General features: G+C 65.7%; 53 protein-coding genes and 1 pseudogene (2 of these 54 running past the window's edge). 40 read left to right on the top strand and 14 right to left on the bottom strand.

Features of this window, described 5'->3' with window-relative positions:
- Both ACIBW7_RS05675 and ACIBW7_RS05670 read left to right on the top strand, forming a co-directional pair.
- A protein-coding gene (locus ACIBW7_RS05675; protein WP_397044505.1) for a hypothetical protein crosses the window boundary here: on the top strand, positions 1-118 show its end. It extends 254 nt beyond the left edge of the window; 118 of the gene's 372 nt are visible here — the last part of the coding sequence; its start codon lies beyond the left edge, outside the window; the stop codon is at positions 116-118.
- 662 nt (positions 119-780) lie between these two features.
- Positions 781-2,022, top strand: a complete 1,242-nt coding sequence (locus ACIBW7_RS05670; RefSeq protein WP_397044503.1) for an oxygenase MpaB family protein — start codon at positions 781-783, stop codon at positions 2,020-2,022.
- A gap of 213 nt (positions 2,023-2,235) precedes the next feature.
- On the opposite strand, the gene ACIBW7_RS05665 is transcribed toward ACIBW7_RS05670, so the two are convergent.
- From ACIBW7_RS05665 to ACIBW7_RS05655, 3 genes are all read right to left on the bottom strand, one after another.
- The gene (locus tag ACIBW7_RS05665; RefSeq protein ID WP_397044501.1) at positions 2,236-2,580 is read right to left on the bottom strand and encodes a TetR family transcriptional regulator; all 345 of its coding nucleotides are present in this window, start codon (positions 2,578-2,580) and stop codon (positions 2,236-2,238) included.
- Positions 2,581-2,738: 158 nt separating this feature from the next.
- Complete coding sequence (locus ACIBW7_RS05660) at positions 2,739-3,608, bottom strand: LLM class F420-dependent oxidoreductase (RefSeq protein WP_397044499.1); 870 nt, start codon at positions 3,606-3,608, stop codon at positions 2,739-2,741.
- Positions 3,609-3,723: 115 nt separating this feature from the next.
- Complete coding sequence (locus ACIBW7_RS05655; RefSeq protein ID WP_397044497.1) at positions 3,724-4,740, bottom strand: SDR family oxidoreductase; 1,017 nt, start codon at positions 4,738-4,740, stop codon at positions 3,724-3,726.
- 20 nt (positions 4,741-4,760) lie between these two features.
- Here ACIBW7_RS05655 and ACIBW7_RS05650 point away from each other — a divergent pair, with 20 nt between their 5' ends.
- Entirely contained in the window at positions 4,761-5,630 is an 870-nt protein-coding gene (locus ACIBW7_RS05650; RefSeq protein WP_397044495.1) for a helix-turn-helix domain-containing protein, read from the top strand.
- 237 nt (positions 5,631-5,867) lie between these two features.
- Positions 5,868-7,034: a zinc-dependent alcohol dehydrogenase family protein gene (locus ACIBW7_RS05645; RefSeq protein WP_397044493.1), complete on the top strand. Its 1,167-nt coding sequence runs from the start codon at positions 5,868-5,870 to the stop codon at positions 7,032-7,034.
- 153 nt (positions 7,035-7,187) lie between these two features.
- Here ACIBW7_RS05645 and ACIBW7_RS05640 read toward each other — a convergent pair whose 3' ends face one another.
- Positions 7,188-7,967, bottom strand: a complete 780-nt coding sequence (locus ACIBW7_RS05640) for an alpha/beta fold hydrolase (protein WP_397044491.1) — start codon at positions 7,965-7,967, stop codon at positions 7,188-7,190.
- A 188-nt stretch (positions 7,968-8,155) separates the two neighbouring features.
- Here ACIBW7_RS05640 and ACIBW7_RS05635 point away from each other — a divergent pair, with 188 nt between their 5' ends.
- Positions 8,156-8,398, top strand: coding sequence for a hypothetical protein (locus ACIBW7_RS05635; protein ID WP_397044489.1), 243 nt, complete (start codon positions 8,156-8,158; stop codon positions 8,396-8,398).
- Positions 8,399-8,434: 36 nt separating this feature from the next.
- On the opposite strand, the gene ACIBW7_RS05630 is transcribed toward ACIBW7_RS05635, so the two are convergent.
- Positions 8,435-9,208 carry a TIGR03084 family metal-binding protein gene (locus ACIBW7_RS05630; RefSeq protein WP_397044487.1) on the bottom strand — a complete coding sequence of 258 codons (774 nt, stop codon included), beginning with the start codon at positions 9,206-9,208 and terminating at the stop codon, positions 8,435-8,437.
- A 1,254-nt stretch (positions 9,209-10,462) separates the two neighbouring features.
- Here ACIBW7_RS05630 and ACIBW7_RS05625 point away from each other — a divergent pair.
- The 8 genes from ACIBW7_RS05625 to ACIBW7_RS05590 all read left to right on the top strand — a co-directional run bounded on the left by ACIBW7_RS05625 (position 10,463) and on the right by ACIBW7_RS05590 (position 15,451).
- The gene (locus ACIBW7_RS05625) at positions 10,463-10,762 is read left to right on the top strand and encodes a hypothetical protein (protein WP_397044485.1); all 300 of its coding nucleotides are present in this window, start codon (positions 10,463-10,465) and stop codon (positions 10,760-10,762) included.
- Positions 10,763-10,785: 23 nt separating this feature from the next.
- Positions 10,786-12,528, top strand: a complete 1,743-nt coding sequence (gene frdA / locus ACIBW7_RS05620; protein WP_397044483.1) for a fumarate reductase (quinol) flavoprotein subunit — start codon at positions 10,786-10,788, stop codon at positions 12,526-12,528.
- A 5-nt stretch (positions 12,529-12,533) separates the two neighbouring features.
- Positions 12,534-13,277, top strand: a complete 744-nt coding sequence (gene sdhB, locus ACIBW7_RS05615; RefSeq protein WP_397044481.1) for a succinate dehydrogenase iron-sulfur subunit — start codon at positions 12,534-12,536, stop codon at positions 13,275-13,277.
- Entirely contained in the window at positions 13,274-13,666 is a 393-nt protein-coding gene (locus ACIBW7_RS05610; protein WP_397044479.1) for a fumarate reductase subunit C, read from the top strand. Before sdhB ends, ACIBW7_RS05610 begins: the two co-directional genes overlap by 4 nt.
- Positions 13,663-14,016 (top strand): fumarate reductase subunit FrdD, encoded by a 354-nt coding sequence (gene frdD, locus ACIBW7_RS05605; RefSeq protein ID WP_397044478.1) that lies wholly within the window; start codon positions 13,663-13,665, stop codon positions 14,014-14,016. The genes ACIBW7_RS05610 and frdD overlap by 4 nt, the downstream gene beginning before the upstream one ends.
- A 71-nt stretch (positions 14,017-14,087) precedes the next feature.
- Positions 14,088-14,405, top strand: a complete 318-nt coding sequence (locus tag ACIBW7_RS05600; RefSeq protein WP_397044476.1) for a CsbD family protein — start codon at positions 14,088-14,090, stop codon at positions 14,403-14,405.
- Between the two features lie 80 nt (positions 14,406-14,485).
- On the top strand, positions 14,486-14,947 hold the full coding sequence (locus tag ACIBW7_RS05595; protein ID WP_397044474.1) for an SRPBCC family protein: 462 nt from the start codon (positions 14,486-14,488) through the stop codon (positions 14,945-14,947).
- 348 nt (positions 14,948-15,295) lie between these two features.
- The gene (locus ACIBW7_RS05590; RefSeq protein WP_397044472.1) at positions 15,296-15,451 is read left to right on the top strand and encodes a DUF6131 family protein; all 156 of its coding nucleotides are present in this window, start codon (positions 15,296-15,298) and stop codon (positions 15,449-15,451) included.
- A 162-nt stretch (positions 15,452-15,613) separates the two neighbouring features.
- On the opposite strand, the gene ACIBW7_RS05585 is transcribed toward ACIBW7_RS05590, so the two are convergent.
- Positions 15,614-16,018 carry a hypothetical protein gene (locus ACIBW7_RS05585; protein ID WP_397044470.1) on the bottom strand — a complete coding sequence of 135 codons (405 nt, stop codon included), beginning with the start codon at positions 16,016-16,018 and terminating at the stop codon, positions 15,614-15,616.
- Between the two features lie 69 nt (positions 16,019-16,087).
- Positions 16,088-16,243: a hypothetical protein gene (locus ACIBW7_RS05580; RefSeq protein WP_397044468.1), complete on the bottom strand. Its 156-nt coding sequence runs from the start codon at positions 16,241-16,243 to the stop codon at positions 16,088-16,090.
- Between the two features lie 274 nt (positions 16,244-16,517).
- On the opposite strand from ACIBW7_RS05580, the gene ACIBW7_RS05575 reads away from it, so the two are divergent.
- Positions 16,518-16,895, top strand: a complete 378-nt coding sequence (locus ACIBW7_RS05575) for a hypothetical protein (RefSeq protein WP_397044466.1) — start codon at positions 16,518-16,520, stop codon at positions 16,893-16,895.
- 153 nt (positions 16,896-17,048) lie between these two features.
- Here the strand turns inward: ACIBW7_RS05575 and ACIBW7_RS05570 are convergent, their stop codons facing one another.
- Positions 17,049-18,419 (bottom strand): flavin monoamine oxidase family protein, encoded by a 1,371-nt coding sequence (locus ACIBW7_RS05570; protein ID WP_397044464.1) that lies wholly within the window; start codon positions 18,417-18,419, stop codon positions 17,049-17,051.
- A 164-nt stretch (positions 18,420-18,583) separates the two neighbouring features.
- Positions 18,584-19,570 carry a hypothetical protein gene (locus ACIBW7_RS05565; RefSeq protein ID WP_397044462.1) on the bottom strand — a complete coding sequence of 329 codons (987 nt, stop codon included), beginning with the start codon at positions 19,568-19,570 and terminating at the stop codon, positions 18,584-18,586.
- A gap of 799 nt (positions 19,571-20,369) precedes the next feature.
- On the opposite strand from ACIBW7_RS05565, the gene ACIBW7_RS05560 reads away from it, so the two are divergent.
- The gene (locus ACIBW7_RS05560; RefSeq protein ID WP_397044460.1) at positions 20,370-21,773 is read left to right on the top strand and encodes a cellulase family glycosylhydrolase; all 1,404 of its coding nucleotides are present in this window, start codon (positions 20,370-20,372) and stop codon (positions 21,771-21,773) included.
- Positions 21,774-21,857: 84 nt separating this feature from the next.
- On the opposite strand, the gene ACIBW7_RS05555 is transcribed toward ACIBW7_RS05560, so the two are convergent.
- Positions 21,858-23,051, bottom strand: coding sequence for a cytochrome P450 (locus ACIBW7_RS05555; RefSeq protein WP_397044458.1), 1,194 nt, complete (start codon positions 23,049-23,051; stop codon positions 21,858-21,860).
- 214 nt (positions 23,052-23,265) lie between these two features.
- On the opposite strand from ACIBW7_RS05555, the gene ACIBW7_RS05550 reads away from it, so the two are divergent.
- The 23 genes and pseudogenes from ACIBW7_RS05550 to ACIBW7_RS05440 all read left to right on the top strand — a co-directional run bounded on the left by ACIBW7_RS05550 (position 23,266) and on the right by ACIBW7_RS05440 (position 45,128).
- Positions 23,266-24,591, top strand: a complete 1,326-nt coding sequence (locus ACIBW7_RS05550) for an NAD(P)/FAD-dependent oxidoreductase (protein WP_397044456.1) — start codon at positions 23,266-23,268, stop codon at positions 24,589-24,591.
- Between the two features lie 149 nt (positions 24,592-24,740).
- Positions 24,741-25,718: an acyl-CoA desaturase gene (locus ACIBW7_RS05545; protein ID WP_397044454.1), complete on the top strand. Its 978-nt coding sequence runs from the start codon at positions 24,741-24,743 to the stop codon at positions 25,716-25,718.
- Between the two features lie 12 nt (positions 25,719-25,730).
- Positions 25,731-25,988: an acyl carrier protein gene (locus ACIBW7_RS05540; protein ID WP_397044452.1), complete on the top strand. Its 258-nt coding sequence runs from the start codon at positions 25,731-25,733 to the stop codon at positions 25,986-25,988.
- Positions 25,989-25,990: 2 nt separating this feature from the next.
- Positions 25,991-26,893 carry a class I SAM-dependent methyltransferase gene (locus tag ACIBW7_RS05535; RefSeq protein WP_397044450.1) on the top strand — a complete coding sequence of 301 codons (903 nt, stop codon included), beginning with the start codon at positions 25,991-25,993 and terminating at the stop codon, positions 26,891-26,893.
- Complete coding sequence (locus ACIBW7_RS05530; protein WP_397044448.1) at positions 26,890-28,149, top strand: cytochrome P450; 1,260 nt, start codon at positions 26,890-26,892, stop codon at positions 28,147-28,149. Before ACIBW7_RS05535 ends, ACIBW7_RS05530 begins: the two co-directional genes overlap by 4 nt.
- Positions 28,146-28,883, top strand: a complete 738-nt coding sequence (locus ACIBW7_RS05525; protein WP_397044446.1) for a thioesterase II family protein — start codon at positions 28,146-28,148, stop codon at positions 28,881-28,883. The genes ACIBW7_RS05530 and ACIBW7_RS05525 overlap by 4 nt, the downstream gene beginning before the upstream one ends.
- Before the next feature lie 8 nt (positions 28,884-28,891).
- Positions 28,892-30,622, top strand: coding sequence for a fatty acyl-AMP ligase (locus tag ACIBW7_RS05520; protein WP_397044445.1), 1,731 nt, complete (start codon positions 28,892-28,894; stop codon positions 30,620-30,622).
- Positions 30,623-30,626: 4 nt separating this feature from the next.
- On the top strand, positions 30,627-31,082 hold the full coding sequence (locus tag ACIBW7_RS05515; protein ID WP_397044443.1) for a PaaI family thioesterase: 456 nt from the start codon (positions 30,627-30,629) through the stop codon (positions 31,080-31,082).
- A gap of 5 nt (positions 31,083-31,087) precedes the next feature.
- A complete protein-coding gene (locus ACIBW7_RS05510; RefSeq protein WP_397044441.1) occupies positions 31,088-32,296 on the top strand; it encodes a cytochrome P450 in 1,209 nt (402 codons plus the stop codon).
- 30 nt (positions 32,297-32,326) lie between these two features.
- Positions 32,327-33,142 (top strand): alpha/beta fold hydrolase, encoded by an 816-nt coding sequence (locus tag ACIBW7_RS05505; protein WP_397044439.1) that lies wholly within the window; start codon positions 32,327-32,329, stop codon positions 33,140-33,142.
- 141 nt (positions 33,143-33,283) lie between these two features.
- The gene (locus tag ACIBW7_RS05500) at positions 33,284-33,505 is read left to right on the top strand and encodes a hypothetical protein (RefSeq protein ID WP_397044437.1); all 222 of its coding nucleotides are present in this window, start codon (positions 33,284-33,286) and stop codon (positions 33,503-33,505) included.
- A 216-nt stretch (positions 33,506-33,721) separates the two neighbouring features.
- On the top strand, positions 33,722-34,423 hold the full coding sequence (locus tag ACIBW7_RS05495) for an SDR family oxidoreductase (protein WP_397044435.1): 702 nt from the start codon (positions 33,722-33,724) through the stop codon (positions 34,421-34,423).
- A gap of 28 nt (positions 34,424-34,451) precedes the next feature.
- The gene (locus ACIBW7_RS05490) at positions 34,452-34,874 is read left to right on the top strand and encodes a tautomerase family protein (RefSeq protein WP_397044433.1); all 423 of its coding nucleotides are present in this window, start codon (positions 34,452-34,454) and stop codon (positions 34,872-34,874) included.
- 246 nt (positions 34,875-35,120) lie between these two features.
- Positions 35,121-36,602 carry a serine/threonine-protein kinase gene (locus tag ACIBW7_RS05485; protein WP_397044431.1) on the top strand — a complete coding sequence of 494 codons (1,482 nt, stop codon included), beginning with the start codon at positions 35,121-35,123 and terminating at the stop codon, positions 36,600-36,602.
- Entirely contained in the window at positions 36,599-37,804 is a 1,206-nt protein-coding gene (locus tag ACIBW7_RS05480; RefSeq protein ID WP_397044429.1) for a hypothetical protein, read from the top strand. The genes ACIBW7_RS05485 and ACIBW7_RS05480 overlap by 4 nt, the downstream gene beginning before the upstream one ends.
- 4 nt (positions 37,805-37,808) lie before the next feature.
- The gene (locus tag ACIBW7_RS05475; RefSeq protein ID WP_397044427.1) at positions 37,809-39,377 is read left to right on the top strand and encodes a serine/threonine-protein kinase; all 1,569 of its coding nucleotides are present in this window, start codon (positions 37,809-37,811) and stop codon (positions 39,375-39,377) included.
- A gap of 27 nt (positions 39,378-39,404) precedes the next feature.
- Complete coding sequence (locus ACIBW7_RS05470; protein WP_397044425.1) at positions 39,405-40,871, top strand: serine/threonine-protein kinase; 1,467 nt, start codon at positions 39,405-39,407, stop codon at positions 40,869-40,871.
- 11 nt (positions 40,872-40,882) lie between these two features.
- Complete coding sequence (locus ACIBW7_RS05465; RefSeq protein ID WP_397044423.1) at positions 40,883-42,118, top strand: hypothetical protein; 1,236 nt, start codon at positions 40,883-40,885, stop codon at positions 42,116-42,118.
- On the top strand, positions 42,111-43,625 hold the full coding sequence (locus tag ACIBW7_RS05460; RefSeq protein WP_397044421.1) for a serine/threonine-protein kinase: 1,515 nt from the start codon (positions 42,111-42,113) through the stop codon (positions 43,623-43,625). Before ACIBW7_RS05465 ends, ACIBW7_RS05460 begins: the two co-directional genes overlap by 8 nt.
- Before the next feature lie 21 nt (positions 43,626-43,646).
- Positions 43,647-43,715, top strand: a pseudogene (locus ACIBW7_RS05455) (hypothetical protein); the annotation flags it as partial.
- On the top strand, positions 43,704-44,201 hold the full coding sequence (locus ACIBW7_RS05450; RefSeq protein ID WP_397045724.1) for a condensation domain-containing protein: 498 nt from the start codon (positions 43,704-43,706) through the stop codon (positions 44,199-44,201). The pseudogene ACIBW7_RS05455 and the gene ACIBW7_RS05450, both read left to right, overlap by 12 nt.
- 49 nt (positions 44,202-44,250) lie before the next feature.
- Positions 44,251-44,790, top strand: a complete 540-nt coding sequence (locus ACIBW7_RS05445; protein WP_397045722.1) for a condensation domain-containing protein — start codon at positions 44,251-44,253, stop codon at positions 44,788-44,790.
- Complete coding sequence (locus ACIBW7_RS05440) at positions 44,787-45,128, top strand: hypothetical protein (RefSeq protein ID WP_397044419.1); 342 nt, start codon at positions 44,787-44,789, stop codon at positions 45,126-45,128. Before ACIBW7_RS05445 ends, ACIBW7_RS05440 begins: the two co-directional genes overlap by 4 nt.
- On the opposite strand, the gene ACIBW7_RS05435 is transcribed toward ACIBW7_RS05440, so the two are convergent.
- Both ACIBW7_RS05435 and ACIBW7_RS05430 read right to left on the bottom strand, forming a co-directional pair.
- Positions 45,094-46,110 carry an alpha/beta fold hydrolase gene (locus tag ACIBW7_RS05435; RefSeq protein WP_397044417.1) on the bottom strand — a complete coding sequence of 339 codons (1,017 nt, stop codon included), beginning with the start codon at positions 46,108-46,110 and terminating at the stop codon, positions 45,094-45,096. The two genes, ACIBW7_RS05440 and ACIBW7_RS05435, sit on opposite strands and share 35 nt — an antisense overlap.
- 23 nt (positions 46,111-46,133) lie before the next feature.
- The gene (locus tag ACIBW7_RS05430) at positions 46,134-46,634 is read right to left on the bottom strand and encodes a DinB family protein (RefSeq protein WP_397044416.1); all 501 of its coding nucleotides are present in this window, start codon (positions 46,632-46,634) and stop codon (positions 46,134-46,136) included.
- Positions 46,635-46,721: 87 nt separating this feature from the next.
- Here ACIBW7_RS05430 and ACIBW7_RS05425 point away from each other — a divergent pair, with 87 nt between their 5' ends.
- A complete protein-coding gene (locus ACIBW7_RS05425; protein WP_397044413.1) occupies positions 46,722-47,324 on the top strand; it encodes a helix-turn-helix domain-containing protein in 603 nt (200 codons plus the stop codon).
- A gap of 10 nt (positions 47,325-47,334) precedes the next feature.
- On the opposite strand, the gene ACIBW7_RS05420 is transcribed toward ACIBW7_RS05425, so the two are convergent.
- Positions 47,335-48,000 carry an SRPBCC family protein gene (locus tag ACIBW7_RS05420; RefSeq protein ID WP_397044411.1) on the bottom strand — a complete coding sequence of 222 codons (666 nt, stop codon included), beginning with the start codon at positions 47,998-48,000 and terminating at the stop codon, positions 47,335-47,337.
- Between the two features lie 149 nt (positions 48,001-48,149).
- On the opposite strand from ACIBW7_RS05420, the gene ACIBW7_RS05415 reads away from it, so the two are divergent.
- Entirely contained in the window at positions 48,150-48,797 is a 648-nt protein-coding gene (locus ACIBW7_RS05415; protein ID WP_397044409.1) for a TetR/AcrR family transcriptional regulator, read from the top strand.
- A gap of 18 nt (positions 48,798-48,815) precedes the next feature.
- On the opposite strand, the gene ACIBW7_RS05410 is transcribed toward ACIBW7_RS05415, so the two are convergent.
- Positions 48,816-57,671: the 3' portion of an amino acid adenylation domain-containing protein gene (locus tag ACIBW7_RS05410; protein ID WP_397044408.1), read on the bottom strand. The gene runs 7,764 nt beyond the window's last position; the window shows 8,856 of its 16,620 coding nt (coding positions 7,765-16,620); the start codon falls outside the window, past its right edge — the gene reads right to left on this strand; the stop codon is at positions 48,816-48,818.

The raw sequence follows: 57,671 nt of genomic DNA, 5'->3' as shown, positions 1-57,671 counted from the left end.
GCAGATCGCTCACCAGCTCGGCGACGGGTTTGCTGGCCTCGGCGCCATCGCCATTATGGCCGCCGCTCAATACTTTACGACCATCAACCAGCCAACACCCACGCCGCGCCTAGGGTAGGTAATCGGGTAGCTGTGGTGCGCTTCGCGCCGTTTGTGTGGGGGAGACGTGCTCGACACACACGGTTTCGCACTCGGCCGGCGCGGTCGCAGCGTCTGCGGGAACGCTCGAAACTCGATGGACTGCTTGCGATCCCGGATTCGGTAGTAGATCTGGCCGGTGGAGGGTGCACCACCTCCACCGGCACCATCGACGGCCCGGCCGCGCGATCGACCCGGCACCCGGTTACCGGCGCAACCAATCTGGACGGGGCACTGGATATTCAGGCGTGCTGCGCGGCCGCTACGACCGCGGCTTGATCGCTGAAGTGCATTTCCGATACGACATTCCGCTGCATTAAGTGACTATTGATTCGAGATGCCCGTGGAGCCGTGGCGCTATGTTGCCGCGACCGCGCCCCTCGGCTTCGGGCCTCCGCTGTTGTGGCGTACCGCCTTGCGAAAATCCCTGCCGCCGTGCTGTTTAGCCGCCTTTACGCACTGCGTGTGGTCGGTTTCGCCTCGAGAGTCGCGAGTTCGACCAAAATCGCGAAAAGTCCGACGGGCTGGCCGCCAAGCCTGTTATGTTAATGAACATTCTGGTTGATGAAGCAGCGCAACCGTCGCTGCCTGCATGCACTGCATGCGCGTCGGTGCTCGGGCTCAATGAGGAGTAGCGAAGACATGGATGGACTCAGCAGGCGTAACGCATTGAAGGCCGGCGGGGTATTGGGCGCGTTGGGCGCACTGACCATGGTGACCCCGGCGCGCGCCGAGCCGTGGACGTGGTCACCGCAGGGTTCGGTGGCGGGCACCGGGGAAGGTGCGGACCCGCTCACCGTCTGGGATCCGGAGGCCGATGAACTGGTCGCAGGACTGCTCGACCGGGGCGAGGTGCCAAGGGTCAACGATTTATTGCGGACCTGGACCAGGAACGGTCAGCCCTTGCCGACCGGTCTGCCGCCGGAGCTGCGGGACTTCATGGAGTACGCCCGCCAGCTGCCACCGTGGGCCGATCAGGGGAGGCTGGCCACCGCGGTCGAATTCAACAAGAAGCGAGGCCTCTATCTCGGGGTGCTGTACGGGCTGGCCAGCGGCATGATGAGCACGGTCATTCCCAAAGAGGCGCGTGCGGTCTATTACTCCAAGGGCGGTCACGATCTGAAGGACCGCATCTCCAAGACCGCCAAACTCGGCTACGACATCGGCACCGCGAATGCCTACGCTCCCGATGGTGAGATGGTCGTGACTTGCGTCAAGACCCGGCTGGTGCATGCGGCGGTGCGTCACCTGCTGCCGCAGTCCCCACACTGGGTGCACTCCGCCGAGGAAGAAGTTCCGATCAGCCAGAACGACATGATGGTCACCTGGCACAGTCTGCCCACCACCGTCATGAAGCATTTGACCGCGTGGAAGGTGCCGATCCCCGCCGCGGAGTCGGAGGCATTCCTGCATTCGTGGCAGATCTGCGCGCATATGCTCGGCATCCGCGACGAGTACATCCCGAACTCCTGGGCCGAAGCCAACTCCCAGGCCGCACAGGTTCTGGATCCGATACTGGCGCCGACTCCCGAAGGCGCCCAACTGGCCGACCGGCTCCTGCGACTCGGTGTCAACCTCGACCTGACCGTGCTCAGCAAGCCGGTCCTCGGCGCGTTCACCCGCTTCCTGCTCGGCGACAAGATCGCCGACGGACTGTCCATTCCGAGGGAACCGGTCTGGGGTCCGCTGCTCGATGTGAGCTGGGGCCCCTTCATCGCCGTCCGCGAAGGCCTGCTGCCCGTCGTCCCACTGGCGCCTGATGCCTACTGGCTTTTCGACGAATTCCTCCGGCAAGCAGCCTTGATCTACCTGGCCGAACTACGGATGCCGATCAGCATCGAACTCCCACAGATGAACCGCGACATGAGCCAACCGCCGCGCTGATCCGGCCTTCGGGAGGTGGCGAGGGATCGCCATCCACTTCTTCAGCGACGACGTGTCGTGAGTAATTCGGAGTCGCATGGCCCCACCACGTCGCAAACAGCGATGGTCGTGGCCTCAGCAGTGTGACCTGTGCCCGGACCCGCTTCGACATTATCGAGCCCCGAGCACCCGTCTTACCCGGGTGCTCGGGCTCTGGTCGGGCGACACATTCGGTCACGCCTGGTCGGTGGGCATGATCCACAGCTCGCCGATAGAAGTGTGGCGGGGACGAGTGACCATATATGCGACACCATCGGCGATGTCATCCGGGGTGAGGACCTCGGTCTGCTCGTAGAATTCGTCGAGAACGGCGATCATGAGTTCGTCGAGGCCGGCGAAACTTTCGTAGAAGTACCGCTCGCTCAGCGCCGCTCTGCGGCAGACGCCGCGCATGGATGTGCCTGCTGCGCCGACTTGTCCCAGGAGATCGGCGCCGGCTTCGATCAATTGGGCGCGTCGGTGCGCAGCGCGGTCAGCGGGTGTCCGTCCTTGCCACATGCGTTTGCGGGGTTTCGACATCCGCGTCATATAAGGGCCTTGTCACTGGAGGGATCTTCTGTCGGCTCAGCACGATTCGCCGAGCACACCATCCCGGTTGTCGACCGACTGACAGCCCTCGCACGGGTCGGGAGCTACAACGGCCGTCATCGTTGCCATTGCGGCACGGGCAGCGCGTATCACGACAACCGGAGCCTGTCGGCAACCGAGGTCAGGTAGTCGATGTGGCCGTCGACGGTTTCGAGGCCGAGACCCATGGTGGCCAACGAGATATGGGTGCCACCAGCACTGCGCCAGCTGTCGATTTCCGCGATGAGCTTGCCTATGTCGACCTGGCCATCTGCTACGTAGTCGGCGCCGAAGTCTTCGACCGATCGGTCGAGGCGGATGATGCGATCACGCAGCCGTTTCCAGGCGTCGATCGCGCCGTCGGGGCCATTGCGACTGAAGAATATGAAGCCGTCGGCAAGCCGGGCGGCTCGGTTGAACGCGGCTTCGCTGGATCCCCCGAGCCAGATCGGGATGGACCGCGTCGGTTGCGGCACCAGCGCGGCTCTGTCGACTCGATCGAAGTGGCCTGCGAAGTCGACGACCGGTTCGGTGAACAACCGGCGAAGCAGCTCGATTTGCTCCTCCTGGCGGACGCCGCGGGTACGGAAGTCCTGACCGAGGGCCTCGTACTCGACGTAGTTCCAGCCGACCCCGACACCGAGGCGCAATCGACCACCCGACAGCAGGTCGACATCGGCGGCCTGCCGTGCCACGAGTGCCGTCTGGCGTTGCGGAAGAATGAGAACGCCGGTGGCGAAACCGATGCGCTCGGTGACGGCGGCCAGATGGGCGAACATCACCAGCGGGTCGTGGAACGGGTCGCGCTCGGTGTAGGGACCTGTGAGCCGAGGTGTCCGATCGCTGTGTACTGCGCCTAGGACGTGGTCGTAGGCGAGGAGGTGGTCGAAGCCCAGCTCCTCGACCGCGCGCCCGAACCGCCGGAGGGCGTTCGGATCTCCGCGGAGCTCGATCTGTGGGTAGACGACGCCGATCTGCATGGTCCACTTTCTGTCGCGCGAGTGTTAGGTCTGCTAAGCCTGAGGTCACTGGGCGGGGCCGAACCGGACCTGGCTCACCCAGTGACGTCGGTTGACGCGGTTTCGGTTTCGGTGTTCAGGCGGTGGCGTCTGCGTAGGCCAGGTTATCGCCCAGTTTGCGGGAGGCTTGGGCCTGTGCCAGCAGTTCGTTGGCCTTGGCCTCGACGCCCTCGATGGCGTCGGCGCCGGCGACGAAGCGCAACGGCGGCTGGTCCTGCTCGGCGATGGTCAGCAGCGCCTGGGCGAGTTTGGCGGGATCGCCGCTCTGCCGGCCGTTCATGCTCTTCCATGCCTCGATCGTCGGACCGGTGCGCTCGGCGTAGTCGTCGATGGCCAGCTCGGGCCAGCTGGTGGAGGAATCCACCAGCAGCTCGGTACGGAAGAAGCCGGGCTCCACGATCGTGGTGCGGATGTTGTACGGCTCGATGTCATAGCGCAAGGACTCCATCCAACCCTCAACACCGAACTTGGAGGCGGCATACGCGGCGCAGAATTCCTGGCCGATCACCCCGGCGGAGGAGGAGATGGTGATGACATGGCCGTCGTGCTGCTTACGCATGACCGGCAGGACGGCGCGGGTGACGTTCATCGGACCGAACAGGTTGGTCTCGATCTGCTGGCGCATCTGTGCGGGGGAGACCTCTTCGAAGTAACCGGCGAAGAAGTTCCCGGCGTTGTTGATCAGGACGTCGATGCGACCGAACCGATCGACGGCGGTCTGCACGGCGGCCTGCGCGTCCTCGAGGCTGGTGATGTCCAGTTTCTGAACCAGCAGGTTGTCCTGCGGTCCGCCCAGGGTCTTTTCGACGTCCTCGGGGCGGCGGCCGGTGGCCACGACCTGATGACCGGCTGAAATGGCTGCGCGGACGAGGTCGGTGCCCAGACCGCGTCCGGCGCCGGTGATGAAAACGACTTTACTCATGCGGAATTCCTTCCCGGATGCCGTAAACGGGCACCGAATGTTGTGGGTGTGACGCTTTCTTCCAGCTATGTCATCGACTTTCGCACCTGCACACCTACCCGCAAAGAGGAGAGTTCCATCCGGGGACAACAACATCCAGGGATAAAATTCTCCTCCCCATTCTTCGTTCATTCGATGCCACACTGGCTGTCATGACCGGCAACGCACACCGCAACGAGTTGGGCGAGTTCCTCAAGGCCCGCAGGGCCGAGCTGAGCCCGCGCGCCGTGGGCTTACCCGAGTCGGGAGGAACGCGACGGGTGGTGGGTCTGCGACGTGAGGAGGTTGCTCAGCTAGTCGCCATCAGCACCGACTACTACACCCGTCTCGAGCAGGGGCGTATGCCGGCGTCCGGGCCGGTGCTGTCGGCTCTGGCGCAGGTACTGCACTTGAATGACGACCAGCGCGACTACCTTTTCGAACTTGCGGGTAAGAACAACACCCGGCCCCGACGGCGCTTGGCGCAGAAGGTGCAGCCGACGCTGCAACGACTGCTCGACGACCTGACCACCACTCCCGCCCTGGTCCTGGGTCGCCGCACCGACATTCTCGCGTGGAATTCCCTGGCCGCGGCGCTGATTACCGATTATGCGAATATTCCGGAGCGGAACCGAAATAATACGCGAATTCTGTTTACCGATCCGGCGATGCGGACGCTATATGCGGACTGGGAAGGCGTAGCCCGCACCGCCGTCGCGCAGCTGCGGATGCAGGCTGCGAAATACCCCGACGATCCCCGTCTGACCGCCCTCGTGGGTGAATTGTCGGTGCAGGATCCGCAATTCCGCCAGTGGTGGGGTGCCCATCAAGTCTCGGCCCACACGGTGGGCACCAAGGCCTTTCGTCATCCTGTTGCCGGCGAGCTCAGCCTTGACTGGGAGACCCTCAGCTCGAGTATCGACCCCGAACAGCAACTTGTCGTACTGACCGCCGAACCGGGCACCCCGTCCCACGACGCGCTTCGGATCCTCGCGTCTTGGGCTACCAGCCACCAGCGGCCAGCACCCCACACCACCACCTGAGGTGCACAGACGTCGCGGCGCACAGCCAACGGCGCAACCGAGTCCACGGCATTGGTATCCCGCGCCGGGGGTCTAGACCCCCAACGACCCCGCCGCGGTGGCAGCATTAGAGCTGGTCCGGCTGTAGTTGGCCGCGCTGATCCGAATGTTCACCGCCAAAGGGCGGGGCCGACGGTATGCGATCGAATCATTGTGAGATCTGGATCCGACCGAAGGAGCGTCAGGAAGATGCGAACGATGCGGCTTGTCGTCGCCGACACGTTGGGCGAACCGTCCGAGGTCCTGCACCTGCAGACCCGCGCGATTCCGGAGCCCGGTCCCGGCCAGGTCCGGATCCGGGTGACAGCTGTACCTGTCCATGCCAGCGATCTGCATACCATCCGCGGGAGATACGGATTCACCCCGGAGTTCCCCACGGTACCCGGAATCGAATCCGTCGGTGTGATCGACGAAATCGGTAGCGGCACAGACGGTCTGACCGTCGGGCAACGCGTCATCACGATCGGCGTCACGGGCACGTGGCAGGAGTATGTTGTCGCCGATGCCCGGCGGGTCTTGCCTGTTCCCGCCGGCATGAGCGATTCCACGGCCGCCCAGATTCTCGCCAATCCTCTCACCGCCGTGATCTTGACCGGTGCTGAGCTCGATGTTCGACCGGGTGAATGGCTCCTGCAGACCGCGGCCGGTTCAACCGTGGGCCAGTCGGTCATCCAACTGGGGACGCACGTCGGCTTCAAGACCCTCAACGTGGTCCGCCGTCGATCCGCTGTCGAGGACATCCTCGCGCTGGGGGGCACCGCGGTGATCTGCACGGAGGATGAAGACCTGCGCGAACGGGTGGCCGACATCGCAGGCCACGACGGCGTGTCCAAGGCGATCGACTGTGTCGGCGGTCAGGTGGGTGCGGACGTGTCGCGTGCGCTGGTACCGCACGGTGAGCTGGTCGTCTACGGTGCGCTGTCGACGCATCGCCAAACCGATCCCGACAAACTCACCATCCCGATCTTCGCGCGTTCACTGATCTACGAAACCAAGACCGTTCGAGGGTTCTGGCTGTTCCGCTGGTTTCACCGAGACCCCGAAGGATCGGATGGCTGCAGCGATCGACCGGACAGTTCAGCTCGCCGACAGCGGCGCGTTGCGTGTGCCGGAGGGGCAGCCGATCCCCCTCGAAAAGTTCGGCGAAGCCGTCTATTTGGCCGAAGCTCCCGAACACGGAGGCAAACCGCTGCTGGTGTTCGAACCGTAGGAGGCAGATACGTCCGACAAACCCGAGTCGACAGCCGAAGAGAAGATGCCCGGCCTGCGAATGCGAAATACGTTGCGGCACCTCAGAATAGTCGAAGGGGTTTACCGGTAAGATCCGGATATTCGAATTCGTCGGTGGGGACGACGGGAGTGTAGGCAGCGGGGCAACCGCTATGTGGCGTATCGCGACCATGGCTGGGCAGTGAGCTCAGCGCGTTGCTGAGTGACTTCGGAAGCTGTAGCCGAGCAGCTCGGCCACCACGCGAGCGCCAGCAGTCGGGCCGTGTCGAATACCGGTGGTCGGCCGGTTCAGAGGTCTGCGAGGAATTCGTTGACGGTCTTGGCGAAGCCGTCGGGGTCGTTGGCGTAGATGAAATGGTCGGTGTCGAGTTCGACTATGCGGGTGTTCGGGCGGCGTTGGACCATCGCGTCGGCCTGTTCGCGCGGAATCGTGCCGTGGGTGGCGCGGATAAGTAGTGCGGGACAGGTGCTGGCTTCCCAGTCGGCCCAATGGTCGCCGTGCACTTGGTCTTCGGAGTCGACGATGTCGCGGGGATGGAACGGCAGGCTCCAGTTGCCGTCGGCGCGTTCGCGCGCCAGGTCGGCGAAGTGGGCGGCCATCGGCCCCATGGCGTCGAGGAGTTCCTGACGGGTTGGTGCCTCGTAGGGGAGGGTGAGTACGAACTGCAGCGGGTTGTGGCCGTCGAGGCCGAGGCTGGCAGCGCCGTCGGCGTCGATGAAGGCCTCGACCCCCTCGGGGTGCCGGGCGGCGAATTGGTAGGCGTTGATGCCGCCGAGCGAATGCCCCAGTAGCACAACGCTGTCCAGGCCGAGATGGTCCAGCAGCGCGGTGATGTCGGCGAGGTAACCGGCACGGGAGTAGTCGCCGGCGCGGTCGGAGTGCCCGTGTCCGCGTTGGTCGAGACCGATCAGCCGCCAGCCCGGCGTCAGCTGTTGGGCCAGCTCGGCGAAGCTGGCGGCATCGGACATGTGGCCGTGCAACGCCAGCAGCGGCCGCCCGATACCACCGAAGTCCAGGTAGGACAGGCGGCGGCCATCGATGTCGAAAGTGGCTCGGGTAGTGGTCATTTCGGTCTCCTTCAGGCTCGTACGAAGACCACGTCAACCCTTGTCAGACATTTGTGCAAGACAAATGTACAAGGGAGTTGCGGGTCCACGTGCGCGCTGCGCCTGGGCGGGGCGAGGGGCATCCGCGAGAAAGTCACGCTGAAACGTCCGGTGTAAATGCCCTGTCCGGCTGGTGATTTCATCTCGCCGTGAGTGGTGAGATCGTGGTCGGTTACGGCCGGTTCAGGTCGTTGTCGCGGGTGGAGCTGGAGCGGTTCTGCCATCTGGACGACGAGGAACGCAAGCTGATCGCCGCACGTCGGCGCGACTACAACCGGCTGGGTTTGCACCCAGGTGGTCGAGGTGCGGAATCTGGGGATGTTCCTGGCCGATCCGCTGGATCGGTATGTAGCGTGCGTTCGGCTGGTTGCCGGATGGATACGGCACGTTGATCTTTCGCCACCCGCTCGCCGGTCCGCACGGCCCGGTCAGAGGAAAACGCGAGCAATGTCAAGCCATTTCTGCGCGTCCTCGCCGACCGCCGTGAGGTCGGTCTCGGGTCGTGACCTGCGTTGGGTGACTCGAAGGCAGAAGTCGAGGGCGCTGCCCCGAACCCGTTGCTCGGCATCTTCTGGGCCCCATGCCCAGGCTTGGCCGTCGGGGCCGGTCAGCTCGATACGGAACGGCTCTGCCGGAGTAGGTAATTGGGCAGCATAGAATGACAGCTCTCGTCCTATCACTCCCAGCGAGGCCACATGCCGGAGCCGGCTCGTCGGGCGGCGTGAGACACCCAGTGCATCGAAAATGTCCTGTCCGTGAGCCCACGTTTCCATTAGCCGAAGCGGCACCATAAGCGCTGCGGTCAGCTGCGAGCCGTACCACGGAAACCCATGGCCCGGTGGAACATCACGTAGCGCCGCCGCTACCTCGGTTCGACCGGAACGCCATCGCTCCAGCAGTACTGATCGTGGTTCGGCTGCTCCCGCGGCCGCGTCGAGATCAGCGTATTGGCTGCCTGCGGCTTCTGCCTGCTTCAGCACGGCGTCGAACGCCTCCGGGGTTCGTATCGCGATCAGAACGTTCGCATCAGCCGAAGCAAGATGAGCGATCTGGTGGGCGATCGTCCACCCCGCTGCCGGCGTGGGTTCGGACCAGTCGGTCTGCGCTGTTACCAGGGCGTCGAGCTCATCTCCTTCAGCCACCAAGTCGGGTAGCGCAAGGTCGCGCTCTACACCGGACATGTCGAGGCCGTAGTCCAGCATCGGTATCACCTTCACACGCATCGACGGCAACGGGCTTGTCCTGTTGGGAGATAGTTGATCTGGTCTGGCCAGGCTACCTGAGCTTGATTTCATCGAGTCGAACTGGTTCTGGCACAAGGTGTTCGGGTGTCGGGGATCGAGTCGTGCGTTGAACAGGAGGCGACGACCACGTCGAATGGTCTGAGCAGCTGCTCTGGACTTGCTCGAGAACGACTGGCAGTCACTCGACGCGATCCACTGGGAGCATCACACCCTGTGATGACCTGAGGCGGGCCCGCTCTCGCCCTGGCGTATGGCCGGTGGTTGCGGTGTCTGGTCAGTGTCGTCAGCGCCCGCTTCGATTTCGAGAAGCGCAACGAACGGTAGTTGGCCGGGCATCATGGCGCTACCGCGGCCGAGGCTTTTGGAGCGATTCCAAGCAGTCGTCACCAGCACCACTGCGGCATCCGGGACAGCGGCGTGGCTCGGGGAGGTGGTCGTCCACGCCCACGACATCCGACGACCACTGCGGATCCCGCGCGAACCGTCGATCGAAGCCGCTACCGATGTTGCGGAAGGCGATCTCCTCACCAGTGTGCCAATGGCTCCGCCATCGGCACACTGGTCGAACGCGCGTCCGGGTTTGTCCTACGGCTGCATTTGCCGCACCCCCACAAGGCCCTCGACGTCGAGGAAGTCGTGACTACGGCGATGTCGAGACTGCCGCGCACGATGCGCCGGACATTGACCTGGGACCGGGGCCGGGAGATTGCCAACCACGTCCAAATCGCCGCGGTGACCGACCTCGAAATCTACTTCTGACCCGCACTCACCGTGGCAGCGCGGCACCAACGGAAGATCGGTCTGACCTCACCGGCAGTGCAGGCCCGGCTCGGTGGGAGCTTGGTCGCGGTGACCGGCGGGGACCGCATGGTCGGGAAGGGTGTGGGATCTGGAAACCGGGGCACTTACCCGTGATCGGTCGTTGCCGGTCTGTGGCGACAGCAGCGACATAGCCGTCGAGATCCCACGGCGACGGGATCGGCACAACACCGGTAAGGCTGTGGAAACGCATCCTCGATGCTCAACATCGGCCCACTCTCAGCAAACCTGCGATCGGCTCAGCCTGGCACCGAAAATCGATCTGACGCTCATAGTATGCGACCTCGTCGGCGGGCATGAGAAGCCTGGATGGTCCTGTCGTGCAAAGAGATTCGACTGACATGGCGGATACTACGTCCGGCAGGCCAGCATGCCTCCTGCGGCCTCGGCGCAATGCGCGTACGCTTATACGCCTACACCTATCAATCAGGTGTGCCACCGGGTTGCCGGGAGGTGGAAATGCTCAGCGCCACCGAGCAGTTCAGCAAGGAACGCGCCCCGTGCGGGAAACTGAGGGGCGGGGCTCGCCATCGCGAAGACGACGACGCGGGCTTGGTCATCGACGATATGACTTACGACTGTGGCTGCCGCCGGATTCGGCACGAATTCCACGACGGCAGCGTTCGGATCAGAACCGTCCGCCATAACGGCAAGGTCCTGATGGACGAGCGCAGCGCCGACTTCGAGGCCTGACCGACCACACCCCGGGTGGCACCATGACCGCTTTTCACGACGTCGTGATCATTGGCGGGGGCGGCGCGGGTTTGCGCGCGGCCATCGCCATCGCGGAACACAACGCGCGGCTGAGCATTGCGATCGTTTCCAAGGTCTATCCGATGCGCAGCCACACCGTCTCCGCCGAGGGTGGCGCCGCCGCAGTCGCCGGTCACGACGACACCTTCGACGAGCACGCATACGACACGGTCTCCGGCAGCGATTGGCTCTGTGACCAGGACGCTGTCGAGGCCTTCGTCGAGGAAGCACCGCGGGAGCTGCTCCAATTGGAGCATTGGGGCTGCCCATGGAGCCGCCGACCGGATGGACACATCGCGGTACGGGCGTTCGGCGGCATGAAGAACCTCCGCACCTGGTTCGCAGCGGACAAGACCGGTTTTCACTTGCTGCACACCCTGTTCCAGACCACGCTGTCCTATCAGGACATCGTCAGGTACGACGAGTGGTTCGCGACAACCTTGCTCGTCGACGACGACAAGGTAGGCGGCGTCGTGGCCATAGAACTGGCCACCGGACGAATCGAAACCATTTTCGCCAGCGCCGTCATCGTGTGCACCGGTGGCTGCGGCCGGGTGTATCCGTTCACCACCAACGCCAATATCAAGACCGGCGACGGTATGGCGCTGGCATACCGGGCAGGCGCGCCGCTCAAGGACATGGAGTTCGTCCAATACCACCCGACCGGCCTTCCGTTCACAGGCATCCTGATCACCGAGGCAACGCGCGCTGAAGGCGGCTGGCTGCTCAATAAGGACGGTTATCGCTACTTGCAGGATTACGACCTCGGGACGCCATCACCGGTGCCGGTGTTGCGGAGTATGGAACTAGGGCCACGCGACCGGCTGTCACAGGCGTTCGTGCACGAACTCGACAAGGGCCGGACCATCGGCACGCCGTACGGACCCGTCGTCCACCTCGACATACGCCACCTCGGTGCGGATCTCATCGACACGAAGCTGCCGTTCGTGCGCGAGCTGTGCTCGAAATACCAGAACATCGACCCGGTCCGGGAGCTGATCCCGGTACGCCCCGTCGTCCACTACATGATGGGCGGCGTCCATACCGACATCCATGGCGCGACGCCACTGGCGGGGCTGTACGCCGCTGGAGAGGTCGCCTGCGTCAGTATCAACGGCGCGAACCGGCTCGGGTCGAACTCCCTTCCCGAGTTGCTGGTTTTCGGTGCGCGAGCCGGTCGTGCCGCCGCCGAGTACGCGAGTTCGGCCACGGCCGCTCGGACGTCGGCGGTCATGGCGCGAGGCCGTGCAGAACAGGACCGGCTGGAACGGGAGCTCACGCGCCACGCCGAGGGATCCGAACACATCGCGCACATCCGCACCGAGATGCAAGAGACGATGGAGACCAGTGCTGGGATCTACCGCGACGGCGACTCCCTCGCCGCGGCTGCCGACAAGTTGTGCGAGCTTCGCGATCGGTTCGGCAGTGCTTGCCTCGATGACCACAGCCGGGCGTTCAACACCGAGCTGGTGGCGATGCTGGAGTTGTCGTGCATGCTCGATGTGGCGGAATGCATTATCGCCTGCGCGCTGGCACGGGAGGAATCCCGGGGCGCGCACCAACGAACCGATTTCCCCGCCAGAAATGACCAGCGTTTCCTGGCCCATTCACTGATACATCGGGAGCCGGGCGGATCGGGCCGCGTCTCGCACCTCCCGGTAACGATCACCCGCTGGCCTCCCGGCGAACGCGTATACGGGAGGTGATGGCGATGGAGGACCGGATAACCCTGCAGGTCGCGCGATACCGACCGGATCGAGATGACGAACCGGCACCGCAGTCGTATGAGGTTCCGCTGCGCAGAGATTGGACCGTGCTCGACGGCCTCAATTACATCAAGGACTACCTCGACGGAACTGTGTCGTACCGGTGGTCCTGCCGGATGGGCATCTGCGGTAGTTGCGGCATGACCGTCAACGGCGAGCCACAACTGAGCTGCGCCACCTTCCTGACCGACTACGCGCCGGGGCCGGTGCGAGTCGAGCCATTGCGCAACTTCCCGGTGATCCGGGATCTCGTCATAGAGATCGGCGACTTCATGCACAAGCTGACCGAGGTCAAGCCATGGCTGATCAGGGAGGAACACGGGCTACTCGAAGACGGCGAATACCTGCAAACGCCGCTCGAAATGGACGACTACAAGAAGTACAGCATGTGTATCAACTGCATGCTCTGCTACTCGGCCTGTCCCGTCTACGCGCTCGATCCCGACTTCCTCGGTCCGGCGGCGATCGCGCTGGCCCAACGCTACAACCTCGACTCGCGCGATGAGGGAGCCGGAGATCGGCGCGACGTTCTCGCGTCGGCCGAGGGAGTTTGGTCCTGCACCTTTGTCGGCGAGTGCACCACCGCCTGCCCGAAGGGGGTCGACCCGGCTGGGGCGATCCAACGCTACAAGCTCACCGCGGCCACGCAATCGCTCCGAGACTTCCTCATGCCATGGCGGGCACGATGACCACGACACCCCGGTTGTACCGAAAGCCGATCTCCAGGTTCTGGTGGGTGCGACGCCGCTCATATCTGATCTTCGTCCTGCGCGAACTCAGCAGTTTGTTCGTCGCCTGGTTCGTGGTGTACCTCCTGCTTCTGGTCAACGCGGTGAGTTCAGGAAGCGAGGAATACCAGCGGTTTCTGAACTGGAGTGCCGGCCCGGGGGTGATTGCGCTGAACCTGATCGCCCTGCTGTTCGTGCTTATGCACACCGTCACCTGGTTCAACCTGGCGCCCAAGGCGATCGTGGTGCGTGTGCGGAGCCGACCCGTCGCACCGGTCGTGATCCTTGGGCTGCACTATCTGCTGTGGGGTCTGCTGACGGTGATCGTGCTGTTGGTGGTGCTGCGATGACGAAAAGGAAGTCCCTGGAACCGTTCGGGTGGCTGCTGTTCAGCACCGGCGGGATGGCCGCTGCACTGCTCATACCTGTGCTGCTTTTTCTGTTCGGCCTCGCCTTCCCGCTGGGTTGGCTTCCCGCACCGGACCACGCATACCTGCTCTCGGTGTTGCGCCATCCTGTCACCCGGCTGGTCCTTTTCGGACTCTGTGTGCTCGCTCTATTCCATTGGGCACACCGCTTCCGGTACATGCTGTACGACGGGTTGCGGCTCGAGCAGTTCAGCGTGTTGATCGTCGTTGCCTGCTACGGCGCCGCCGTCATCGGCTCGGGAACGGCCGCTTACGTACTGTTCCGCGTCTAGCACGCGTGAGCGTGGCCTTCTTCGCTCTCGTGCGCGTGAGCAATGGCTGGTGCGAGATCGCCGGGTGACCGGTGCTCGCATATGAGGACAGCCAGCCCTCGACCCGCGACAAGTCGCTGCAGCAGCGTTGTTTGGCTGTCGGAATGCGGGTTATCCGCCAGAAGACCGGCAGGAAACCAACAGGCCGGGCACCTTCGAACAAAGGGGCCGCAATTATGGGCGCTGTAGACAAGGCAAAGAACAAGGCCGAGGAACTCTCCGGTAAGGCCAAGGAGAAGTTCGGCGAGGCAACCGACGACAAGGCCAAAAAGCAAGAGGGTAAGGCCGATCAGACCAAGTCCAACCTCAAGGATGCAGGCGAGACGGTAAAGGACGCTTTTCGCCACTGACTTGTCCATGAGTGCACGTTCCACCCTCGGCCGGCCGCATATACGCGGCGGCATCGGGACGAGCCTGGAAAGGAACTGATATGAGCACCGTGGCCGCGACCGTCGATGTCGAAGTACCGGTTCGCACCGCCTACAACCAATGGACACAGTTCGAGACCTTCCCGCAGTTCATGGTCGGTGTGGAGGCGGTAGACCAGCTCGACGACAAGCACACCCACTGGCGTATCCACGTTGGACCCGCGACCCGGGAATTCGACGCGACCATCACCGAGCAGCATCCCGACGAACGTGTCGCGTGGAAGTCCGACAGTGGTCCCGATCACGCGGGCGTGATCACTTTTCATCGTCTGGACGACACCCACACGCGGATCACCGCGCAAATGGAAATAGATCCGGACGGATTCGTGGAGAGCGCCGCCGATAAGCTCGGCGTGCTGAAGCACCGCGTCAATGGCGACATGCAACGCTTCAAGCACTTCATCGAAGGCCAGCGGCATGAAACGGGCGCGTGGCGTGGTGATATTCCACGCCCCGACGCGTGATCTTCCTCGATGAACTCGGATTCCTGACGACGCTCGCGCTCTACGCCCGGCTCTTGAACAATGAGGTGCCTCACCCAGCGGCATTTCTCCCAGTGGCATGAGCGCGAGCGGGTTCGAGTTCCCCCTGTGGTCGAGCTGCAACTTCGATAAACGGGGTGTGTACATCCTGGATCCTGAGGCGTCTACTGGAATATGCAGCACACGGGTTGATCATCGTGGCTGTGGGCTTCCCGTGGCCGTGGCTGGATGTGCGTAGTGACGCATGTCGGCATTGCGCGCATGACCGATACCAGCACTGGAGGGTTTCTGAAACCCTTCGCGTACAGCAGCGAAACGAGGTAACTGGCCATGATTGTTCTCGGAGTCATTCTTCTTATCGTTGGGTTCATATTCAGCATCCCGATCCTCTGGACCATCGGGATCGTGATTCTGGTCATCGGGCTCGTGTTGTTGCTGTTGGGGTCGACGGGCCGCGCCGTCGGCGGCCGACGCCATTACTACTGACCCCTGGATCGCGTTTGCGCTCTGATCCGGCCGCCACCGCACCAGCCACCGGCGCGGTCGACGCAACACGATGGGCACGTTGATCGGCTCGGTCCGGGACGACGAGAGATCGGCACACGATCGTCCTCATCTACCGTAACCGGACCGGCATGTGAGGTTCCCTTATTGAATGGTGAACAGCTTCGCCTGTCCGGATACAACGGTGTCGTTGCGGTCGACGAGTGCGACACGCACCTGGACTTGACCCGACCCCAGGGGTGACTGGCCAGGGGTTTCTGTCATCGGGATGTTCGTGTCGTGCTGGGTATCGTCGCAGATGACGGCGTTCTGAGCGCCCTGGGCGGCGGGACCGTCGGCGGTGGGTTCGCCCATCATCGCCTGAATGCTGGTCACTCCGTCGGAGCTATCGCAGCTGTAAGTGACTTGAACTATGGTCGGTCCGGCGCGAGAGATGTCGATGGTCGCGGCGGCGACAGCGGGAGCAGCCGTTACGGCCAGGGCTGTCGCCATCGTTGCGAAGACGGTCGCGACGTGGGTGGTACGCCGATAATTGCGGGTAGTTGCCATGGATCTTGGTTCCTCCTGTGTGGCGGGTATGAGTCGCTGAACACAACGGGAAGAGAACGCGGCACTCGACTACTGCACATATCCATGGTGCAGCCTTCGGGCCTGCGCGGGTGGGAAAACGGCTCTGCCGGGCACGTCCGGTGTGTGACTGGTGGTGGCCTCCAGCCCTTTCGACCGGGATGTCGCGACGGTGCTCGGCAGCACCGAAACGATGTTCGGATCCATCCGGCGTACCTCCGATCGAACCGCCAACGCCAACAGGCAACGACGCAGCGCTAGCTGCAGATCCAACACCTCGCCCGATAGTCAGCGGTAATCGGTACCAAGGGGTAACGCGAGTGGGGACCGCCGGTCGGCATGGCTGGCCGCTGTCCGCAATCGGGCGGTGCGTTTCGAGGCCCTTTCGAGTTCGGGTAGCGCACTACCCTAGGCGCCCCACCTGCGGCGTTCGACCATGGTGTGACCTCCCAAAACAGCTCCAACAAAGGTGGTGGCAACCATGTTCTTCTACAACGACTCGAGCCGGACGGCCGCTTCAGGCGAACTCGATGGCAGCGGAAAATTCGTCAATCTCGCTGATATGTCCGGATTCGGCCATTGGACCCACATCGTGCCCGTGGATGGACGGCTGTTCTTCTACAACCGTGCGAGCCGGACGGCGGCCTCGGGCGAACTCGATGGCAGCGGAAATTTCGTCAATCTCGCTGATATGTCCGGATTCGGCGACTGGACCCACATCGTGCCCGTGGATGGACGGCTGTTCTTCTACAACCGTGCGAGCCGGACGGCGGCCTCGGGCGAACTCGATGGCAGCGGAAATTTCGTCAACCTTGCTGATATGTCCGGATTCGGCGACTGGACCCACATCGCCGGGTGAACGCTTTGCACGGGCAATTTCGAGGAGGGAGCGATGGCCGAGGTGCTTGTGGAGTCTGACTCGGCGGAGGCGTGCCTGCCGCTTGCGATGCATCGACGACTTCATCACCGACCTGCGCAACGCCAACAAGCCCGCGAATACATTGCGCGCCTCTCATCCTCGGACCGTGGTCGCGGTCTCGTGGTCGAGCACTTCGCTTGCCACCCGTTCTCCCGAACGAACGGCTCCGTCTACCCAGCCGCACATGACGGCAGAACTCTCGGTTCCGGCCCAATGGATGCGCCCGCACGGCTCACGCAGAGCATGGCCGAACTGGGTGAGGACACCGGTGGGTGCGTGACTGAGCATCCCGCCGCCGGAGTAGCGCTCGACAGTCCAGTTGTGCTCGACGTAGTCGAGAGGGGAGCCGGCCTTGTCGCCGAATCGCTCGACTAGCGCACCGAGCACTGCCTTCCTTCGTTCGGCCTCGTCGAGTTGTCCGACCTGCCGTGCGATGGGGCCCTCGATGATGACACATAGGATCCCGGGTCGCCCGGTATCCGTGCAGGCATCGATGGTGATGGTCGCGGGTGACCCCGGTGCGGCCGACTGCCCGGACAATCCGTCGCGCCGCCAGAACGGCTCGTCGTACACGGCGGCAATCTTGATGATCGAGCCGCTCGGCATCCGCTGATGGAGAAACGATCGATCGACCGGCAGCATGGGCTCGTACAGAATGTGACTCGCGATGGCCAGGGGAACCGCCACGATCGCCCGGCGTGCGCGCACCGTCAACTTCTCCGCGTGCACCGTGACACCGGCGGTGTCCTGCTCTATCCGACGAACCGGCTGCGACAGGTGGATCGAGTCGCCGATCTCGGCCGCCATCGGCCGGTAGATCGCACCCATACCGCCGACCGGCCGAGCATCCTGCGCGCCGTCCTTGACACCGAGGACGAAGTTCGGCCCTCCCGCCGATGCCATCTGGTACAGCACGAACAGTAATGACACCTCCGAGGCGGCCGAGGTGTAGCAGCCGGCGACGGCGGTCTCGAGCAGATCATGGGCGGGCCTGGACAGTACGTGGTTATCCAGCCACTGCGCCAGGCTGGTCTGGTCCAATCTCCCGGCCTGCTTCGATGCCCACGGCGCGTCGAGGGGGACCGACTCGCACATATGTCCCAGCTCGAACAACGCCGCACCGAGGTTCAACGCCGCCCAGGGGCTCATCGTCCACGGAATAGTGCCCGTGTAGCGGTGCTGCTTGCCGTCGACCGCCATGATGGCCTCACCGTCGGTGTACTGCTGGTAACTCGGTACCCCGAACTCGTCCATCAGTGCGTGGATGCGGTCCTGTCCCGGTCCTACCCACGCGCCACCGCGATCGATCCACGACCCGTCGGCACGCACTTCGGTGAACGTGCGCCCGCCCAGCCGGTCGCGGGCTTCCAGCACCGCGACCGATCGACCCGCCTGTTTCAGCCGCAGTGCGGCCGTCAATCCTGCGAAGCCTGCACCGATCACGCAATAGTCGACATCTGTCATGGCGAGCTGCCCTCGTTTCGCAGTTGTGCGCACGGCCGCCGTAGGACCAGCGCAACGCACGATCGCGGCACCCTGGACACAACGGGTGCACATCGCCTTCGATCAGGTAGACGCGTCGAATATTCAGCAATTCTAGAGCGAATTCCGAGGCAGGATAAGCCCTGTCAACGGTTCGGCGTGAACGGTTCGGTCCCCAGCACCAGGCGCAGACCCGAGATACCGGAATGTGCTCGGGCGTAGGCCAGTTCGCGGCTGATGTCACCGACGTTGTTGACGATGGGAAGCGAAATGGCGAGCGTTGACAGAGTGCCGAGCGCATAGCCATCGTGGTCGAGGAAGGCGCTGCCACTGTCGCCCGGGATGCCGGGGATGGGCGCGACAAATGCGTGGGTCCAGCCACTGGCAGCGACATCGTCGATTTTGCTTTCACCGATCTGAGGGGACAGGCCGGCGATTCCGCCACGCAGAATCGAGTTCCAGTAGCTGTAGAGGCGGTCGCCGTCATTCGTGCCGCTGGTGTTGATGCCGACCGGGCCGCCCCAGTGCGGCAGGCTCGGATTGACTTTCCCGACGTCCTCCGGCGCGAGCTGCACCAGCGCCAAGTCGTTGTAGGCGCAGGCATTTCGGTCCTGCTCGCCGTCTTCCTGCATGGCCAGCCAGCTGCTGTACGCGAGCTGCCCGGCGGCGGTGGTCGCGCCGGAAACCGGCGAGCCGTTGCGGTTGAAACTCACGGAGGTTCCCAGGGGGAGGCTACCGGCGGTGCAGCCATCGGTATCGGTGACGAGTCCTGTGGTGGCGCAGTGGGCCGCCTGGCCGATGTACACATGGCCGGTGTCATCGATGAAGACGTAGTTCGCCGTACATTGGACCGCGCCGTGGGTATAGGTCTGTATCCCGGGGGTGATTGTGGCGGAGGCGGCGGGTGCCCATTGATGTCCGGCCTGGTCGGCAGCAACGGTGGTCCCGTAGCCGGCGCCGAAGGTGAAGGCCTGCCGTTGCGGCGACGCAGGCGTCGAAGCCGAAGCATGTTTGTCTGCTGTGCTGTCGGTGACGGGCTGGCTGCCACAGCCGGCGGCCAGGTACGTGCCGGTCGCGGCGAGGACGCACGTCACCGGGATGGCGAACGCGCGGCGAAAACTGGACAGCAGCATGGATGGTCTCCTAATGGTTGTGAGGTTGACGGTCTAGCGCCGCGGACAGCAAAGCGCCGAGCAGGACGACGTCGCCTAGCGATTGCCATCCGGTTTCCTGCTCGCATTGCGTCCTTGGTCGCCCGGCCTCGGCCGTTGCGCAAACTTGTGGCGATACTCGAATCGGTCTCGGGGCCCGGCAGGCTGCTGCCGCACAAAACCCGATGACCAGCTAATCTGAACCCCAATCGTTTGCCATCACGATGCGGTCAGTTATTGCCAAGAAGTCGATCAGACGCTGAGATGAAGGCCCGCAAATTCTCAGCATAACTTAGCTGAACCGGCTCGGCGGAATAGCATCGGGACGCCCCCGACGAGGCGACCACGACCGGTACGCCGCCTCCGGTGCGAAGCCGGGATTCGGCCTGCGCCGCGTTTTGTGAACAGGTGCCCGGTGGTGTCGACGTTGCCAGCCGCGGACGGTTCGTCCGACTCGGCGGGTCCGGGCAGTGGTGTGAGGCTGATTGGACGGGCCGCCACCCGGCCGGCAGTGCGGTTGTCCCGCCGCGGCGGTTCCGCCGGACATATCGACTGGGTACGAAAACTGGTCGAGGCGTGTGACGTCGTCGATGTGCGGCGGAGTGTCGTGATCGAATCCGGCTGGCGCTATATATAGCATTTCCACATCAGTGGCGTGGTCTAGACCATCTCGTTGTACGGATTGATCCACGGCGCCGAGGGCTGCCGAGATCGGAGCGCTTCGCTAGTTGTCAGCGCCGTAGAAGTGCCATCGGCGCATATTCGTCGAAAGGTTTGCGCGATGACCATCATGTCCTCGACAGCGCGGTGTCTCGGGTTGGTCATATTGCTGCTGGGACTGACCGCACCGGCCGCGGCGCTACCGACGGCTTCCGAACTTGGGCACGCCGGCCGCTGGCTCACCGACGATCAGGGCCGGGTGGTCACCTTGCACGGCGTGAATCTGGTCTACAAGTACCCGCCGTACTTCCCCGCGGCGGGAGGTTTCGGCGAGAGCGACGCCCAGTTCCTGGCGGAGAACGGTTTCAACGCGGTGCGGCTGGGTTTCGCATGGAACGCGGTCGAGCCGCAGCCCGGAGTTTACGACGACAACTACATCGCACAGCTCGAGCAGACCCAGCAGTTGCTGGCCCGGTACAACATCTATAGCCTTGTCGATTCCCATCAGGACGGGTTCAACGAATCGGTGGGCGCGAGCTGGAGCGGGTTCCCCGCCTGGGCGACGTTCACCGATGGGTTCCCATTGCCGCCGAATCCGGGCTTTCCGCTGGTCTATTTTACAAGCCCCGCACAAAACCAAACATGGGCGAACTTCTGGCGCGACCACGCTGCGCCCGACGGCATTGGGCTGCAGGAACACTATGCGGCCATGTGGGCGCATGTCGCGCAGCGCTTCGCAGACGAGCCGTACGTGCTGGGCTACGACCTGATCAATGAGCCGTGGCCCGGTTGGGAATACCCGACATGCTTTCCCCAGGGCTGTCCCCAGTTCGAGAGCGGTGTGCTCGCGCCGTTCGAAGCAAAAGCTATGAACGCCATCCGGCGAGTCGACCCGGAGCACATGCTGTTCTACGAGCCGTCCGTGACCAACGACTTCGGTACGCCGAACTGGATGCCGAATCCAACCGGCGATCCGAACGCGGGGATGAGCTTTCACGACTACTGCTTCGGTCCGGTCGACACCTGCGTGAGCAACGGATTGGATCGCGCCGGCGCCGACGGCGTTGTCGGGCTGGCGACCGAGTTCGGCGCGACCAAGGATTCGGCGAAGCTGACTCGCCTCACCGATAGATTCGACGACGACATGGCTTCGTGGCTGTTCTGGTCCCAACCGCAGGACCAGACACCGGGTCATCCCCAGGAGCCGCCGACCGGCCCCAACCTGATGGACCCGGCGATCGTCCGGCCATATCCGCGTGCGATCGCAGGCACCCCGCAGCAGTGGCACTACGACAGCACGACCGGGACGTTCACCCTCCGATACAGCGCCCGCCGCGCCGATTCCGGTCAACCGTTCGCACCTGGAGCCCGCACCGAGGTGTATCTGCCGCAGAGCAACTACCCCAACGGCTACCAGGTAGAAATCCAGGGCGCCGACGTCGTGTCCCCACCCGACGCCCGGCTACTTCAACTCACAACCAGCCCCGGACAGGACGTCGTGCAGGTGACCGTGACGCGACGGTGATCGGCGCCGAGGCCATCTGAGGCGGAAGCGGTGCCACAGGAACGGAAAGGCGGCGCGGCCACACGGCTGCGGCGGTCCCAACGTTCAGGCGGGCATTCGGACCGGCAGTGACAGGGGGCCGCGCATCGACACCGATACCCGGTACGGCGGCGCGTCGTCGAGCAGGTCGAAATCGGGGACGCGGCGGATCAATTCGGTGAAAAGCACCTCGCCTTGCAGCCTGGCCAGGGGCGCACCGACGCAGAAGTGTGGTCCGTGGCTGAAGGCGAGATGGCGCGGTGTGCTGCGGTTCGCCGCGAACCTGGTCACATCCAGCGAGTCGGGGTCCGGGAATGCTTCCGGGTCCCGATTGGCCGAGCCGACGAGCAGGATCAGACCCGTTCCCCGCGGCAATGTCTGGCCGGCGAACTCTACGTCCCGCATGGCGACGCGGGTCGGGAACGGTACGGGGGTGTCGAAGCGGAGGAACTCTTCCACCGCAAGTCGACTCAATTCCGGTTCGCTGCACAGGATTTCGCGCTGGGCCGGGTTGCGCGCGAGGGCGAGCAGGCCGGTCGCGATGAGGTTCATGGTGGTCTCGTGCCCGGCGATGAGCAGGAGCACGGCCATGTCGACGAGTTCCCTGAGCTGTAATGGGGTCTCCGTCGCGAGCTTCGTGAGCAGGTCTGTGCCGGGCCGGGCGCGGCGGTGCTCGATGAGATCGGCGAAGTACGCGCCGAACGCCTGCACGGCGTGGGTGCGGGCGCGTTTGTCGTCGTCGGACAACAGTGCGTCCGGGTCCAAGCCGCGGCTGATCGCGGATGCCCAGACCCCGAACGTCGCGTGGTCGGCTGTGGGAACGCCGAGCATGGTGCAAATCGTGGTCAGCGGCAACGGGTACGCGATCTCGGCGACGAAGTCGACTTCGCCGGCCGCCACAGCGTCGTCGAGTAGTGTGATCGCGGTCTCGGTGATCTGGGAGCGCAGATCGGCGATCGCGCGGGGAGTGAAGGACGGTGCCACCATCGCGCGCATTCGCGTGTGGTCGGGCGGGTCCATCAACAGGAACGAACCGGGGAGCGTCCGCGGGTCGACGCCGGGCCGGAACGGGTTGATCCCGGAGAAATAGCCGTGCCCGAACGCAGGGTCACCGAGAATTGCGTCGCAATCGGCATAGCGCGGCACGAGATAGACGCCGGGCCGGAATTCGTGCAGCCTGCCTCCTGCGCGCAACGATCGGTAGGCAGGCGCCGGATCGTCACGGAGTTCGGGGGAGAACGGGTCGAGCATTTCGGTCATCGCGCAGTCCGTTCGATGGGACGAAAGCGTGCTGAATTCACATTTCGGAGCCCAGCAGCCCGCGATTGCGAAATGATGAATTACTCATGAATTGCACACTGCGATAGCTCTGTTCGATGACACCATAGTCCACGCGGGATGACGAATTATATCGCCCGATAGAATCATTCGATATGAATTGAAACGCGCAGCTGAGTTATTGATTATTCGGCTGATGAATTCGAATTCCCCGCACGCAGTCGTTGTCGGCGCAGGCATCGCAGGATTGCTCACCGCCATCGTGCTCGCAGAACATTTTCCACGCGTCACGGTGCTCGAGCGTGACACCTTCGCAGGCAGCGACGCGCGCAGGGGAGTTCCCCAGGCCAGGCATCTGCACGGCCTGATGGAGGGCGGGCGCGCCATCATCGAGCAGCTCTGCCCAGGATTGACCGCGGAAGTCGTCGCCGCCGGTGCACCGACAACGGAGGTGCTGGCCGGGTCACGCTGGTACCTGAGTGGGCTGCGTGCGGCGCCGACCGAAACGGGGCTTATCACCTTGCTCGCCAGCCGACCGCTGCTCGAGTCCCAGTTGCGGCGGCGAGCAATCGAACTCCCCGGGGTGACACTGCGTGAACGCATCGCGGCAAACGGTCTCGTCGCCGACGGTGGTCGGGTCACCGGAGTACTGGTGAGTGCGGCCGGCGCAGCCCCCGAGGCGATCGCGGCCGAGCTCGTCGTCGACTGCACCGGCCGCGCATCCCGCGCGCCCGAGTGGCTGCGGGTGATCGGCGCGCAGGCGCCCGAACAACAAAGCGTCGTCATCGACCTCGGCTACTCGTCTCGCACCTATCGTCGCAAGCCCGAGCATCTGGACGGTCAACTCGGCGTGGTCGTTTCGACCATGCCAGGTCGTCGCGGTGGTGGTGCGATCGTCGTCGAGGGCGACAAGTGGCACGTGACGCTGGGCGGGATGCTGGGCGATCACCCACCGACCGATCACGACGGCTTCACCGCGTTCGCGGCGACGCTGCCCGTTCCCGACATCCACCGCATCGTGACCGACGCCGAGCCGTTGAGCGATCCGGTACCGCACAGATTCCGCGGTTCGGTCCGGAATTACTTCGAACGAATCGCGACGCATTCGGACGGATTCATCGCACTCGGCGACTCGCTCTGCAGCTTCAACCCGCTCTACGCGCAGGGCATGACCGTCGCAGCGCAGCAGGCGCTTGCCCTCCGCGCATGCCTTCGAAAAGGCACCGCCCGATTGCCGGCACGGTTCTACACCCATGCGGCGCGCCACGTCGATGTGGCATGGCGGATGTCCACCGGTGCCGACTTGAACCATCCCGGCGTGATCGGGCGGCGGACGCCTCGAATCCGTTTGCTGAATTCCTACGTGACGCGTGCACATCGTGCCGCGCACGTCGACCCCACCCTCGCCCGTACGTTCATGCGAGTCGCCAATCTTGTCGACCCGCCCGAAACGTTGCTGAAGCCCGCGACAGTTGCGCGGATATTGTGGCGCGCTCGTGGCATTGATCTGCCTGCAGAGTAGTTCGGCACCGACACCGGGTCGCGATCAGCGATTTCGATCTTGCGATCGGCAGGTCTCGGTCCTCCGATGGTGGTCCGGTCGCCGAGGTTACGGTCGAGGAGTCCCGCTGGCGAAAACGGGGCTCGGACGATGAGGTGTGTAGTCGAGTGATGGCCGAAGATAATGATCCGAATGGCGACTTGCCAGAGCCGCGTAGGAAGACGATCAGCAGTCCGTATATTCATCGGCTGCAGCGTCGGCATTTCCTTCTGTTCGATATTCTGCCGATTCTCGGCACGGTCGGCGCATTCGCGTTTCTCGCGGTACACCCGTTCGGCGTAACCGAATTCGTGCTGCTGTTCTCGATGTGGCTGGTGACCGGGCTCGGCGTGACTGTCGGCTATCACCGGCTGTTCACCCATCGCACGTTCAAGGCGGTGCCGTGGGTCGCCGGGCTGCTGGCGATATTCGGCTCGATGGCCGGACAGGGCGGCGTGGTGTCCTGGGTGGCGCTGCATCGGCGGCATCACGAATACAGCGATCGCGAAGGGGATCCGCACTCGCCCAACCTTTCCGGCGGTGGTCTACGCGGTACGCTGCGGGGCCTTGTGCATTCGCATTTCCTGTGGATGCGCCGGCACGAATATCCGAACGTCGTGCACTACGCCCCCGACCTCATCAAGGATCGCGGCTTGGTGCGGATCGCCCGCCTCTATTACTACTGGGTGGGGCTCGGGCTGCTCATCCCTACGGTGATCGGCGGGCTGGTTTCGCTGAGCTGGACCGGAGCAGTGAGCGGTCTGCTGTGGGGCGGACTGGTGCGGATCTTCGTACTCGAGCACATCGTCTGGGCGATCAATTCTTTCCTGCACATGTTCGGTACCCGCCGCTACGCATCGCGGGAGAACAGCCATAACGGCGGAATATTCGCACTGGTGACGTTGGGGGAGTCGTGGCACAACAACCATCACGCATTCCCCGAATCGCCGTCCTTCGGTTTGGACTGGTATCGGCCCGATCCCGGTTTCTGGCTCGTCAAACTGCTCGAGATACTCGGTCTGGCCTCGGATCTGAAAATGCCGTCCGCGCCGCGGATGGCCGCCAAACGTATTTCCGGAAACTCTGAACCCGTCGGTAACGCAGCGTGAGGAATGCACAAAGTGGACACGAGTAGAGACGCCATCGTCCTGTGGTGCAGGGAATATCTCGGAAATTTGCTCGAGATTCCGGCGGAAGCGGTTGATCCGGCCGCGGACTTCGACCGGATGGGAGTCGACTCCGCCCTTGCGGTCGCGTTGCTGATCGAAGTCGAGGCGCGGTATGGCGTCGATCTGGCGCCCGAGGACCTCTTCGAGAACCCCAATATCAACGCGATCGCCGGCTATCTGCACGAGCAGAGCCGGCGGAGCGTGGCGTAGCCGTGTCCGCAACGATCGGCGCCGATCGGGCTGATGCGGCGGCGGCCGCGATCCGGCACCACTACGACGCGGGCAACGACTTCTATCGGCTGTGGCTCGATGCGTCGTTGAGTTACTCCTGTGCGTTGCGCGAGAACAGTGCCGACACCTTGGAAGCCGCTCAGGAACGGAAATTGCGGTTCCATCTGGATGCGATCGGCGCCGACAGCGCCGCGGCGGTGCTGGACATCGGGTGCGGGTGGGGCGCGATCCTGCAACGCCTGTCGCAGCAGCACGCGGTCGCGCGGTCGGTCGGGCTCACCCTCAGCGCCGAGCAGGCCGAGTTCGTGCGGTCGCGTGATCTTTCAGGCGTCGAAGTGCGGCTGGAGAACTGGGCGCACTACGAGCCGGACATCCGTTTCGACGGCATCATCTCGATCGGCGCCTTCGAACACTTTGCCCGGCCCGATGATTCGGCTGCCGAGAAGATCCGGGTCTACCGGGAGTTCTTCACTCGCTGCCGCAGTTGGCTGAACGACGACGGCGTGCTGTCGCTGCAGTCGATCGTCTACGCCAACATGGAGCGCGAGCAGGCGAGCACGTTCATGCAGCGGGAGATCTTCCCCGATGCGGACCTGCCGACGCTCGCCGAGATCGCGGCCGCGGCCGAAGGCGTCTTCGAGATCCGCTCTCTTACCAATGGGCGTCTCGACTATGCGTGGACCTGCGAGGAATGGGCGCGCAGACTTCGGGCGAACCGTGCGGAAGCCGCCGAGATCGTCGGCACCGAGGTGGTCGCTCGCTACGAGCGCTACCTCAAGCTCTCCGCGCTCGGCTTCCGGATGGGCAAGATCGGCCTGCTGCGCCTCGTGTTGGCACCCTATGGCAACGGATTCTTCGCCGGCCGAGGAGTGCGGGCCGGATGACGGTGCGAACACACGACCAGGCCGAGCCGATTCGGCCACGAGTCCGGTTCAATCCCTTCAGCGCGGAGTTCCGCCGCGACCCTTACCCCCTCTACCGGCAGCTTCGTGAGGCGCAGCCGGTGCACAAGACACTGGGGATGTGGGTGCTCACCCGGCATAGCGATGTGCGCGGGGTCCTGCACGACCGCTCGTTCGGCGCCGGACTGATTCCGCGGCTGGTCGGCGAGCAGGCCGAGCGACTCGGGCAGCAGAATGTCGCGCGGATCGAGCGGCTGGGCCGGAAGTCGTTGGTATTCACCGACAATCCGGACCATGCGCGGCTGCGCGGACTGGTGAATCGGGTGTTCACCGCCCGGGCGGTCGCCGACCTGCGCCCTCTCGTCGCGCGGGTCACCGAGGATCTGATGCGGCGAGCCTGGAACGCGGGCGGCTTGGACGTGATCACCGAGTTGGCTGCGCCCTTGCCGGTGACGGTGCTGTGTGAATGGATGGCCCTCCCCGGCGACCTGCGCGAACGGGTCGGCCCATGGACCCACGACATTCGGTTCCTACTGGAACCAGGGCTGATGAAGGCCGAGGACTTCACGCGCGTCTGTGCGGTGGTCGAAGAGTTCGCTACCGCCCTGGACGGGGTGCTCGCCGAGCGCCGGTCCCAGCCCGGCGCCGACCTGATCAGCCGGCTGCTCGCCACGCGCACGGCGGGGGGCGACATGCTCAGCGACGAGGAACTGATCTTCGTCTGCATCATGTGCTTCGTCGCGGGCAACGAGACTACGAAATCCTTGATCGGTAACGGTGTGCTGGCACTGCTGCGGCATCCGGATCAGGCCGCGCTGCTGCGGCGCAGGCCCGCGTTGGTCAGGGCCGCGGTCGTGGAGGCGCTGCGTTACGACTGTCCGCTGCAGCTGACCAAGCGCCTGGCCACCCGCGATGCCGACATCGATGGGAATCGGATTTCGGCCGGCGACCAAGTCCTGGTGTGCCTGGGCGCCGCCAACCGTGACCCCGCCGTCTTCGACCGACCCGACGAGTTCGATCTGACCCGCACCGCCGGGGATCATCTCGCCTTCGGCCACGGCATGCACGGTTGCCTGGGTGGGCTGCTCGCCGAACTGCAGGCCGAGATCGCCTTCGAATACTTGTACCGGCACTCGCAGGACCTGGAGCTACCGGATGGCGAGTTGCAATGGCAGGACCACAGTTTCATTGTTCGTGGGTTGAAAAACCTACCGGTCACACTCCGGAGCGTCCGATGACCGTCCTGCGATCGACGACGACGTGGCTGCGGCAGGAGCGCGCCGAGGCGCCCGTGCAGTTGGTCTGCATACCGCACGCTGGTGCGGGCGCGTCATCGTTCAACCGTTGGCTGGGCCTGTTCCCGTCGGACATCGCCACGGTCCGGGTCCAGCTCCCCGGCCGGGAGGATCTGTCCGGCGAGCAGGCGCTGCGACGCGTCGGCGACGCGGTGGACGGGTTACTGCCGCAGCTCGAGCAGCTGGGCGGCGCGCGAGTGGCGATCTACGGCCACAGCATGGGAGCGCTGGTGGGGTTCGAGCTGGCCCGCGCGCTCGCGGCGGCGGGCAAACCCGCGACGCACCTGTTCGTTTCCGGCCGCCGTGCGCCGCAATTGTTTTCGAGCCGCACACCGATTCACCACCTGGCCGAAGACGATTTCGCCGCGGCGCTCACCGCGATGAACGCATGGGGTGCGGCGGGACGCAGCTCCACCTTCCTGCGCTACGCACTACCGCTGACCCGCGCCGACCTGGAGCTCTCCGAGGAGTACCACTATCAGCCGCTGCCCGGGCTGGGCTGCCCGATCACGGCGTTCTACGGCACCGAGGACCCGGTGGTCGACCCGGCCGAGATCGCGGCATGGCACGAGCTGACCAACGGCGGCTTCGCGATCCACGGATTTTCCGGCGACCACTACTTCCACCATCGGCATCGAGTGGCCATCGCGGCGGCGATGACTGCCGCATTGTTGTGAGGACCGACATGCCGCACACCATTTTGCTTCCCGACATCCTCCAGCGCCGCGCCGCCGCCGAGCCGGACCGGACCACCTATGTGTTCTTGGACGAGAACGGTTCAGAGACAACCGCACTGACCTACCGCGAATTGCACGACCGGGCGCTGGCGGTGGCCGCGGAGCTCGAATCCCGGTGCGTGCCGGGGGACCGCGCGCTGCTGGTGTTCCCGCAGAGCCTGGATTTCATCGTCGCGTACTTCGGTTGCCTCTACGCGGGCGTCATCGCGGTGCCGGTGAATCCGCCGCGCCGCGACAAGGTGCAGGAGGCGACCCGAGCCATCACCGTCGACTGCGGGCCCGTCGCGGTGCTGACGCTCGGTGCGATGATCGCGATGCTGCGCCCGGCGCTGGCGCCGATCTGCGCGGCCCGGCATTGGCTTGCCGTTGACGATCTGCCCGCGGCGGGGGCGGGCGTCACGCCCACCGTCGCCGAGCTCGACGACGTCGCGTTCCTGCAGTACACGTCCGGTTCCACCGCGGCTCCCAAAGGGGTCATGGTCACGCATCGGAACTTGATGGCGAACGAGGAGATGATTCGGCAGGCATTCGGCCACGACCGGGACTCGACGGTGGTCGGCTGGGCGCCCTTCTTCCACGACCAGGGTTTGATCGGCAACGTGCTGCAGCCGCTGTATGTGGGTGCGACCAGCATCTTGATGTCGCCGACGACGTTCATTCGCAGACCGCTGCTGTGGCTGGAGGTCATCTCCCGGTATCGCGCGCACACCAGCGGTGGCCCCAACTTCGCATTCGACGCCTGTGTCGCGCGCGCCGCGGGAGAGGTGCCCGAGTTGGATCTGAGCAGCTGGAAGGTGGCGTTCAACGGCGCCGAACCGATCCGCGCCGAGACGTTGTCCCGGTTCGCGAAAACCTTCGCACCGCACGGGTTCGATGCTCGGGCGCTGTATCCGTGCTATGGCCTCGCCGAGGCCAGCCTGCTCGTCGCGGGCAGCCGGAAAGGGCGCGGTCCGCTGACGCTCGATGTCGATCCCGACGTGCTCGGCTGCGGGCGTTACGCCGATGCCGTCGCGGGCCGGGCCCGCACCCTTGTCGGCTCGGGGCGTGTGCTTGCAGAGCAAGAACTGCGCATCGTGGATCCCGAAACCGGGCAGTCCTGCCCGCCGGATCGGATCGGCGAGATCTGGGTGTCGGGAGACCATGTCGCACAGGGTTATTGGGAGAATCCCGAGGCGACTGCCGAGACCTTCCACGCGCGATGCGTCGACGATTCCACACGAACCTACCTGCGCACCGGCGACCTGGGTGTAGTGGTGGACGGTGAGCTGTACGTGGTGGGGCGGCTAAAGGACCTGATCATCGTTCGCGGGCGGAACTACTACCCGCACGACATCGAACACACCGTTCAGGCCGCGCATCCCGCGTTACGGATCGGCGGTGGTGCGGCGTTCTCGGTGCCCGGGCGTGACGGTGCGAAACTCGTCGTGGTGCAAGAGGTCAAGCGTGCGTCCGCGCCGGAGGCCGATGTCGCCGACATCGTGGGCGCGATCAGGACGGCGGTCGTCCAGGAACACGAACTGGCCATCGGCGAGGTGGTGCTGACCCCGGCCGGTCAGGTGCAGAAGACCAGCAGTGGAAAGATCATGCGTTCAGCAGCCAGAAAACGGTATCTGGCAGGCGGATTCGGGACCTGGTCACCGCGCGGCGGAGAATCCGCGGAACTTCGAGCAAGGAGCTGAGCACATGCAGATCTGGCAAGCGGAAAACCCCGATTTCGAAGCGGCCGTGACAGGCGCGGTGCTCAGCATGCCGGCTGCCCAACATTTGGGTTTCGAATTCGGGCGGGTGGCTCCCGGCGAAGCCGAGATAGTCCAGCCGTATCGCAAGGAACTCACCCAGCACGACGGGTTCTTCCAGGGTGGCGTGCTCGGTTCGCTGGCGGATTTCGCCGCCGGTTCCGCGGCTGGGACCCTGCTGCAGCCGGGATGGGTGAATATGACGATCGACTACACGGTGAAGATTCTCGCCCCGGCGAAGGGCCCGAAGGTCGTCGCCCGCGGCCGGGTGATCAAGCCGGGCACGCTCATCACGATCGCCGCGGCAGAGGTCTACTCGGTCGACGTCGACGCCGAAACACTCTGCGCCACAGCACTTGTGACCATGCGAAACGTGAAGCTGTTCAAATCGGACCGGGAGTAGTGGCCATGACCTCCGACGCATTCGTGTTCGACCCGTTCGCCGCGGGGTTCGCCGCGGATCCTTATCCCCACTATGCCCGGCTGCGCACCACCGCACCCACGCACGAACATCCGCTCGGGTTCTGGATCGTGTCGAAGTACGAGGATGTCGCCGGGCTGCAGCGCTCGGCGCAGTCCGTCGACGAGCAGTACTTGACCCGGCTGCCGTCGTGGAAGAGTGACAGCAGCAGGCTCGGCAAAGAAAACCGCATGATGCGCGGACTATCCATGCTGGACCGGGATCCGCCCGATCACACCCGCCTGCGCCGCCTCGTCGCCAAGGCATTCACAACCCGCGCAATCGAGGAGTTGCAGCCCAGGGTCGAGGCACTCGTCGACGCCGCCCTGGATCGCATCGCCGAGGCGGGCACCGCGGATGTCGTTGCGGAGCTGGCGTTTCCGGTGCCGTTCGGGATCATCTCGGAGATGCTGGGTGTCCCGGTAGTGGAGCACACCCGGCTGCGCGAACTCACCGCAATTCTGGTGCTCGCATTGGAACCCCTTTCCGATCCGGACCTGCAGGCCAGAGTCCGGTCGGCCAACCAGGAATTGTTCGCGATGGTCGGCGAGCTGGTCCGCTGGAAACGCGCCGCCCCCGGCGACGACCTGCTGACCAGATTGATCACCGCCGAGCACGAGGGCGATGTCTTGAGCGAGGACGAACTGGTCGCCCAGGTCATGCTGCTCTACATCGCGGGCCACGAAACGACCGTGAACCATCTCGCGGGCGGGATCCTTGCCCTGCTGCGACATCCCGACCAGGCCCGGCGGCTCCGGGAAGACCCGGGACTGGCCGACAACGCCGTCGCGGAACTGCTTCGATACGACACCCCGGTGCAACTGATGCGCCGGATCACTGTCGAACCTCTGCCGATCGGCGGCGCGGAGATCCCGCCCGGCAGTTTGGTGCTCGCCTGTGTCGCCGCCGCCAATCGTGATCCGGAGTTCTGGGGCGCGGACGGCGACGAATTGCGCCTCGATCGGCCGAACGCGCAGCAGAACCTCTCGTTCGGTGCGGGCATCCACCGCTGTCTGGGTGCAGCGCTGGTTCGGCTCGAGGCCCGAGTTGCCTTCTCGCACTTCGTGGCGCGCTTCCCCGACGCCGTCATCGAGGAGCTGCGCTGGAACGGCCGGATCAATGTGCGTGGCCCCGCCGAACTGTCGATCTCGGTGTAGCGCATAGTTTTTCGGGAGACGGACAGACTCATGCCGACGATAACGATCGATGGCGCACCGATCGCCTACACCGACACCGGAGCCCCGGCCGGTCGGCCGGAGGCGGCTACCGTGGTGTTCGGCCACGGACTGCTGTTCGGCGGCTGGATGTTCCAGCCGCAGATCGAGGTCCTGCGCGAGCACTACCGCTGCATCACGATCGACTGGCGAGGACAGGGCGCGACTGCGGCAACCACCCGCGGCTATGACATGGACACCCTCACCGGCGATGCCGTCGCGGTGATCCGGCGCCTCGAGCTCGCTCCGGCGCACTGGGTCGGTCTGTCCATGGGCGGCTTCATCGGGCAGCGAATCGCGGCGCGTCACGGGGCGCTGCTGCGCACACTGACGTTGCTGGACAGCAGCGCCGAGCCAGAAGATCCGAACAAGATCGGCGAGTACAAGCGGCTGGCGCTCGCATTGCGACTGTTCGGCGCCCGACCGATTCTCGGCAAGATCGAACCCCACCTTTTCGGTCCGAGTTTCCTCGCGAACCCAGCCAACAGACCCGCGATCGACGAGTGGGCCGCCCGCCTAGGGCGCTGCGATCGGGCAGCCGTGCGCAAGGCGGTCCTCGGCGTTGCCGATCGTGCGTCGGTCGAGCATGAGATCACCGCCGTCACGATGCCGACGCTCGTCGTCGTCGGCGCCGACGACACGGCGACGCCGCCTGCACGATCCGAGCGTATCGCCGAGTTGATCCCGGCCGCTCGCCTGCACACCGTCGCGGATTGTGGCCACACCAGCAGTTTGGAACAGCCGACGGCGATCACGGCATTGCTCCAGGATTTCCTCGGCAATCATTGACGGAGCCGGACCGCCGGCTATGAGTCGACCGATTGACCAACGGGCAGACACCGGACAATATGAATCATGGGTGTCTGTCAGATGTACGAATGTCGAACTGCTCGATACCTGTCGGGACGGACGGCCTGACGCGAGCATCGAGTGCATGACGAATCCGATGTGGCGCAGGCGCGCGTCTTCTACAGCTTGCTCGAAGCCGAGGCCGCTGCCCTGGATGCGATGCTGCGAACTCGGCTGACCCGGCGCGGGGCGCCGCGGGCGACCACCGAGGCCCGGTTGCTGGATCGGGACATGCGCGAGGTGCGCCGCTGCCTGGCTCAGTTGCTCGATCGGTTTCCGGAACTGGGCTCGAACGAGCGCTGAGTTCCGCTTGCCGACGCCCTCCGCCCATCCGCGTCGATTCGAACATCTCAGCGATATCAGGGCATGGCAGGAATGCTCCAGCTGTGCCCGCGCCACCCTCTGCCGCTGACCCGCCGCGGTGAATGCCGCGCTGGAGGCTCGCGTTATCGGGCCATCGATATGTTGGCTATAGTTATATATAGTCAGCTAGGACGCGAACGAATCAGGAAGGCAGACATGACCAGAATCGAAGGTGCTATCGCCCTGGTGACCGGCGGGCAGCGCGGCCTCGGGCGAGCATTCACCGAGGAGCTCCTGGCGCGTGGCGCGGCCAAGGTCTACGCCACCGCCCGCAAGCCCGAGGCGGGCGATGACTCTCGCATCGTCCCGCTCGAATTGGAGGTCACCGACCCGGATTCGGTTGCGGCCGTGGCGGATCGGGCCACTGATGTGAATATTGTGGTCAACAACGCGGGTGTGCTGCGTCCAGCGCCGCTACTGCATGCCGAAATGGCCGATGTGGTCGAAACATTCGAGACCAACGTTTTCGGTCCCCTGCGCATCGCCCAGGCCTTCGCCCCCATCCTCGCCGCCAACGGTGGTGGCGCACTGGTGGATATCCACTCCGTGCTGTCCTGGAGCTCCGGGGCCGCGGCCTACGGCGCGTCGAAGGCCGCCCTGTGGTCTCTGACCAACTCCCTGCGCATCGAACTGGCGGCACAGGGCACCCAGGTCGTCGGCGTCCACCTCGCCTTCGCCGAGACCGACATGGTGAAGGCCATAGATACCGTGAAGCTCAGCCCCGCCACGGTCGCCGCCGCGGTCGCCGATGGCCTGGAACAGGGTGCGCACGAAGTTCTGGTCGATGAGTTCACCCGGCAGGTGAAGGCATCCCTCTCCGGCCCCGTCGAAAATCTCGTCCTTCCCTTCCGCCGCTGAGACACCGCTTCGCCCAAAGGAATTCGCCATGCCGCTCTGGCACATCTACCACCCCGCGAACACCTACACCCCCGAGGACAAGCAGAACTTCGCCCGGGACATCACCGCCTACTACGCCCGCGTCGGGCTCCCGGAGTTCTACGCCGTAGCCCTGTTCCACGAACTCCCCGCCGACTCCTTCTACGTGGGCGGCAAACCCAGCGCCGGCTCGGTGCGCGTCACGATCGACCACCTCGCCCGTCAACTCGACGACCCCGAAATGCGAAAGCGCATGACCCGCGGCCTCGACACCCTCATGGCCCCCTATACGCACGACCGGGGCCTGTACCTCGAATTCAATATCAACGAGGTGGCCCGCGACACGTGGATGATCGCTGGGCTATTCCCGCCGCCGATCGGCAGCGATATCGAGCGGGCCTGGGCCGAGGAGAACAAGCCCATCCCGTACTGAAGTCGGCGGTGGCCTCCGGACCGGCATACTCGTCCGAGGTGTCGGATTCACCAGGCGCACTGGGCTTTCCACCGCACTCGCGCGGCTCGATGTTCTCTGCTGTGGTGATTACCACCTTGTTGTTATAGTCGCCCGGTCGGCTGCGCCGTTCCGAATCGGCTCCCGCCTCACCGCACGATCTCGCGGATGGTCAGCCGACATGCGCCGGAAGGGTCCCGGCGCAATTCGGTCGGGAAGGCAGTGCGGTTGACTGTCACTGAGGGCATGGATTTTGCCGGGTATCGCATAGAACGACGCCTCGGCATGGGTGGCATGGGCACTGTGTTTCTCGCCCAGCATCCGCGCCTACCCCGCAAGGACGCGCTGAAGATCCTGTCCGCCGGGCACACGGGCGATCCCGCGTTCCGCGCCCGATTCCTGCGCGAGGCCTCGATCGCGGCGCGCTTGCACCATCCCAACCTGGTCGCGGTGCGCGACCGCGGCCAGCACGGCGGCCGGTTGTGGATCGCGATGCAATATGTCGACGGCGTCGATCTCGCCCAGTTGATCCGGCGCGGACCCGCCGCGCTGCCGCTCGACCGGGTGGTCGGGATCATCATCGAGGTCGCCAAGGGGCTGGACGCGCTGCACCGCACGGGCCTGCTGCATCGGGATGTCAAGCCGGCCAACATACTCGTCGCCGAACGGGACGGACGCCCGGATCGGGTGCTGGTCACCGATTTCGGCATTGCCCGGTCCGCCGACGAACCGACGACATCGAACGGCGCCGGGCTCAGCGCGACGCCGGCCTACGCCGCACCCGAGCAGATCAGCGGTGAGCCGGTCGATCATCGGACCGACGTGTACGCGCTCGGCTGCTTGCTGTACGAGCTGTTGACGGGGTCGGTGCCGTTCGCCCGCGACACCCCGGCCGCGGTGCTGTACGCGCACCTGCACGAGTCCCCGCCCACGCTGGAAAACGCCGGGACGCCACCGGGATTCGACGAGGTGATCGCCACCGCGCTCGCCAAGAATCCGGCCGAGCGGTTCGCGAGCTGCGGTGCGTTGGCGGCTGCGGCGGAAGCGGCAGCGCAGACAACGGTCCGGATCGCGGCGGCCGGCCGGCCATCCCGCTCGGCGACCCGGCGACGCCGACTGATGATCGGCGCCGCCCTGACCGCCGCCGTGCTGGTCGCGGTGACGACGGCGGTGCTGGTCGGAATCGGCCGTGACGGTTCCACCGGGCAGTCGTCGAGCGCGACCGTCCTCGGCCCGCAGACGGGCGTGGATGCGGTTTCCTGGGGCGCGTATACCTATGTCGCGCAGGCGTTTCCCGAGTTGTTGCCCGCTTCCCAGTTCGGCACCGGCTACCAGGAGATGTACGCCTGCCGGCCGGTCGACGAGCGGGTCGAGGGCGTCCCGGTCGATGTCTTCGTACCGATCGGCCGGATCACCTGCCTGGGCAACCGAGAACCGGTGATCACGCTGGATCTGGTGTGCAATGCGGACCGCTCGCCCATCGCCCCACCGGTCACCTTCGATCGAGCCGAAGGTGACGAACACTGGACCCGTCCGTCGGGCAGCGGAAATCTGCACTGGGGAACCTATCTCGGGGTCGAGGGCAAGGTGGTGGGACACCTTCGGCTGTACTTCGACGACCCGGGCCGCAACTTCTGCTACATCGTCGTCACCGGCTCCCCGACCGGGGCTGAATTGCGGGCCCGTTGGTGGACGGAGGCTCCGCTGTGAGGGTCGCGTACATGGCCGTGGCCTGGGGTGTGGCGCTGGCCGTCACCTCGGGATGCACGGTAGCGGGGAATCCGGTACCCGGACCGGGCCCGGCAACCCTCGATGTCGGTCCGTACAGCCGCAACCCGCTGCTCGCACCCGCGCACGGCAGCGAATACCACGGCCGGGTGCTCGAATCGGTGCGCATGGCGGAAATCATGCTGAATCCGGCCGAAGTGGATCAGGCGTTGCAGATCCCGCTCAGCGCAAGCAGAGCCGTCCCCCTGCCTACCGCGGCGAAAGCCGCCGCGCTGCTGGCCAATCCGGTACGCGCGGTCCTCGAACGGCACGGCATGCTGGCCGGCTTCAGCGTCGGTGCTACCGACACCCCGTCGCAGGTGGCTATCGGCGGCGGCCGACTGCTACAGGTCATGGTGCTGCGCTTCCCGGATGCTGCGGCGGCGCAGCGGGCCGCGCAGGAAATCGATACCGTCGATGCCGCGGTGAGCTCGGACAATGTCGCCGTCACGATCCCCGAATACCCAATGGCACACGGTCATTGGCGTCCGACGGTGCCGACGGTCGCGGCCACGGTGGCACAGGACGCGTTTGTCGTCAGTGTGCTCGCCGGGCATACCTCGCCCGACCTGAATGCCCTGATCACGCTGGCGCGCAGGGCATTCGACGTCCAGGTGCCGTTGCTGCGCGACTTCGCGCCCACGCCGCCCGACAGGTTCGCGGAACTGTCCTTGGATCGCGACGGCATGCTGGGGCGAATGGTGCCGGAAGCGCCCGGGCGTTGGCCGTTCCCGGTGGTGATCCTCGGCGACTTGGCGGAGAACGCGGGATGGGGCAGCCTGGTCCAGGCCCGCGGCATCGTGTATGGACCCCGCGGTGCCGAGCGCTTCAACGGAACTACCGACGAGCCGGTCGAACTCCTCAGCATCAACCGCTTCGACCGGCTGATGCGCTTCGCCGACGCGGCCACCGCCCAGAAGTACTTCGCCCGCCTGAATACCCCCGCAGGGCGAGTGGAGGTTCCGGCACCGGCCGGTCTCGTGGACGTCCGCTGCACGGATGCGCTGAACTCCAGCGATACCCCCAGCCGGTTCGATTGCCTGCTCCGGCACGGACGCTATGTCGCACTGGTTTTCAGCCGAGATTATCGGGATGTGCAGCAACGAGCTGCGGCGCAGTACGCGCTGCTGGTGAACAGCGAGTAGGCGCATGGTTGAAATACTCACTGCTGGAACAATGTTCGCCGGATACCGGATCGAGCGCGTGCTGGGCACCGGCGGCATGGGCACGGTGTATGTGGCCCGGCATCCGCGTCTGCCGCGCCGCGACGCACTGAAGGTGCTGCCCGAGAACTGCGGTACCGCCGACGAATTCCGTGCCAGGTTCCTGCGGGAGGCGGAGCTGGCCGCCCGGCTGGACCATCCGAATATCGTCGCGGTGCACGACCGCGGTATCGAGCACGGCCGGCTCTGGATCGCGATGGAGTTCGTGAACGGTATCGACGCGGCTCAGTTGCTCCGCCGTGATGGCGCGGTGGCGCCGCAACGCGCACTGCACATCGTCACCGAGACGGCGCGTGGTCTGGACGAGGCGCACCGGTCCGGCATGCTGCACCGGGACGTCAAACCGGCGAACATCCTGATCGAACACCTCGAGGGCGCTCCGGATCGGGTGTTGGTGGCAGATTTCGGGATCGCCAGGGCTGCCGGTGACGGCACCGCGCTGACCGAGGTCGGGACGGTCGTGGCGACGCTCGCCTACGCCGCGCCGGAACTGCTGGCCGACCAGCGGGTCGATCACCGCGCCGATGTCTATGCCCTGGGCTGTACCCTCTTCGAATTGATCACCGGCGCAAAGCCGTTCCCGCGCGATTCGGTGGTCGCGGTGATGCAGGCCCATCTGATGCAGCCGCCGCCGCGGGCCAGTGCGGCGCGGCCGAATCTGCCCGCCGCGATCGACGCGGTGATCGCCCGGGCGATGGCGAAGGATCCGGACGACCGCTATTCGTCCTGTGGGGCGCTGGCGGCCGCGGCGGCGAGTGCCTTCGGGTTCCCGGTGGAGCAGACCGTTTTCGCGGTCCGGCCGCCGGAGCTACCCGCGCCTCCGGCCGTGCTGCCGACTGCCCCCCATCCGCCCGCGCCGAAGGCGACAACGAAAGTGCCACCGCCGCTGCCGAATTCGCTGCGGCGGCTGCGGTCTGCCGCCGTCGCCGCGGCGGCGGTCATCGCGCTGGTGGTAGCGATCACGAGTGTCGTGGTGTGGAACCGTGATTCGAGCGGAACTACGGCGAATCCCACCGCGCCGACCAGCAGCGCCGGCGGATTGACCTGGGGGAGATATGCCTTCGTCGTCGACGCACTGCCACAGTTGCTGCCCGCCACACCCACCCGGACCGGTCATCAGGGCATCCGGTGCGCAGCCATCGACGACAAGGGCAACGCCGCCGACCTCAACCGGGTGCCGGAACGCATCGCCCACCTGCGGTGCACCGGCAACGAGAACCCGATACGGGATGTGGACGTGCAGTGTTCGACGAATCGGAGCCCCTACAGGCTGGTGAACGAGGAGGGGGTCGTCGTCCTCGGCGATCAGCGGTGGGAACGTTCCTCCGGTCGCGGCCGGGTGGTCTGGTCGAGCATGGTCGGTTACAGCGGGCGAATCGGGGTTGTCGGTCTCGAATTCGATGAACCCATACGCAACTTCTGCATGGTTGTCGTGATCGGTGGTAGTTCGGGTCAGGACCTCTACGACCGCTGGTGGCCCAATGCACCGTTCTGATCGCGCAGGAGAAGGAGGGCGGCGCCGGTGACTGTCGCGGACGGTACGGATTTCGCCGGGTATCGGATCGAACGCAGGCTCGGCGCGGGCGGTATGGGTGAGGTGTATCTGGCGCGCCATCCCCGGCTGCCCCGTCGCGATGCGCTGAAGATCCTGTCCGACCGGCACGCGAGCGACGCCGAATTCCGGGCGCGGTTCCTGCGCGAGGCCGAGGTCGCGGTGCGGCTGCAGCATCCGAATGTGGTTGCGGTGCGCGACCGTGGTGAGCACGACGGACGACTATGGATCGCGATGCAGTACGTCGACGGCGGTGATGTCGCCGATCTGATCCGGCGCGACGCGGCTGTCCCGGTCGAGCGCGCGCTGCGGATCCTGGCCGAGGCCGCGCAGGGGTTGGATGAGATCCATCGAGTCGGCCTGCAACATCGTGATGTGAAGCCCGCGAATCTGCTACTCGCCGAAGAGCCGGGGCAGCCGGATCGGGTGCTGGTCACCGACTTCGGTATCGCGCGCACCGCCGGTGCGGAGGGAACCCTGTCCGAGGGTGGGGGGTTCACCGCCACGCTGGCTTATGCGCCGCCCGAGCTGATCAGCGGTGACACGGTCGATCACCGTGCCGATGTGTACTCGCTCGGCTGCACGCTGTATCAGCTGCTCACCGGTTCGGTGCCGTATCTGCGCGGCAGTCCGGCGGCGGTGATGTACGCGCACCTGCACGAGGAGCCGCCCCGCCCGAGTCTCGACAATCCCCGGGTACCAACCGAATTGGATTCGGTCATTGCCACGGCGCTGGCCAAGGATCCGGCCGACCGCTATCAGAGCTGCGGTGCGTTGGCGGCGGCGGCACAGGCGGCGTGGTCGGCCGATGCCGCCCGCGGAACCGCCCTCCGTGCGATGCGGCGCCGCAGGATTGCGACCGGTGCGGCGATCGCGGCGATTGTGCTGGTGACGGCGGTGGTTTCGCTGGCCGTCGGCCTCGGTCGCGACAACTCCGCGGGATCGTCCGAGGCTGCCCCGACCTGGGTCGCCACGAATTCGGCTGCCTGGGGCGCGGCCGCCCTTGCCGCCGAGGCCTTTCCGAACCTGCTGCCGGTCGCACCGGCCGCCGTCGGATATCAGGAACTCAACACCTGCCTGCATACCGACCAGAACAACAACTTCATCTCCTTCGATCAGCAGGTCCCGACTGGTGGCGTTATCTGTCTCGGCGACCGGGACCCGGCCGAAGTGGTTGTCGTCATGTGCAATTCGGACCGCACGCCGATTCGCGACTGGTCCCCGATGACGCAGCTGGAAGGGGAGGAGCTGTGGTCCCGCGACGGCGCCGCCGGGCGGGTCCGGTGGGGAACTGCCACCACGAACGATGGTGTGACGGTAGGCAGACTCGACGTGATGTTCGACCGCCCGGATCGCAACTTCTGCCGCCTGCGCGTAGGCGGTGCCATCTCCGGTTCCGTGCTCCGGGAACGGTGGTGGCTGAATGCACCGCTATGACAGGGGTACCGATGTATTCGCGCGCTGAAGGTATACGAGCCGTCGCCGTATTGGCCGCGGCCCTGACAGTGTTGTGCGGCTGTGTGCGGCCCGGCCAGCCGACGCCCGAACACCTCGACCTGGCGGCGCTCGACGTCGGATCGAACAGCGTCGACCCGCTGTCGCCGCCCCGTACCAGCACCGACAAGTACGGGCGGGTGCTGGAATCGGTGCGGATGGCTGAAGCCGCGCTCGACCCCGTCGAGGTCGACCCGGCGTTGACCATCGGCGTCGTCGACCGGATCGCGCCGTTGCCGACTCCGCTGAAGGCGGCGGGCATTCTGGCCGAGCGGGTCCGTGACGTGCTCGAATCGCATGGCATGTTGGCCGGATTCGCGGTCAGTGGCAGCGATGTCGACTTCGGCGGCGCGCCGCCGAAGATCGGCGCCGGGCGGCTGTTGACGGTGATCCTGCTGCGCTTTCCCGATCCCATGGCGGCGCAGTTGGCGGCTCGGCAGATGGACGCCACCGATGCCGCGATCAGCCCGGACAATGTGCCGGTACGGCTCGCGGAGTACCCGTCGGCCTTCGTGCACTGGCGCCCGGCGGTGCCGACCATGGCCGCGACGATCGCGCAAGGGTCGTTCGTCGTCAGCGTGCTGGCCGGGCACACCGCACCGGATCAAGCGGTCCTGACCGGGCTGGTGCGCAAGGCTTTCGACGTCCAGCTACCCAGGTTGCGCGACTTCCATGAGACCGCACCGGATCGGTTCGCCGACTTGCCCCTGGATCAGGACCGCATGCTGTCGCGGTTGCTGCCCTACGGTGCCGGGCACTGGTCGTATCCGACGGTGACCGCATCGGACTCCGATGACAATGCGGGCTGGTCGTCCGGCATCCGCATCAGCGGTGTGGTGCTCGGCCCGCACGCCACCCGGCTGATGAAGTACCTCGGCTTCAAGGAACCGATCGAAATCGTTGCTATGAACGGTCACAACCTGCTCGAGCGGTTTCCGGATGCCGTCAGTGCGCGCCGGGTATTCACCGAGGAGATGCGCGCGGCGGACCCCAGCAAGAGAATCGCCGCACCGGCCGGGGTCCCGGACGTGTATTGCCGCGACGGCATCAACGCGCAGCCCGAGTGGCCGGCCCAGGTCCTCTGCCATGTCCTCTACGGCCGGTACTCCGCGACCATCGTCGGCCGGAATCCGACGGACGTACATCAGCTGGTTGCCGCCCAATACGCGCTGCTGGTGCGCAGTGGATAGCAACCAGGCCCGAAAGTTGTTGCCGGGTACGGTTTTCGCGGGGTACCGGATCGAGCGGTTGCTCGGCAGCGGCGGCATGGGAACGGTGTATGTGGCAGCGCACCCCCGGTTGCCGCGCCGGGACGCGCTGAAAGTGCTGTCGGCGGAATACAGTACGGATCCCGAGTTCCGGGCCCGCTTCGTCCGTGAGGCCGAACTCGCCGCCCGGCTGGATCATCCGAACATCATCGGCGTCTACGACCGAGGCATCGAGTACGGACGGCTGTGGATCGCGATGCGGTTCATGGACGGCCCCGACGCAGCCGAACTGATCCGCCGGCGCGCGGCAGCGCCGTCCCCGCAGCGGGTCTTGCACATCATCGGCGCCGTCGCTCGCGGCCTCGATCACGCGCATCGGGCAGGCATGCTGCACCGCGACGTCAAACCGGCCAATATTCTGGTCGAATCGATTCCAGGACAACCGGATCGGGTCGCCATCACCGACTTCGGTATCGCCAAGGCCGCGGCCGCGACGACGGTGCTGACCCAGGCGGGATCGATCCTGGCGACCATTGCCTATGCGGCGCCGGAGCAGTTGACCGGAGCGGCGGTCGATCACCGTGCCGACGTCTACTCGCTGGGCTGCACCCTCTACGAACTGCTGACCGGCGCGAAACCGTTCCCGCGCGCGACGACCGGTGCCGTGATCACGGCGCACCTCCAGGATCCGCCGCCGCGGCCGACCGCGACCGTCCCGGAACTGCCCGGGCAGATCGATGACGTGATCGCTCGCGCGCTGGCCAAGGATCCGCAGCAGCGCTACCCGAGCTGCGGAGCGCTCGCCGCCGCGGCGGCAACGGCTTTCGGCGTCGCTCAGGATCCGGTTCCGGCGATGGGCGACCGACCGGCTCGGCGCAGGAACATCGGTATCGGGGTCGGTGTCGTGACGGCGGTGGCTGTCTTGGTGATCGCGAGTATTTTTGTGCTGAACCGTAATTCGACCCAGCATCCGGCATCGTCTCCGGCGGACGCGCTGTCGAGCGTGCCGTCCGCGACGGTACCGGTCGACCCGAATTCCTGGGCGGCGCACGAGCGGGTGATCAAGGCCTTCCCGCAACTGCTTCCGAAAACGCAGGCGGACAGCGGTTATCAGGGCCTCAGATGCGTCGCGATCGATGGCGATCAGCGGCCGATCGACGCGAGACAGACGCGGGATTCGATGAACTCGTTGGCCTGCAACGGAAACCGAGATCCGGTTTCCCGAATCCTGGTGCGGTGCGGGATCGACAAACCGGCCGATGAATTCGTGCCGTCGCTGGGTGGAACCTTGGTCGGTACAGAAAGCTGGGAGCGGCCGACGGGACAGGGGCACGTCAGCTGGTACGACACCACCGGCGTGACGGAGCGCACGGGAGAGTTGCTGCTGCGATTCGACGACCCCGCGCGGGCGAACTGCACCATGGGGGTGTCCGGCGGCACCTCGGGCCAAGACCTCTACGAGCGCTGGTGGCGCAACGCACCCGTATGAGATGGTCGTGTTGTCGCCGCTCTCCGGTCCGCACTCGGCGTCGGGGTGTCGCTGCGCGATCTGTTCGAGTCACCGACGATTGCCGCACTGGAGCAGGCACTCGATCGGCGCGGGCACGGCACGGGGACTGCCCGGGCGGGCTTCGCGCACGTTCCCCGCACCGCCCCGATTCCGCTCTCGCCCGCGCAACTGCGCCTGTGGACGGTGAACTATCTCGGCGGACAGCAACCCGACTACCTGATCGCGACCGCGCTCGACATCCGTGGACCGCTCGACGCGGGGGCGGTTCGGGCGGCGATCGGCGATCTGGTCGCCCGGCACGAAATCCGGTGCGCCGTACTGCCGTATGCGGTGGACGGCCCGGTGCAGCGGATTCCGCCGATCGGGTCGGCGCGGCCGGATTTCCGCATCGTGGACGCCGACGGTATCGACAGTGTCGAGCGGGCAATGGAATCGGAGATGCTGCACGGGTTCGACCTGACGGTGCAGCAGCCGATGCGAACCCGCCTGTACCGGTTGGGGCGCGAGCATCACATCTTGTTCGGGGTGGTCCATCACATTGCCGGCGACGGCTAATCCATGGGCATTCTCCAGCGTGATTTCCTGACCGCCTACCGGGCGCGGGCTGCCGGGCAGGGTACCGCAATGGCTCAGTCCGGCAACGCAATTCGCGGACTATGCGATGTGGTTGAGGCAGCTGCTCGGCCCGGAGGCCCAGGTGCCCGAGCAGCAGACGCGGTACTGGCGCACCATGCTCGACGGCGTGCCGGATCATCCGGTGCTCCCCGTCGACCGTCCCCGCGCTGAGCGGCGGGCGAACACGGCGGCGGCAGTGCCCGTTCTCGTCGACGCCGACACCCATCGCAGGTTTGCCGGGACTGCCCTCGGCTACCGGGTGAGCATCTACATGCTGGTACACACCGCGCTCGCGATAGCGCTGAACGGTCACGGCGCCGGCACCGATCTGCCCATCGGGGTGGCATTGAGCGGACGCGATTCGGAAGGGCTGCAGGATGTCGTCGGGTGCGTGGTCGACACCGCGGTGGTGCGCGTCGACCTGTCGAGCGCGCCCACCTATCGCGAACTCGTCCATCAGGTCCGCGAGCGTGTCCTCGGCGCGTACGAGAACAAGGAGTTCCCTTCGATCGCCTTGTCGCGCTGGTGAACCCGCCACAGTCCCGGACCCATCATCCGCTGTTCCAGGTGATGGTGACCTATCTGCGCGGATTCGACACCGGCACGGCCCCAGATGGATTCGCGATCCGGCACCGGCCGGTAGCGGTGCGCCGAACCCCTTTCGAGCTACTGCTGAACCTGCGGGAGGAATACCACCCAGACGGACAATGCGCCGGAATCCGCGGCGAGATGGTCTACGCAGCCGAGCTTTTCGATCGATCGACGGTCGAGTCCGTCGTCGCCGCGATGACCACCTCGCTGGAGGCGATGTGCTCCGCCCCTGATAGCGGGGTTATCCCTCGAGGAAACGCAATAGCTCGGTGGTGACGAATTGAGGGTTCTCCTCGACGAGCCAGTGCCCCGCGTGCGGCACGTCGGCCGCCCGCACGATGTTTGTCATGCGCGCGGCCACTGTGGCTCGGACCGCGTCGAGTTGGCCCTGGGCGGTCATGAGCAGGGTCGGAACTGGTGTCGGTGCTGCTGCCACGGTGTCGTGGACGTCCTTGTCGAGGGCGCGGTAGAGCTCGAAGCCGCCCGACAGGACCTGGGGCCGACTGTAAGTGCGTGCGTATTCGTCGATGTCGGCGTCGGTGAACGGGGACCGGTCCGAGGTGCCGCCGAAGGCCGTGCCGCCGAACGAGACCTGGGGATAGAACAGCGCCAGGTAATCGCGGACGTCGTCGCCGACGACCACCTCCGGGATCCGCCGCTGAGAGTGAAAGGCGATGTGCCAGCTCAATGAGCGGTACGTGGACGCATCTATCGCGGGCCCGGGGAGCGGCAGGTCGAGGTAACCGAGGCGTGCGGTGTCGGCGGGGAATTGGCTGGCGTACTGGAATGCTACTGCGGCGCCGAAATCGTGCCCGACGACGCGGGCGTCGCGCACTCCGAGCCGGTCGGCGATCAGGGTGTGCACATACCGTGCCAGAGTGGCTTTGTCGTAGCCGGTCGGTGAGCCGGTGCTGTCACCCAATCCGGGAAGGTCGACGGCGTAGACGGTGTGGTGCTCGGCGAGTGCGGGCATGATCGGCCACCAGCCGTACCAGGTCTGCGGCCAGCCGTGGATCAGCACGACCGGCGTGCCGCTGCCGCCGGTCACGTAATGCATACGGACGCCGTCGATGTCGGCGAACTCGTGCCGAAAGGTGTTCTCGAACTCTGGATTTCCCTGGGTGGCGACAGCGTAGGGGGCAACGTCGGCGGAGGTCGGCGTGGAGCAGGCTGCGGTGCCGACTGTGATCAGCAGGGTGAGCGCGACGGTAGCTATCCGGCGGAAGCGGTGTGTCGGCGGCCGGTTTGTGGTGATCATGTGTTCCTGTCCTGAAGTAGAAGTCAGCGCCCGGTCGTGCCGTCGATCAGTTCGCGGAGGATGTCCGCGTGGCCGGCGTGGCGGCCGGTTTCCTCGATCATGTGGGTGAGTGCCCAGCGGATGCTCGGAGCGGGACGGCCCGGCCGTGGCCGGGGGACCGGTGCGCCGAGATCGGTGCAGCCGTCGAGTATTTCGTTGGCACGCTCGACCGCATCTCGGTAGCGGGCGACGACATCGGCCACGCTGTCGGCGGGTGCGGCCTGGAATGTCGCCTGCCAGTCGGTGACGTCGTCCCCGAGGAACATCGAGCGTTCGACGAAGGTCAGGTGCTGGAGCAGCCCGAGCAGATTCGTGCCCGACGGCACTGCGGCTGTTCGCACCCGCGGTTCGGGTGCACCGTCGACCTTCGCGGCGATCGCGGCCCGGAGGTAATCGAGGAATCCGCGCAGGACTTCGGTCTCGCTGCTTCCGGTCCGGGGCGGCGGGGTGTCGCCGCGACGTGGGCGGCGCGTGGTGGTGCTCATCAAGCCTCCTATGGTCGGCACGCGCTCAGTCTTGCCACGCTCACCACGGCCTGGCACGCAATCTTGCTGATCCGGCAAGATGGCCTCGTGGATCCCGAAACGGATGACGTGCTCGACGCGGTGGGGCCGCGGCTACGTGCGCTGCGGCGCGACCGCGGCACCACCCTCGCCGACCTCGCGGCGACGACCGGCGTATCGGAGAGCACCCTGTCTCGGCTGGAGAGCGGACAGCGCAGGGCGACCCTCGAGTTGCTCTTGCCGCTCGCCCGCACCTACGACATTCCGCTGGACGACCTCGTCGGCGCCCCACGCACCGGCGACCCCCGGATACACCTGAAACCGATCCGGCGGTCCGGGATGATCTTCGTGCCGCTGTCCCGGCGGCCGGGCGGGATACAGGCGTTCAAGATGATCATTCCCGCTCGGCCGGAACCGCTCGAGCCGACCCCGCAGACTCACGACGGCTTCGAATGGCTGTACGTGCTCAACGGTCACCTGCGGCTGGTGCTCGGCGAGCGCGACCTGATATTGCCGCCGGGTGCGGCGGCCGAGTTCGACACGTCCTTGCCGCACTGGCTCGGTAGTGCCGACGGCGGTGTGGTCGAACTACTTATCCTGTTCGGCCTGCACGGGATGCGTGCGCACGTGCGCGCCGACGGCCATCGATCGTCTCACGGCGGGAGCCGGTGAGAAATAGCCGTCAGTGCTGTGTTTCGGCGGCGGTCCGCAGGTCGGCCAGCCACGCCTCGAGACCGGCGCCGAGAAAGTGGGTGGAGGTCGGCACGTCCGCTTCGACCTGTGCTCCGTTCCAGTTCTCCTCGGTGCGCACCAGGACGCCGCCGTCCACCGGGGTGAAGGTCCAGACATGAATTCCGCCGTCGATGCGCATCCCATCACCGATCGCCGGTCCGCTCCAACGGATGCACCGGGCCGGCTGCAGCTGCTGGACGGTAGAGGTGATTGTCAAGGTGGTCGCGGGGGTCGTCGCGGTGGCGGGGGCGGGAGTGGTCCACCGGAATTGCGAACCAGCCTGCAGCGGCCCCGAATCCAGACGCTCGATGCTGGTGACCGGCTTCTGCCAGGACGACCAGCGTGCTACGTCGGTCTGCAGATTCCAGACGACGTCCAGCGGCGCTTCGATCAGGGCCTCGGTCCGGTAATGAATCGGTGCGGCAGTGTCTATGCCCGCACCCTCGCAGGTCAGCGGAGCCGGGTCAGCTGGGCCGTCGGCATGCGCAGGGATGACGGTGGCGCTCAGGAATGCGGCGGTCAGCGCGACCCCGAGCAGGGCGGTCCGCCCGCGGCGACGGATGGTGCCGGAGTCGGCGTGCGCCTTCGGGGTACCGGACAGGCGAGTGTCGTTCATGGTTCTGCTCCTCATCGACGGGCTCACCCGAATCGGTGAGCATCTATTGCAATGGTTAGAGGGTATAACCCGTTCTCGGTGAGAAGCAAGAGCAAAAGTGATACCTTCTAACCGACGAGCGTGGCGTATAGCCGGGAAGGGAGCGGTCCATGGCAAACCCAGGTGCGAAGACCCCGCGGGAGCGCTATCGAGCGCAGATGCGGGCAGAGATCAAGCAGTGTGCCTGGCAGCAGATCGCCACGGCGGGCGCGTCCGCACTGTCGCTCAACGCCATCGCCAAACAGGTGGGCATGAGCGGCCCCGCCCTGTACCGGTACTTCGTCAGTCGCGACGAACTGATCACCGAACTCATTCGCGACGCCTACCGCAGCCTCGCCGACACCTTGCGGGCGGCCCGAGACTCCGGCGCCGACCTGGCCGGACTGGCCTACGCGCTACGGGAGTGGGCCTTGGCCGACCCCCAGCGATACTTCCTCATCTACGGCACGCCCGTCCCCGGCTACCACGCACCCGACGACACCACCGAGATTTCGAACGAGATCATGACGATGCTGATCGAGGCGTTCTCCGCGCTGCCCGCGGACATACCGGCGACACCGTTCGACACCCATCTCGAACACCATCGCCGATGGGCCGCCGACCAGTCGGTACCAACCGCAACTCTGCACCGAGCGGTGTCCTTATGGACCCGGCTGCACGGCGTCCTCTCCCTCGAACTCGCCGGGCATTTCACCGGAATGGAGTTCGACCCCGCCCTGCTGTTCGCCGACGAACTCGACAGCCTCATCACACACTGACCACGCCGCAGCGGCGTATCACAACCACTCGCGCAGCACCTCCGCGATGCGCCGGAGCGCCGCATCGGTGGTCATCCGCCAGTGTGTGCTCGCCACCGGGTAGTTGTGTACGGAACCCGCCACCGCGTCCGCCCAGGTCGCGGCGCCTACGGAACCTGTCGGATCGTCGTGGGCCGCGGTGAAATAGACGAGGTCTCCGTCGAAGGACCGCGCACGATATGCCGCGTCGAGAGCCGCCGAACCGATCGCCGCGGCCACGACCCGTTCGATCCGCGCGGCCCCGAAGGATGCGAACGGCTCGGGGAGCGTACTCAATCGCTGTGCCAGCTCAGACAATTCCACCGTTTCGTCCAGGCCGAATTCCGCGGCTCGATCGCCGAGCAGTCCACCGAGCAGTTCCGGCACCGTCACCTCGATCCCTGCGAGTTTGGATCCGGCGCCGATGTCGAGTAGTCGACTGTCCATCATGCCCAGCAGCGCCACCTGCGCGCCTTCGTCCTGGAGTTGGACGGCCATGGCATGCGCGAGCACACCGCCGAGTGACCAGCCGAGCAGGTGGTAGGGACCCTCCGGTTGCACCTCGCGAACGTGTTTGACGTAGTGCCGCGCCCAATCCTCGATCGAATCCGGCAGTGGGTCCGCCGAACTCAGCGCGGGTGACTGTAGTCCGTAAATGGGCCGATCCGCATCGAGATGGGCTGCCAGCCCGGCGAACGACCACGCGATGCCCCCGATCGGATGGACGCAGAACAGCGGCTCGGCGGTGCCGGAAACCCGCAGCGGCAACAGCACATCGAACGCCGCTTCGGCACCGGCACCCTCTGCGCCGCGCGTACGCAACTCCGCGACGATGCCGGCGGGGGTGGGGGCGGTGAACGCCCACATCACCGGAATCGTTTCGGCCATCGCTTCGCTCAACCGAGCCGTCAGCTTGGTCGCGATCAACGAATTGCCGCCGAGTTCGAAAAAGTTGTCATCCAATCCGATGCGATCGAGACAAAGTACATCCGCGAAAATCTCGCAGACCATGGTCTCGAGCGCTGTCGTCGGTGCGTGGAAGGCGCGGGTCCCGAGCTCCGGTTCGGGCAGCGCCGCGCGATCGAGTTTGCCGACCTGGGTCAACGGGACCTCGTCGAGGACCACGATCGCCGCGGGAACCATATGCGACGGCAGGGTCCGTGCAGCCCAGTGGATCAGCCGATCCGGATCGATCACCCGGTCCTGGGCGGCCACCACATACGACACCAGAACCGTTGCCCCAGCGGAACTCTGCTTGCCGATTGTGACGGCGAAATCCACTTCCGCATGGGCGGCCAGTACCGCGTCGATCTCGCCTAGTTCGATTCGGAAGCCACGGATCTTCACCTGGAAATCGGTGCGGCCCCGATAGTCGAGTTCGCCCTCGGTATTCCAGGCCACCAGATCGCCGGTGCGATACATCCGGGCGCCCGGCTGGAACGGGTCGGCAACGAAACGATCCGCCGTCAGGTCAGCGCGACCGAAGTAGCCCCGCGCCAACTGCTTTCCGGCCAAGTACAGCTCACCCGCGACGCCGACCGGAACCGGGCGCAACCGCGAATCCAGCACGTATACCCGACTGTTCCACGCCGGCCTGCCGATCGGGACGGCCAGTTCATCGAACCTGCGCACCTGATGGCTGGTGATCGACACCGCCGTCTCGGTCGGGCCGTACAGGTTGTACAGCGACGTGTCGGGCGCCGCCGCCGCGAATCGGCGCGCCAGCGCGGCAGGCAGGGTCTCACCGATCGCCAGCACCTGGCGCAACGAGTCCGGCAGCCGACCCGTCAGCAATGCGTCGAGCATCGACGGCACCGCGTGCAGCGTGGTCACGCCCTGACGTTTCATCAGCTCGTTCAGGTATGCCGGGTCGCGGTGGCCATCCGGCGCGGCGATCACCAGGCGGCCGCCGCAGGCCGCGGCCGACCAGAATTCCCACACCGACAAATCGAACGTCGCGGCCGTTTTCAACAACACGGTGTCATCGACGGTCAATCCGAATTGCGCTGTCTTCCAAAGCAACTGATTGACAATCGCACCGTGTGAGACCGCGACCCCCTTCGGGCGACCCGTGGAACCCGATGTGAAGATCACATAGGCCGCGTGCCCGGCGCGCAACGGCGCGATCCGCTCTGCGTCGGTGATCGGGGCCGAGTCCACCGAGGACAGGTCCAGTCGATCCATCGGCACCACCGGCGCAGCGGAGGTTTCGAAACCGGCATCGGCATTCGTCAGCACACAAACCGGTGCCGCCGTCTGCAGCATGTAGTCGGTCCGCTGCGCGGGTTGATCCGGATCGACCGGCACGTACACACCGCCGGCCTTGCTCACCGCATACATCGCGACGACCAGATCCACCGAACGCCGAATAGCCAACGCCACCCGCGACTCCGGGCCCACACCTAGTGAAATCAAGTACCGCGCAACCTGGTTCACGCGGGCATCCAGCTCACGGTAGGAGATCCGAGTGCCATCGGCAGCGACCAGCGCCGTAGACTCCGGGGTGGCAGTGACAGTCTCGTCGAGCAGCGACACCAACGTGGTGGCCGTATTCACTTCGTGCGCGGTGTCGTTCCATGCCGTGAGGATCCGCGCGCTTTCTTCGGTCGCGAGCAGATCGATGGCACCGACCGGCACCTGCGGATCCGCGATCACGGCATCGAGGACCCGCACGAACCGGTCCACGAAACTCCGCACCGTCGACTCGTCGAACAGATCCGCGGCGTAGGTGAAGAAGCCGCCGATACCCGTCGGCACACCGTCCTCGTCGTAGCTGTCGGCCATGATCACATGCAGATCGAACTGCGACAGCTGTCGATCCGTTGCCAACCCCGTCACGGTCAAGCCCGGCAACTCCATCCTGGCCTGGGCAAGATTCTGGAACGACAGCCCCACCTGGAACAGTGGATGCCGCGCCGTCGAGCGCACCGGATTCAGCACTTCGACCAACTGCTCGAACGGCACATCGGCATGGGCGAACGCTTGGACGTCGATATCGCGTTGCCGCGCAAGCAACTCAGTGAAACCCGCACCCGCATCCACCCGGGTACGGAACACCAGGGTGTTGACGAACATGCCGATCAGATCGTCCAGCACCGCCTCACCTCGGCCCGCGATCGGCGTACCGATCGCAATATCGTCGGTGCCGGACAAGCGAGCCAGCAACACTGCCAGTGCGGTATGCACAACCATGAACAGCGTCGCACCCTCGGCACGTGCCAGCCCCGCCAACGCCGCATGCGCACGCGCATCGATGTGCAACTCCACCCGGCCGCCTGCGAACGACTGCACCGCCGGCCGCGGCCGGTCTGTCGGCAACTCCAGCTGATCCGGCAGGTCGGCAAGGGCGCGCCGCCAGTAGGCGATCTGCTCGGCCGCCATCGACCCCGGCCGGTCCGCACTGCCGAGCAACGCACGGTGCCACAGCGTGTAATCCGCGTACTGCACGGCCAGCGGCGACCAATCCGGGGCCCGCCCCAGTGCACGAGCCGCGTATGCCGACGCCAGATCACGAGTGAGCGGGCCACCGGAGTAGCCGTCACCCGCGATGTGGTCGACGACCATGGCCAGCACGAATTCGGCGTCCGCGACCCGGAACAGCACGGCGCGGACGGGCACCTCGGCGGTCACGTCGAATGTCGTCGTCGAAACCAGTTCCAGCACAGCCGATTCCACCTCGGCGGCACTGACGGTCCGAACCTCCAGCCGCGGCACCTCGCAATGACCGGGAGGCAGGATGACCTGCACCGGATCCGCTGCCTCCCCTGGCTGCGGATATATGGTTCGCAGGATCTCATGGCGCACAACGACATCGGTGAAGGCCTGTCCCAGCGCGGCGATATCCAGATCGCCGGTCAAGCGGATCGCGACGGGAATGTTGTATGCGGTCGACTCGGTATCGAACCTGTTGAGAAACCACATCCGTTGCTGTGCGGGCGACAGCGGAATACGTTCGGGCCGTGGGCCCGCTACCAGGGCGCGGCGACTCCCGGTACCGGTGAGCTCCGCCACCTCCCGCGCACAACCCGCGACGGTGGGCGCGGCGAACAGCACACGCACCGGAACCCGGGCATCCAGCGCCATGCCGAGGCGAGCGGTCACCCGCGTTGCGAGCAGCGAATTGCCGCCCAGCTCGAAGAAATTGTCGTCCGCGCCGATCCGCTCGATGCCGAGCACCTCGGCGAAGACACCGGCTACGGCCCGTTCCGCTACCGTCGACGGTTCCCGGTAGATGCGCGCCGCGAACTGCGGTTCGGGGAGGGCATTTCGGTCGAGCTTGCCGACCGCGGTCAATGGAATCTCGTCGAGCACCACGACCGACGCGGGAACCATATGCGACGGCAGGCTTTGCGCAGCCCACCGCGCCAGTTGATCCGGATCCAGCGACCGGCCCAGCACATACGACACCAGAATCGTGGCCCCGCTGGGGTTTTCGCGCCCGACGGTCACCGCGTAGTCCACGTCGGGGTGTGCGGCGAGCACCGCGTCGATCTCCCCGAGTTCGATGCGGAAGCCACGGATCTTCACCTGGAAGTCCGTGCGGCCCAGGTACTCCAACTCCCAACCGGTAGCCGTGGCATTCGTTACCTCGACCCATCGGACCAGATCGCCGGTTCGGTACATCCGCTCGCCCGGCGGACCCCACGGATTCGCGACGAAACGTTCCGACGTCGAGCCGGAACGCCCGTGATATCCGCGGGCCAGTGCCGGGCCGGCCAGATACAGCTCACCGGTGACACCCGCGGGCACCGGGTGCAACCGCTCATCGAGCACCACCGCCCACCCGCCGGGTACCGGACGGCCGATCGTTACCCGCTGTCCCGCAAGCAGAGTCGTATAGGTGGCGCCGATCGTCGCCTCGGTCGGACCATATCCGTTGATGAAGCGGCGACCCGGCTGCCACCTGGTAAGCAGTTCGGCAGTGGTGGCCTCGCCGCCTGCGGACACCACCGCCAAGTCGTCCAGGCCGGCGGGATCGACGGTGCCGAGCAGCGCCGGGGTGATGATCGTGTGCGTCACCCGCTCGCCGCGCAGCAGGTCGTGCAGTTCGGTGCCGCCGACGATATCCGGTGCGGCGATCACCAGGGTGGCACCGCTGTAGAATGCGCTGGAGAACTCCTCGATCGATTGGTCGAAACTCGGCGAACACACATGCAGCATCCGATGTTGCGGTCCGAGCCCGAGCATGTCGACAGTGTGGCCGACGAGTCCACCGAGCCCGGCGTGGGTGACGGCGACCCCCTTGGGCAATCCCGTAGACCCCGACGTGTAGATCACATAGGCCGGATGCGACATGCGCAGCGGCGCACGACGGTCCGCGTCGGTCACCGCCGCCGCCGAGTGGGCGGCGCAGCGTGCGAGCACCGCGGGATCGTCGAACACCAGCCAGTCCACCGTGTCGGGCAGATCTGCGTGCTCAGCGACCGTAATGCCCACCACCGCACCGGAATCGGCCACCATGTGCCGCACCCGGTCCACCGGATAGCTCGGATCGACCGGCAGATACGCACCACCGGCCTTGGCGACCGCCCATACCGCGGCGATCATCTCGTACGAACGTCGCATCGCCAGCGCCACCACCGTCTCCGGCGCGACACCTCGATCGATCAGTACGCGCGCCAGACGCGACGACAGCTGGTCGAGCTCACCGTAGGTGTAGGCCCGCTCCGCGTCGCGCACCGCGATGCGATCACGCCCGAAACCGACTCCCCGGGTCAGCAGATCCGGCAGCATCCCGACGGTAGCCGGGGCGCCGCCGCCCATCCGGGTCAGCCACTCGTACTCGTCGTCGACCAACAGCGGCAGATCGCGCACCTGCGTCGCGGGCTCGTCCACGACCTCCGCCAGCACCCGAACGAACCGCCGGGCGAACATCTCCGCCGTACTGTCATCGAAAAGGTCACGCGCGAAGGACATCTCGCCGCGCATCTGGTCCGAGTCGTCGGCCGCGGCCGAGATCGCCAGTGCCAGATCCCCGACCGCATCCGGCGGACTCTGGAACGACAGGGCCACCTGGAACAGGGGATGGCGATCCGGCGACAGCCGCGCTCCCAGCAGATCGACCAACTCGTCGAACGGAATACCCGCGTGCGTGAACCCTTGCAGTTCACGCTGATGTGCGTCGGGTAGGAGGTCCGCGAAGCGCGCGGCCCGATCCACCCGGGTACGCAACACCAACTCGGCCCGGCGGCCGCCCGGCGTCGGAGTGCCGATCGCGATGTCGTCGGAGCCTGATAGTCGCGCGAGCACGACCGCCAATGCCGTGCGCACCACCGCCGTCCATGTCACGCCCGCCTTGTGCGCAAGCTGTCGGAGACCCAGGCGTACCTCGTTCGGCACCGAGAACTCCACCTGCCCGCGGACATCGGACCGCGCCGCCGTGCGCGGTCGGTCGGTCGGCAGTTCCAGCCGATCGGGCAGGCCCGCCAATGCGGTGCGCCAGTACCGAGACCTGGTGATCAGGTCGTCCGACTCGGTGTCGCACAGCAGCGCGATATCGGCCGCGGTACGGTCCGGCGTCGCGGGCAGATCGCTGAGCACACGCCGCAGCCGATCGGCCACGGCCTGTGCCGTCTCGTCGGCGACGACATCGCGCCGGTACTTCACCTGCACCAGCGTCCGGGTCTCCAGGAAGACCACAACGGTGATCGGATAATGCGTGAAGTCGGCCCCGCGCATTTGCTCGATCCGCAACCCGTCGATGGCGCCGCCGGCCTGCTGTAGCCCCTCGGCGTCGACCGGGTAGGACTCGAAGACCAGCATCGTGTCGAACAGCTCGTCATGGAGGACGGCAGCCGACGGAGTTTGCGTAGTCGGCGGGGTGGGTGAGCACTGGGGGATGGCAGCCGACGGAGTTTGCGTAGTCGGCGGGGTGGGTGAGCACTGGGGGATGGCAGCCGACGGAGCTTGCGTAGTCGGCGGGGTGGGTGAGCACAGCTCGGCGACGCGTTGGATCGCGCCGAGTCCGAGGTGGTGATGGTCCAACAGTGACGCTTGCTCGGCCTGCAAACCCTCCAACAGAGCCCGCACCGATGTGCCGCGATCGAACCGGATCCGTACCGGGATGGCATCCACGAACAGGCCGATCATGTCGCCGATACCGTCGAGTTGCGGCGGTCTGCCCGAGACGGTCGCGCCGAAGACGACATCGTCGCGCCCGGTGCTACCGGCGATGACCAGACCCCACGCCGCCTGTATCACCGTATTGACGGTGACTTCGGCCGTTGCCGCGTACGCCGTGAGCGCCGAGGTCTGTGCGGTCGGCAGATCGAATTCACAGACGCCGAACCCATCACCGGTCGCCGCGGGCCATGCCAGTTCGGGGGCAAGCATGGTCGCGGTGGCGCCGGTCAACACGTCCGACCAGGCGCGCACCGCGGCCTCCTGGTCTTGCTGCGCGAGCCACCGCAGGTAGTCGCGGTAGGGCCGGACCGGTGCGAGCAGTGCCGTGTCGCCGCCGGTCGCGTACAGGACCAGGAGTTCTTTCATCAACAGCGGCATCGACCAGCCGTCGAGCAGGATGTGGTGTCCGGTCAACACGAGGTGGCTGTGCTTACCCACCCCGCCGACTACGCAAGCTCCGTCGGCTGCCATCCCCCCGTGCTCACCCACCCCGCCGACTACGCAAGCTCCGTCGGCTGCCATCCCCCCGTGGTGCCCGGAGTCGGTGGTGTACACCGTGAATCGCAGCAGCGGCGCCACCGCCGGATCGAATCCGCGTCGCCGCTCGGCGACCAGCAGTTCCGGCAGCTCGGCCTCGGACACGCCGTCGACGATCTGCCACGGCACCTCGACCCCGTCCACCACCAGTTGCACCGACGTCCCGTCGACTGTGGGTACGAAGGCCGACCGCAGGTTCGCGTGCCGGTCCAGAATGGTCTGCGCGGCTCGGCGCAACCGGCCCATATCCAGCTCGCCCGTCAGCCGCGCTGCCAGCTGGATTATGTAGGCGTCGACCGATCCGTCCAGTAGCTCGATGAGCACCCGCAGCGAATTCTGCAGCGGTGACAGTGGCAGCACATCCGACAGTCCAGGATGGTTCCGCCGCCACTGGTCCAACTCGACCTGGGAGACCCGCACCAGCGGCACGTCCGACGGAGTCAGACCGCCGGCAGCCGGATCCTTCGAGTGGTCGGCAATCGCGGTGAGCGCGGCCAGCCAGTCCTCGGCCAACTCCCGCACCGCCGCCTCGTCGAGAATCGCGGCGGCAAAGGCGAACGACGCCACCATCCGGGGGCCTTCCGCGGTATCGCTGACGATCGTGTTGATGTCGATCACCGCGGACAGCGGAAGGTCCGGATTCGGCTCTGCGGCAATGGCTCCCAGTTCTCCGGTCGGCAACCAGTCCGAGAGGCCGTCGGGCACTGCGCCCGTCGAGACGCGGCCGAGGTAGTTGAAGCTGATCTGCCCGAGATCACCGGCCAGCGCGTCGGCGGTATCCGGATTCAGATGCCGGAGCAGGCCGAAACCGATGCCGCGATCGGGCACGGAAAGCAGTTGCTCCTTCACCGATTTCAGCACCCCGGCGGTCGCTTCGCCCCCGGCCAGAGCGGCTTCGGTGTCGATTCCGGACAGGTCGATGGCCACCGGACTGATGCTGGTGAACCAACCCACGGTGCGGGTCAGGTCAGCGCCGGGCACCGCGTCTTCCTCGCGACCGTGCCCCTCGAGCCGCAGCCGCGTGACCGGAGCATCGATTCCGCGCCGTGCCCGCCAGGAACGCACCGCCATCGCGAGCGCGGCCAGCAGACTGTCGTTGGCGCCGCCCTGGTACAGCGCGGGAACCTTGGTGAGCACGGCATCGGCGACCTCGACCGGAACCCGGATATCGAACACGCCCCTGGTCTGGAAGGTATC

The sequence above is a fragment of the Nocardia sp. NPDC049526 genome (genome assembly GCF_044465765.1).
Lineage (GTDB): Bacteria > Actinomycetota > Actinomycetes > Mycobacteriales > Mycobacteriaceae > Nocardia.
This window is presented reverse-complemented; position numbering and strand designations above follow the sequence as displayed.

Excerpts from the sequence above, each read along its gene's own strand:
- ACIBW7_RS05670 (WP_397044503.1), top strand. The coding sequence starts at position 781 with ATGGATGGACTCAGCAGGCGTAACGCATTGAAGGCCGGCGGGGTATTG.
- ACIBW7_RS05665 (WP_397044501.1), bottom strand. The coding sequence starts at position 2,580 with ATGTCGAAACCCCGCAAACGCATGTGGCAAGGACGGACACCCGCTGAC.
- ACIBW7_RS05660 (WP_397044499.1), bottom strand. The coding sequence starts at position 3,608 with ATGCAGATCGGCGTCGTCTACCCACAGATCGAGCTCCGCGGAGATCCG.
- ACIBW7_RS05655 (WP_397044497.1), bottom strand. The coding sequence starts at position 4,740 with ATGAACGAAGAATGGGGAGGAGAATTTTATCCCTGGATGTTGTTGTCC.
- ACIBW7_RS05650 (WP_397044495.1), top strand. The coding sequence starts at position 4,761 with ATGACCGGCAACGCACACCGCAACGAGTTGGGCGAGTTCCTCAAGGCC.
- ACIBW7_RS05645 (WP_397044493.1), top strand. The coding sequence starts at position 5,868 with ATGCGGCTTGTCGTCGCCGACACGTTGGGCGAACCGTCCGAGGTCCTG.
- ACIBW7_RS05640 (WP_397044491.1), bottom strand. The coding sequence starts at position 7,967 with ATGACCACTACCCGAGCCACTTTCGACATCGATGGCCGCCGCCTGTCC.
- ACIBW7_RS05630 (WP_397044487.1), bottom strand. The coding sequence starts at position 9,208 with ATGCTGGACTACGGCCTCGACATGTCCGGTGTAGAGCGCGACCTTGCG.
- ACIBW7_RS05625 (WP_397044485.1), top strand. The coding sequence starts at position 10,463 with ATGCGCGTACGCTTATACGCCTACACCTATCAATCAGGTGTGCCACCG.
- frdA (WP_397044483.1), top strand. The coding sequence starts at position 10,786 with ATGACCGCTTTTCACGACGTCGTGATCATTGGCGGGGGCGGCGCGGGT.
- sdhB (WP_397044481.1), top strand. The coding sequence starts at position 12,534 with ATGGAGGACCGGATAACCCTGCAGGTCGCGCGATACCGACCGGATCGA.
- ACIBW7_RS05610 (WP_397044479.1), top strand. The coding sequence starts at position 13,274 with ATGACCACGACACCCCGGTTGTACCGAAAGCCGATCTCCAGGTTCTGG.
- frdD (WP_397044478.1), top strand. The coding sequence starts at position 13,663 with ATGACGAAAAGGAAGTCCCTGGAACCGTTCGGGTGGCTGCTGTTCAGC.
- ACIBW7_RS05595 (WP_397044474.1), top strand. The coding sequence starts at position 14,486 with ATGAGCACCGTGGCCGCGACCGTCGATGTCGAAGTACCGGTTCGCACC.
- ACIBW7_RS05590 (WP_397044472.1), top strand. The coding sequence starts at position 15,296 with ATGATTGTTCTCGGAGTCATTCTTCTTATCGTTGGGTTCATATTCAGC.
- ACIBW7_RS05585 (WP_397044470.1), bottom strand. The coding sequence starts at position 16,018 with ATGGCAACTACCCGCAATTATCGGCGTACCACCCACGTCGCGACCGTC.
- ACIBW7_RS05580 (WP_397044468.1), bottom strand. The coding sequence starts at position 16,243 with ATGGATCCGAACATCGTTTCGGTGCTGCCGAGCACCGTCGCGACATCC.
- ACIBW7_RS05575 (WP_397044466.1), top strand. The coding sequence starts at position 16,518 with ATGTTCTTCTACAACGACTCGAGCCGGACGGCCGCTTCAGGCGAACTC.
- ACIBW7_RS05570 (WP_397044464.1), bottom strand. The coding sequence starts at position 18,419 with ATGACAGATGTCGACTATTGCGTGATCGGTGCAGGCTTCGCAGGATTG.
- ACIBW7_RS05565 (WP_397044462.1), bottom strand. The coding sequence starts at position 19,570 with ATGCTGCTGTCCAGTTTTCGCCGCGCGTTCGCCATCCCGGTGACGTGC.
- ACIBW7_RS05560 (WP_397044460.1), top strand. The coding sequence starts at position 20,370 with ATGACCATCATGTCCTCGACAGCGCGGTGTCTCGGGTTGGTCATATTG.
- ACIBW7_RS05555 (WP_397044458.1), bottom strand. The coding sequence starts at position 23,051 with ATGACCGAAATGCTCGACCCGTTCTCCCCCGAACTCCGTGACGATCCG.
- ACIBW7_RS05550 (WP_397044456.1), top strand. The coding sequence starts at position 23,266 with ATGAATTCGAATTCCCCGCACGCAGTCGTTGTCGGCGCAGGCATCGCA.
- ACIBW7_RS05545 (WP_397044454.1), top strand. The coding sequence starts at position 24,741 with ATGGCCGAAGATAATGATCCGAATGGCGACTTGCCAGAGCCGCGTAGG.
- ACIBW7_RS05530 (WP_397044448.1), top strand. The coding sequence starts at position 26,890 with ATGACGGTGCGAACACACGACCAGGCCGAGCCGATTCGGCCACGAGTC.
- ACIBW7_RS05525 (WP_397044446.1), top strand. The coding sequence starts at position 28,146 with ATGACCGTCCTGCGATCGACGACGACGTGGCTGCGGCAGGAGCGCGCC.
- ACIBW7_RS05520 (WP_397044445.1), top strand. The coding sequence starts at position 28,892 with ATGCCGCACACCATTTTGCTTCCCGACATCCTCCAGCGCCGCGCCGCC.
- ACIBW7_RS05515 (WP_397044443.1), top strand. The coding sequence starts at position 30,627 with ATGCAGATCTGGCAAGCGGAAAACCCCGATTTCGAAGCGGCCGTGACA.
- ACIBW7_RS05510 (WP_397044441.1), top strand. The coding sequence starts at position 31,088 with ATGACCTCCGACGCATTCGTGTTCGACCCGTTCGCCGCGGGGTTCGCC.
- ACIBW7_RS05505 (WP_397044439.1), top strand. The coding sequence starts at position 32,327 with ATGCCGACGATAACGATCGATGGCGCACCGATCGCCTACACCGACACC.
- ACIBW7_RS05495 (WP_397044435.1), top strand. The coding sequence starts at position 33,722 with ATGACCAGAATCGAAGGTGCTATCGCCCTGGTGACCGGCGGGCAGCGC.
- ACIBW7_RS05490 (WP_397044433.1), top strand. The coding sequence starts at position 34,452 with ATGCCGCTCTGGCACATCTACCACCCCGCGAACACCTACACCCCCGAG.
- ACIBW7_RS05475 (WP_397044427.1), top strand. The coding sequence starts at position 37,809 with ATGGTTGAAATACTCACTGCTGGAACAATGTTCGCCGGATACCGGATC.
- ACIBW7_RS05465 (WP_397044423.1), top strand. The coding sequence starts at position 40,883 with ATGTATTCGCGCGCTGAAGGTATACGAGCCGTCGCCGTATTGGCCGCG.
- ACIBW7_RS05435 (WP_397044417.1), bottom strand. The coding sequence starts at position 46,110 with ATGATCACCACAAACCGGCCGCCGACACACCGCTTCCGCCGGATAGCT.
- ACIBW7_RS05430 (WP_397044416.1), bottom strand. The coding sequence starts at position 46,634 with ATGAGCACCACCACGCGCCGCCCACGTCGCGGCGACACCCCGCCGCCC.
- ACIBW7_RS05420 (WP_397044411.1), bottom strand. The coding sequence starts at position 48,000 with ATGAACGACACTCGCCTGTCCGGTACCCCGAAGGCGCACGCCGACTCC.
- ACIBW7_RS05415 (WP_397044409.1), top strand. The coding sequence starts at position 48,150 with ATGGCAAACCCAGGTGCGAAGACCCCGCGGGAGCGCTATCGAGCGCAG.